This is a genomic window from Mariniradius sediminis (assembly GCF_021491425.1).
In the GTDB taxonomy this organism is placed as follows: domain Bacteria; phylum Bacteroidota; class Bacteroidia; order Cytophagales; family Cyclobacteriaceae; genus Mariniradius; species Mariniradius saccharolyticus.
On record NZ_JAKEVZ010000006.1, the window covers coordinates 113,545 to 171,215 of the forward strand.

Consider the following 57,671-nt stretch of genomic DNA (forward strand, 5'->3'; position numbering starts at 1 on the left):
CCGTGACCCCTTCCTTACCAAGGAAGTACTCTACCCCTGAGCTACGTCGGCTAATAAACACCCTATGCTATAAAAGCATAGAGCGGGAGACGAGGCTCGAACCCGCGACCTGCAGCTTGGAAGGCTGCCGCTCTACCAACTGAGCTACTCCCGCTTTTAAATTGCAGCGCAAAGGTATTGATTTTTTTGCATTCTGCAATCAGTGGGGGAAACAGGATTCGAACCTGTGAAGACATACGTCAACGGATTTACAGTCCGTCCCAGTTGGCCGCTTTGGTATTCCCCCAACTGCTTTTTAGTTAATTTTTTCGACTGTTTTGAAGCCTAGTAAACTTAACGGATGGCAAAATTATACCCTTTTGCCAAAGATTCAAAATAAAGCAAAAATTTTTCCGAGTATTTTTCGGGCCCAAAAAATAATCCTATAAAAATCAAGGGATTACTTCTCATCGAGGTATTGTGACAGAAACATTTCCTCGTACCTCTTCGCCAATGGATCTTTCTCTTGGGCGTAAATCTCCTTCGCAAGGTCTAGTACGCCTGGCTGGTCAATAAACCCGAAAAGCCCCATAAAAGCCCCAATTCTTACATAGTTGGCGCGGTCGTTCTTCGCTATGCTGGACAATTTTTCGATAGCGATGTTGCTATCATCGGTGGCCACGGAGGAGAAATACTCGCTGAAATACCCAAGGAAGTAGTAACGATTTTCCCCATTCAGCTGATCGAGTTTTTCACTAAACCAAGCTGATTTTCCGGCAGTTTCCTCCGATAAATAATAACCTGCCAAAGCGACCAGCATACGGATGTTCTTTTCATTCTCAAACCTCCCGGCGATTTCCTCTCGGTTGACATTGTTCTCATTTTCCAAATAGGCCGACAACGCTGCCCCGGCAACATAGTAGGACGGATGATTGATCCACCTCAAGAAGTCATTCGCATATTTATCAGCATCCATCACCGACAGCAACTCAATGGCGCCTAGCCTCACGGTGTTTTTCGGATCATTTTCCGCCATTTGGTAAATGGTCTCCTCAAGTCCTTCGATTTCGAGCAGCCAATTTGGATTTTCAGCAATTCCAATTAAAGCCATTTCTCGAATAGACCAAAAGCTGTCCTTGAGTGCGGCGGCTACGATTTCCCTTACTCCTTCATCTGAAGCAAACATGCTTTTCAAGCTGTCCAACGCTTCATATCGCGCAATACCAAGCGTCGAAGCCTGAAATTGATTGATGAAATGCTGCTTCCCACGACTAGTTTTTTTCACAGCCAACAGGTCGACTGCTTCATCTACCATCAGTAAGTCAACAGGTTCCCCGTTTTCAATCGCAAATTGCTGCCACGCTTTATCAATTACCAGCTCCTTTTCGCGTCGTTCTCCATTTATATACCAACTCACCTTGAATGGAATCCGGTACAAAGGAGTTGTTGAGAAATCCTGACGCTGGGAAACTGTAAGCAGCAGGTTATCTTCCTGGCTATAATCCACCTCATATTCCAATATCGGATGCCCGGAAGCCAAAAACCATTGGTTAAAGAACCAATTCAGATCGAGTCCCGTGACTTCCTCAAAAGCAATCCGGAGATCATGGACTTCAACGGATTGAAACGCATGTTTTTTCAAATAATGATTCAACGATTTGAAGAACGCCTCATCTCCCAAATGTCTACGCAACATATGAAGTATCGCACCTCCCTTGGCATAGGAATGACTGTCAAACATGTCGTCAGGTTTGTCATGATAAAAGCGGATTAAATCTTCCTGCTTTACCTCCGCCTCATCCAAATAGGTTTCGATTTCCGAAACGTGATGCAGATCAGCCTCATCCCGACCATTTTTGTACTCATACCAGAGGTATTCCGAATAGGTGGCAAACGCTTCATTCAGGGTTAAATTAGCCCAAGATTCAGTCGTAACGTAGTCTCCAAACCACTGATGGAAGAGTTCGTGGGCGATAATCCCGTCCCACTCCGAATCAATTGCCTCGCGCTCATTCAGATTGAGTTCCTCCATAAATATGGTGAGCGTGGTATTCTCCATCGCCCCAGTCACAAAATCCCTGACCACGACCTGATTGTAATGAGACCAAGGGTAGGGTACACCGAGAAGACTTGAAAAGTACGCTATCATCTCTGGCGTATTTTGGAAAACAATTTTTCCGCCCTTCTCAAATTCCGGCTCGACGTAGTAATTCACCGGCATACCATCCCAACTGTCTTTGATTTCGACAAAATCACCAACTGCTATCGCAGCTAAATAAGGTGCATGTGCCAGGGCAAGTTTCCAATGGTCGGTCCTGGTTCCATCACCGTTTTCCTTGGATGACAACAGCTTCCCGTTACTCAAGGTCCGGTATTTCGAATCAACTGTCATTTTGATTTCTTGCGTTGCCCGCTCGTTTGGGCTATCTATCGTTGGAAACCATTTGGAATTATACTCCGTCTCCCCTTGAGTCCAAATCTGCGTGGGCTTACCAGGTTTTGATTGAGGATTAACAAAATAGATTCCTTTGGTATCCGTGATTGCTGAACCGGCCGCCGTTGTGTTTTTATTTGGAAAAGCAGTGTATTTGATACGGACCTGAATCGTATCGTTTGCTGAATAGGATTTTGGTAAATAAGCTGTGACCTTTCGTTCGTTGTAATAAAAATTAAGCTCAGTAGATCTGCCTTCTTCAAGCAAACCAAACGCATGGATTTCGAAATCCTTCGCGTCCAACACCACGGTTTTCTGAGGGAAAAAATAGGGTTTCAAGGTCAAAACGGCTTCACCGACGACGGTTTCATTTCCATAATCAAATCGTAAGTCCAATGCTGTATGCAACAAATCAAAATCCCGAGTCCTACTTGCCCGATACTCACTGATTTCACTTTCGAGACGTCTAATTATTTGTTCGTCCGATTCCCTAGGCTGCTGCTGCGCCAAGGAATCCACCACGACCATCGAGCTATCGTTCGTTGAAGAAACCTCCGTTTGGCTTGTCTTACAGGCCAAACTTGCAAAAAAGAAAGATGCGATTATTGAATTAGTTATAAATCTATTGCTACCCATGCATTTTGGAGATAAGTCGTATATTTGGCGCAAAATAATTGAAATGTACACAGCAACCATCAGCGAGTCAGTTTTTGAGGTACAAAAATCGAAAGACCAATGGCTTGTCGGACAAGAAGTACAAGATTGGCAATTGACCAAAGTGAGGGACCGACACTACCACTTGCTGCACCAAAATCAGTCCTTCAAAGTTGAATTGATACAAATAGATGAAGAGTCCAAGACGGTCATTTTGAAACTCAACAATAAACTGGCCGAAATCCAGCTCAAGGACAAATTTGATTTGCTTTTGGAAAAGCTAGGAATGAATTTTTCTAAGGGCACTGCCCCACAAGATCTCAAAGCACCGATGCCCGGTTTGATTTTTGATATCAAAGTGATGGAAGGCGACGCCGTCAAAAAAGGAGATGCCCTGTTGGTATTGGAAGCGATGAAAATGGAAAATATCCTCAAATCCCCGAGCGACGGGGTGGTCAAATCAATTAAAATCAAAAAGGGCGAAAGTGTCGAGAAAAATCAGGTGCTGATCCAATTTTAGCGGGAATTGGGTTTAGATTCTTGACTTAAGCATATATATTTGTCGGATTTATCGAAATTTCTACAGGATTCAAACCTCCTTTTTCAAACTCAAAAGACCAATGAAGTACAAAAGAATATTGCTGAAGCTGAGCGGCGAGGCTCTCATGGGCGAGAAAAAATACGGCATCGATTCCAACAGACTTGAGCAGTACGCACAGGAAATCAAAAAAATTAAGGACTTGGGTGTCGAGATCGCGATCGTCATCGGGGGAGGCAATATTTTCAGAGGCGTCCAGGCAGAGAGGACGGGAATTGACCGGGTTCAAGGAGATTACATGGGAATGCTAGCGACATTAATCAATGCAATGGCACTACAAAGTTCTTTGGAACAAAATGGCATGTATACCCGCCTCATGTCTGGCATCAAGGTCGAAAGCGTTTGCGAACCCTTTATCAGAAGAAGGGCAATTAGGCATTTGGAAAAAGGAAGAATTGTGATTTTCGGCGCTGGAATAGGGAATCCCTATTTCACTACAGATTCCACGGCCGCGCTTAGGGCAATTGAAATCGAAGCTGACGTGGTATTGAAAGGTACCCGCGTAGATGGAGTCTATACCGCCGATCCTGAGAAGGACAAGAGTGCGACGAAATACGGCACGCTGTCATTCCAAGAGGCGTATGAAAAAAACCTCAACATTATGGACATGACGGCATTTACACTATGCCAAGAAAACAACCTTCCAATCATTGTATTTGACATGAACGTACCCGGCAACCTCGAAAACCTTGTCAAAGGAGAGGAAATCGGCACTTTAATATCATCCAACTAATCCAGAAAGACATGGAAGAAATTCAACTATACCTGGAAGAAGCAAAAGAACTGATGCAAAAAGCGGTCAACCACACTTCTGCCGAACTGGTGAAAATCCGTGCGGGTAAAGCAATGCCAAATTTGCTTGACGGCATCATGGTATCGTACTACGGCTCCCCAACGCCACTTCAGCAAGTATCCTCAGTCAATACACCCGACGCGAGGACTTTGACAATCAAGCCTTGGGAGCGAAACCTCATCGGGGAGATAGAAAAAGCCATCATCAATTCGGATTTGGGCCTTGCACCTCAAAACAATGGCGAAATGGTCATACTTACCATTCCCCCACTGACAGAGGAGCGCCGGAAACAATTGGTGAAATTGGCCAAACAAGAAACAGAGGCTGGTAAAGTTTCCGTAAGGACTATCAGAAAAGAAACCAATGATTCTCTTAAGAAATTGCAGAAGGACGGAGCCTCAGAGGACGACATCAAACGCGCCGAAGAAGTGGTCCAAAAGTATACGGACCAGTATTCCGCCAAAATCGATGAGTTGTTGGTGAAAAAAGAGCATGAGATCTTGACTGTCTGATCTCACACAGAATCATCGATCCAAAACAAAGCGGGCCAAGTCGGTCCGCTTTTTTGTTTTTCGCCCTAAAGACACCTCCAAGCCAGGACCCGCTATGGTATTCCAAGCGTGCCCACGATTAATTGAAAAATCCATCGTGTTACTGTCCTGATTTTCAAAGGTTTTTGTACTGAATGTTTTTGGAAAAAACAAAAAAGTGAAAAAACGAATGCCTGGGAATGTGTCTTTCGAAAATATTTTGAAAAAAAATTCACCTAAAAATCCGCTTTAAGAATCGAAATTTGATTGTCACAAACGGATATTTGCTTTTCATTTTTTGAACCTTTTTAACCCCCGAAAAAAGCTTTGTTTTTGAAATGCAATGCTCTAAATTTCAACTGTTTCGAAAAGAAATCTCCTTCAGTCCAATCGAAACAAACCAAAAAAAATCACCCACCCTTAGCCTCTCAAACTGGCGGCTAAACAACATTCAAGGTTATGAAAATAGGAATCTTAGGCGGCACCAAGTTGTCAGCCACACTCGGAAACAAGTTGCTTAACTCCAATCAGACCGTTGTATTTGGTGTCAGGGAAGACTTCGTCACCAAGGACATCGAATGGAAAATCCTCAACATGCATCTAGACAAGGTGTTTAGCTTTGAAAAAGCGATTGAGATGTCGGATGTACTATTGATTTGCTGCGAAAACGAGCACCTCCCAAAAGTATGCTCAGCGATGGAAAGATCTGATTTGGGCTGCAAAATCATCATCGACTGCACCAATGGCGCCTACACCAAAGATTTCTGCTGCAATACCCAGTTGATCCAAAAAAGCATTGGCGACCAGAAGCTTTTCAAAGCCTTCAATAACCTCGGGATAGACTATCCAAAATCCGATCCGATGGGTTTGGTGAAGGAAACTTACTATTGCGGCCCCAACTCCATCGAAAAGATCAGTGTCAAAAAGATCATCGAGTGGGTCGGATTCAAGCCAGTTGATGCTGGCGATCTTGACAATGCTTTGCTGTTGGAAGCTTTCTATCACCTCCGAAAAACGATCTCCTTCCAGAGACCTGAGAAAATGGATTACCATTTTAAGTTGATTACGGTCTGAAACACAGGCCGGCAACGATTCAGCTTAGCGAATATCCCCGCTGTTCCATAATTCTGAAAAAAAGGATATGCGCCATATTGCGCGCATGTTCCTTGGCATAGTCCGCATTTTTTCCTTCGAAATGTTCATGGATCGTGCCGAACCACAATTCAAGCCAATTTCCAAAATGCTCCTGACCGATGATGCCTCCGGTGTCTCGGTCCATTTTTTTGTGTACAGGAACAGGACTGAATTTCCCGGCCCCAGGGCCTGTCTGCAAGAGAACCATCTCCCAAAAATCCGTCAATCGCTCGAGATGTGTCTCCCAATCCTCCACAACCTGGTTGAAAATCGGACCCAAACGCCCATGTAGCCGGACTTTGGCGTAAAATGACCTAACCAATACCGAAACATCTTGTCGTCCTAGGATATCCGGTTTCATTGTACTTTTTCTTTCAAAATTGGCTGGAGTACTTCTGTAGATCCGTCGATATCCGCCGGAATAGGTAATCCCAAAATTTGGCAGATCAGCGGATACACATGTACGTTTTCAAAAGTCTCTATCTTAAAGCCGGGTCGTATCTGAGGTCCATTCGCATAGAAAATCCCGTGCATGTCCTTGTACTCCGGACTGTAGCCATGCTCGCCGAATACCTTTGTGCCAAAACGCGCGGAGCGTTGTTGGTATTTGACCATGTCTGAGGCCGTGGCCAGGTAATAGCCCAAATCTGCCATAATCAATATATCCCCCATCCGCTTTCCAAATTTGTCGACATTCTTGTAAAACGTCTTGTCAGACACTTTGTCGACCTTTATCGGCAAGGGAAACTTTCTCAATTCTTCCAAAACCAGATCGGCCGAGGAGGGATCGTCCAAGTAGACATGGGCAAGGGAACCATTGTTGACCACTTTTCCTTGGATTCCTTTGGTCATTTGATCCAGGTCAACCAAGTTTCCGATCGGCACATTGGTCATACCGTGATCAGACACGATGACGACTGTGATCGGAAGATCAAGACTCTTCAAGCCTTCGAAAAGTGATCCTAATTCCCTGTCCAGCTTCTGAAGTTTCTTGGACAATTGCGCATCATTGTCAGGACCATACATGTGACCCACATCGTCCATGTCCGAAAAATACATGGTTATCAACCGCGGTCGATCGGCTTCAGGTAACTGTAGCCATTCCAGGACTTTCCCGACCCTTGTCAGGTTGGGCACGTTGCCGTCATAGACATAGTAAAAGCTGGGAAGAGTCCCCTTGATCGCAGTCTCTGAACCCACGAAGAAAAAACTTGCAGATTTGACTCCATGTTGTTCGGCCTGAACCCACAGCGGAGTCCCGGCATACCAATAGGGGTCGTGAACGATTGGTTTGTTTCCGATTGAATACACTTGGCCTTTTTCAGGATCGAAAAACGAGTTATTCACAAGCCCGTTATTCTCTGGTCTCATACCTGTTGCGACCGCATAGTGGCTTGGAAAGGTCTTTGTAGGAAAGGACGATATCATCGATTTGGCAGCGGTGCCGGCGGCGATAAACCGGCTGAGGTTTTCGGGTTGAAAACGATCCACATAATCATACCTGAAACCATCCAATGATATCAAGATCACGTAATTTTGATTCTCCTGCGCGATTGTCTTTAGACAGAAAAAGCAAAATACGATCAGCTGAAGGCCTATTTTGAACATTGAAGTCACATCGAAAAAGGGTGGGCTTTTTCTGTTTTTTTGAGATTAAACTTTCGGTTCTTGTTGGCTGAGGCAGTGGAAACTTCCCAATCCCCAAATGATATCCAAGGAATCAATGCCAATGACTTTGCGATCCTTGAAACAGGTACTGAGGATATCCAATGCGACCGCATCATTTGGATCACGGAATGTGGGCACAATGACCGCGTGGTTGGCAATGTAGAAATTGGCATAGGAGGCAGGCAGTCGTTGGTCTTCATACACAACGGGGCCCGGCATCGGCAATTCGACGACATTCATTTGCTTGCCGTTCTCCAGCCTCAGCCTGTGAAGAAGGTGCAAATTCTCCTGCAAAACGGCATAATTCTCATCCGACCTATTTTGCTCCACGACGGTGACCACAGTGTCCTCATTCACAAAACGGGTCAAATCATCGATATGCCCGTCTGTGTCGTCTCCGATGATTCCATCCTTTAGCCAAAGGATATTTTCCACTCCGTAGTAGCCACGCAGGTACGACTCAATTTGGTCTTGATTGAGCTGTGGGTTTCTGTTGGGATTGAGCAAGCAGGCTTCCGAGGTCAGGAGTGTGCCTTTCCCGTTGAATTCCACCGAACCGCCTTCCATGATAATACCCGGTTGGAAGCAGGGTAAATTTCGGAATTCCGCGATTTTAATGGGAATCAGGTTGTCAAGGTCGTAGGGAGGATATTTATCTCCCCATGCATTGTACTTCCATTTGACCAACACTTTCTTTTTGGCTGCATTCGGATTGATCAAAAAGGCGGGGCCGTGGTCCCGGCACCACGCATCATTGGTAGGGAAAAAGTGGAAAAAGACCTTGGACAGATCTGCACCGGCGTTTTCCAAATGCCCCAAAGCAAATGATTTCATGGCTTCATCGGCCACGTTGATATGGACTTCCTCACCGACCGCGACCTGCTTGATAAACTCCGAATACGGACCAAAAACGGTATCGATCTTTCCGGGCCAAGAAGCCTCTTTGTGCGGCCAACTCAGCCAGGTAGCTGCATGCGGGGCAAACTCTGCCGGGAAAAAATATCCCAACTCCTTGGGTGTAATATTTCCGCTATCCGCCATTTCGAAGATATTCTTTGGCTGCAAATTAGTCTTCATCAATGAACCGCTTCAAAATGGGTGAATACGAATCAATTCGCCTGTCACGAAGAAACGGCCAATGTGTGCGGTACCTGTCGGAATTGTCCATGTCTAGCTCCTGCACATGGATTGTCTCCTTCTCGTGGTCAGCCTGGAAAAGAACCCTTCCGAAAGCATTTGTCACGAAGGAACCACCCCAGAATTTCATATCTCCTTCAAATCCAACCCTATTCACAGAAACTACAGGAACGCCATTAGCAACGGCGTGGGATCTTTGGATGGTTTGCCAAGCTTGGTATTGTTCTGAATTTGTGGCTTCATCCTGGGCAATGTTCCATCCGATTGCAGTGGGGTAAAAAAGCATTTCGGCACCCATCAGCGAAGTGATTCTTGCCGCCTCCGGATACCATTGGTCCCAGCAAATCAATACACCAATGGTGGCAAACTTGGTCTTGAAAACCTTGTAACCCATATCTCCCGGTGTGAAATAAAACTTCTCATAATAGCCGGGATCGTCCGGAATATGCATTTTTCGGTACTTGCCGAGGTAAGAACCATCGGCGTCCAATACCGCGGTGGTGTTGTGGTATAGGCCTTCCGCTCTTTTTTCAAACAAGGACGCTACAATTACCACACCCAATTCCTTTGCCAAAGGGGCAAGCGCATCGGTCGATGGTCCGGGAATACTCTCGGCCAATTTGAAGTTGTCGTGGTCTTCGACATCACAGAAATAGAGCGAGCGAAAAAGCTCTTGGAGGCAGACGATTTGTGCACCTTTGGCGGCTGCCTCTCGGATTCCGGAAATCGCTTTGGACATGTTCTCAGCCAAGTTTGACGAACACGAGGTCTGTACCAGTCCTACTTTGACGGTTCTTTTTCCCACTTTATCCAAGGTTTAAAGTTTGACAGTGTTTGAAGGGCACAAAATTAGCCCATTATTTATGAAAAATCAGTTCAATATCAATTTTTGAAAAAAACATAACAGTCCCGGGTAGACTTTTGCCGCCAGGCAAAAGATCAGTCCTTTCCTTCAATCCATTGTTCCAATAACCGATTGACCTCTGCAGGCTTTTCGATGCAGCTGCTATGTCCAGCACCCGGAATAAGGTGCAGCACCGCGTTTGGGATGGACATTTGGATAAATTTGGCCTTTTCAGGTTTGGTGGCCACATCCTCGTCTCCGACCACGACCATCGTAGGACAGGTAATGTTCTGAAGTTCTTTTTCAAGACCTTTTCGATAGATCACTCCTTCCACTGGACCTGTAATCGATCGTCTGTTAGACTTGAGCTCATTTTTCCAAAACTCGATTTCCTTTTGATTTTTGGGATTCCTCAACCAACTCTCCGCAAACATGATCGGCATGACTTGGCTTGCTATTGGCCCGAGTACCCCGACCCACTTCACCAATCCGTTTAGCATTTTGTATTTGGGTAGGTTTTCGACTGGCTCGGCGTTGGCAGAAGTCTCCAACAAAACCAGACTCTTGATCAAATCGGGGCGACGCGCCGCAAGACGCATGCCCACAAATCCACCCATTGACAAGCCAACAAAATGGACTGGTCCGTCGCATACTTCCATTATCAGGGCAGCTGCATCCTCATACAGCGTATCCATGTCAAAAGGGCCTCTGACCTCACTTTGCCCCTGTCCACGATGGTCGTAGGCAATGATTCGATGTTTTTTCCGTAAGTGCTGGACTTGGGCACGAAACATCTTATGGCTCCAAAGCAAACCATGGGAAAACACAATGGTCTCCTTTCCGCTACCGGATTCCTCAAAATACAAATTGACGCCGTTGGCTTGAATGTGTGGCATGTGTGACGTTTTGTACTGAAGGCTAACGACTCAATCGCTCATTTTGTTGGATCCAAAAAGCGCGCACCATGATCTTCTAGTATTCCAATCCGGGCTGGGTCAACCGTGCATTTTCTCTGGCCTTGTGTTGGTCCACGATTGTCTTTACGTCCTGAAGCAGCTTTTTCGCGTCGTATACAATGCCATCTTTCACGGTGTATTTGACGCCACCGACACGGATGGGTTCATTTTGATCGTTGATCCGAATTGCGCCAGTGCCATAGAGGACTTTTAGGTTTTGGATCGGATTTTCTTCCAAAATAACAAAATCTGCCAGCTTCCCGACTTCTACCGAACCTATCTCTTTGTCCATTCCCAGGGCTTCGGCCGCATGCAAGGTTGACGCACGGATCACCTCCAATGGATGAAATCCGGCTTCCCGCAACAATTCCATTTCCCGGATATAGGCAAAGCCGTAGAGTTGGTAGATAAACCCGGAATCTGATCCGGTGGTCACACGCCCTCCACGATTCTTGTACTCATTGACAAAGGTCATCCAAAGGCGATAATTCTCCTTCCACTGGATTTCTTCCTCGGTCGTCCAGTCAAACCAATAGGATCCGTGGGATTCACGGGAGGGTTTGTAATACCTCCAAAGGGAAGGCAATGTATACTGTTCATGCCATTCGGCACGGCGCGCGCGCATCAGGTCGCGGTTGGCTTCGTAGATATTGAAGGTCGGGTCAATGGTGAAATCCAGGGCGAGCAACTCGTCCATGACCTTGTTCCAATGCTCAGAATAAGGCGGCGCGGCTTGCTTCCAGAGTTTACCCGCTTCACCAAAACGATGCTGTTCATTTTGGTAGTTGTAATCCAAACGGTAATCCTGCACGGTCCTGTCCGCAAACAGCGCCTCTGGCAAGCCATACCAATGTTCCATGGTAGTCAATCCGGCACGTGCCGAATGCAGTACGTTCCACCTGGCCACGTCCATCTGGGCATGGTGCATGGCCGAGCGAAGACCGATTTTTTTGTTTTCCTCCAGGGCGGCCTGCATCACCTCGGGCTTGGCTCCAAAGAACTTGATGCCGTCGCCTCCTTTAGCTTTGTTATCGTTGACCCATGCGCGGGCTTCAGCAGCGTTGGTAATCGGCTTGGTCGCCCCTTGACCAAAAACCGTATACGCCAACAGACGCGGGGCCGTGATTTGGTTGGCCAAGGACTTCCTCTTATGGTCAAGGACCCAAGATAGACCATTGCCAGCGGCCGGGTCCCTGACTGTGGTGATGCCATGCGACATCCAAAGTTTGAAGACATATTCCGCCGGGGTGCCTTGCCCCGTTCCGCCAATATGTCCGTGCATATCGATAAATCCGGGCAAAAGGAAATGCCCCTCCAAATCCAAAACCTTGTCATTTGGCCCTGCTATCGGGCGGCCCTGTTCTTTGATCGGCAAGCCGGGATATCCGACGACCTTAATTTCGGTGATTTTGTTGCGCTGGACCACGATGTCAACGGGCCCAATCGGCGGCGCTCCAGTGCCGTCGATCATGGTTACGCCGCGTATGATCAATTTATCATACGGCCCCTCTCCTTCTTTTCTGTCCGGAGCGGGCATGATTTGGGAGTAAGATTGGAACGGCAAAGCAAATAATGCCAATAAAAGCCAAAGCAGGTTCTTCTTCATAGCGGACTGGTGGTTTTTCATGAAAATAGATTTTTTCAGACCAATAAAAAAACCGCTTGTCTATTTGCCGTTGGTTTAAGCCCAATTCGCTTATTCCTAGATCCTTAATTGGTAAACAGACAAGTCCAATCCCTGTTTCGCTCGAAACACTGTTCGCTTCGAGGTTGGACATTAAATCGATAAAGTATAAGAAAAAAACTCCTAGATCATGGGTATTTACCAATTCAATCTCCCCCAAGTCGCAGCCTCAATCCCATGCTTGCACGCAAATAAACATCGTCAACGTAATAAAAAGGCGTGCCTTCCATAAAAATCCCAAAGCCTCTAAAAGAAGTGATTGGCTTAAATGTCAGGCCCAAAGGAATCCCGATACTGGCATTACCATCATAGCCGACCATGATTCCACCATGGATATTGTACCAATCCGATTGGTGGAAATTCCTATTGAAAATACCCTCGGCACCAAAATTACGAAACACGCGATCTGGAGCTACGAGCCGCAGCTCCCCAAAATTCTTCTTCTCATTGTCTGTTCCGAAACCGATTTGCGGCCAATAGCCATTGTAATAGACGCCGACATGCACCTGCGCCTTTGCTGAAGCAGATGCGAAGATCAGCACAAAAACGATCATTAATCTTTTAACTCCCATGACTAATCACTTATTGATGCGGCAATATGGGATTTCTTTCGTTTTGGTCAAAAAAAATTCTCAGCGCAAAATCTCCATGGGGGGCATCTTGATGATTTTGCGGCCATTGAGCCAACCAAGCACGATCGTCAGGGCAGTAATTCCCACGTACACAATCAGGGCTTCTTCATAAGCTCCTCGAAACGGCAATTCAAACACGAATTTGCTCAACAGCCAAGTCGCCAAGAAGGAAAGCAATATCCCGCTCAAAGAAGCCAAAGTACCGAGGAAGAAATACTCCAAGGTATTGATCCTGCTGACAGTCCCGCTTCCCGCCCCCAAAGTACGTAGAAGGATACTCTCCCGCATCCGTTGGTATTTGCTGATGATGAGGGAACTGATCAAGACCAAAACCCCAGTGATGATGCTGAAAAAGGCCATAAACTGGATCACAAAACTGATTTTGTCCAGAATCTCCTCCAATGTCTCCACAATCATGCCGAGGTTGATCACCGAAATATTGGGAAACTCCCGCACCACTTCGGCTTGTACATCGGCAGCTTGTCGGTCGTTTTTGGTCTTGGTAATGATGACATGGAACTTCGGCGCGTTGTTCAGCACATTGTCCGGGAACAACACGAGAAAATTAGTGGAAACTTGGTTGAACTTGACATCGCGGAAGCTTCCCACATAGGTTTTGATCGGGCGTCCCTGTACGTTGAACACAATTACATCCCCCATTTTGATACCCGTGCGGCTGGCATAGCCTTGGTCAAGGGAGACGAAAATACTATCGCCAGGCTGTTCGACTTTCCTCAATTTTCCCTCCAAAAGGCGCTCTGAAGCAATCAGGCTATCGCGGTAGGTCACCCGAAACTCACGATTATAAAGTCCCCGTGACCGCCTTTCCGCTTCGGGAAGCGTGTCATTTCCCTTTTTGGTCAAGCCATTGATCGACTCCAGCGCCATTGTCACGATCGGCACTTGCTGCATAATCGGCAGTCCTTTTTGCGTGATACGCTCGGAGACCGCTTCAACTTGGGCAGTCTGTATGTCGAAGAAAAGCATGTTGGGCTGATCATCCTTGTCCGCAAATTTGGCCTCATCCAACAATTGGTTTTGGACAAAAAACAATGTGCTGATCATGGCGGTGCCCAATCCAATCGTCGCAATCAGCGAGACGGTTTGGTTGTTGGGACGGTACAGATTTGCAAGTGACTGACGAACGGGATAGGAAAGTGAAATTGGCAGGAACCTCCTGATGAGCCACATTATCCCCAATGCCACTGCCCAAAGTGCGAGGAACGCAACTACGACAAAGCCCGTGAATCCAAGTGCCTCCTGCCATCTATTGAGGAGAAAGAAACTGAAGCCAAAAACAAACAACAAGATTCCCAAAACGACGAGCCACCTTAATCCATCCTTTGCAAAGCTGCTTTCATTTTCCTCTGGTCTCAAGGTAGCCATCGGGGAAACCCTCCTGATTTTCAGCAAAGGCAACAAGGCAAACAGCACAGAAACCAAAAGCCCCGTGATGAGCCCAAAACCGATGCTTTGCCAAGATATTCCAACGGTAACTTCCACCGGAAGAAAATCCGCAAACACTGTCGGAAGTATGAATTGAAGGACAGTGCCCAAAATCGCCCCAAGTACAGCCCCCGCCAATCCCATCAGAATAATCTGCACCAAATAAATCCGCATTGCCGCCCAAGAAGAAACTCCCAAGCAACGGAGAACGGCTACCGAAGGAAGCTTTTCCTTCACAAAAACATTGACGGCACTCGCTACGCCCACACAGCCCAGCAAAAGCGCAATGAATGCCACAAGGCTAAGGAAGTTGGAAAGGTTTTGAAAAGATCTTCCGGTTTGTCTTTTTCTATCCTCCACGGAGTCGGCGTCGATTTTCTCCTCTTCCCATTTTTCCTCATAGGTCTTGGAAAGTTCGTCCGGGTTTACCGTTTCAGGCAATTGGTAATAGCGCTCGTAATTCAGTCGGCTGCCGTATTGGACCAAGCCAGTTTCCTGCAAGAATGCCATTGGAATGTAAACGGCAGGCGCCACCGTGGCGGCAATCCCAGTCTGGCCAGGCACTTTTTGTAGCTCACCCTCGATCACAAACGTCAGGTTGCCCACTTTGATGCTGTCACCCACTTCGGCGTTGAACTGTGCCATGAGCAGCTTTTCGACGAGGGCTTTTCTACCGCCATCCCGGAACGTCGCCTCGGCATTTTCCGGGATGGTTTCAAGTTTTCCATAAAAGGGAAATCCACCTTCCAGAGCCCGAACTTGGGTCAGCCGGCTGGCGCCTGTCTCGGGGAATGCCACCATCGATGCAAAATTTACCTCTTCTGCGGTTTGGATAGCCAAGGTATCGGTAGGCTGTTCACCCAAGGGCTGGTTTTTCTCCAAAACCAAATCCGCCCCAAGCAATTCCTTGGACTGCTGGTCGATGTCTTTTTTGAGGTTTTCACCAAAGCTGCTGATCGCTACCAAGGCCGCGATGCCCACCACCATGGATGAAACAAACAATAAGAGGCGCGAGAAATTCTTCCGAATATCCCGAATCGCCATGGTCAGGATCCAGGAAAAATCAGCCATGGATGTCTTCTTGGATTTTGCCGCCCTTGATGCGAATGATGCGATTGGTTCGTTTGGCAAGTTCAGGGTCGTGCGTCACGAGGACGAGCGTCGTCCCTTTTTCCTTGTTCATATCAAAAATCAAGTTTTCGATCATGTCGCCAGTTTCGGTGTCCAAGTTGCCGGTAGGTTCATCCGCAAAGAGGATCTTTGGCTCGTTGGCAAAAGCCCGGGCAATCGACACACGCTGCTGTTCACCACCGGAAAGCTGGCTGGGATAATGGGTGATACGATCACCAAGGCCTACCTGCTCAAGCAAGGCCTTAGCTTTTTCTTTGGCGTCTTTTCTTTTTTTCAGTTCCAAGGGTACCATCACATTCTCCAGGGCAGTGAGGGTCGGCAAAAGTTGGAAGTTTTGGAAAATAAAACCCACGTGCTGGTTTCGGACGGCGGCACGTTGGTCCTCGGAAAGCTTCTCAAAAGCCTGTCCATTGAGTACGACAGAGCCCGTGGAAGCAGAATCCAAACCGGCACAAAGGCCGAGCAAAGTGGTCTTCCCACTGCCGGAGGGCCCGACGATCGCGATGCTTTCACCTTCGGGAATATCGAAATTGACCTGGTCCAAGACGGTGAGCTTTCGGTTGCCGCTTTGGTAGGTTTTGGAAACGTTTTTTACGCTGAGGATGGACATGATTGATTGGATAGGCGTAATTGTGTTCGTATTTGCGTTTTATAAATAGATAAAGGATCGAATAAATCAAACCGAAGGATCGCTTATTTAGCGATTTTTCTTCTTATGGGTTTGATTATTTTGATGGATGAAGATTCTGATATGACCAAAGACAATTCCAAGAGCTTTATTGAAGTATTTTCATGTAACATCCTAACATTTATAAAGGTTAAAGATACAGGAAATCCAAGCGCCCAAACTAAGATCCAGAAAAATTGTACATTTGATTAAAGTTGCCTTAATGAAATACATCGAACGAATTACAATCGACCCTGAAATTTGTCACGGCACGCCTTGTATACGGGGGATGCGGTGGCCCGATTCTGTTTTGTTGGATCTTTTGGGCTCAGGAATGAGCTTTGAAGAGATTATATTCGACCATCCAGAATTGGAAGCAGAAGATATCCTGGCGGCAACGCTATTTCAAGGAAAACATAATTCAAATCGAACGTACAATACAAATTCTTAAACGTATCTTGATTTCTATGAAAATTCAGCGCTCAGTAATTTTACTTGCGACTTTTTTAATCCTCCTAAGCTGCACCTCCTCCAAAAAAGAAGAAAACAAATCCGAAGTGACGGAAGAGTCCTCCCAAACACTTAAACCAAAAAAACTCATCCTCTTCTTCGGCAATAGCCTCACGGCAGGCTATGGGATCGAACTGGAAGAAGCATTTCCGGGCTTGACCGCGCAGCGAATCGACAGCTTGGGATTGGAATACCGAGTCATCAATGCAGGATTGAGCGGAGAGACCACAGCAAGCGGGCTGAGTAGACTGGAGTGGTTTCTGGAAGAAGAACCCGCGATCTTTGTACTAGAGCTCGGCGCCAATGATGGCCTGCGCGGCATCACGCCTGACGAAACGAAGAAAAACCTGAAAGGGATCGTTCAACTTGTCAAATCAAAATACCCATCTACCCGTATCCTTTTGGCAGGTATGCAGATTCCACCAAATATGGGCCAGGAGTTTGCCGGTGCATTTCGGGCTGTCTTCCCTGAAGTCGCACAGGAGGAAAACGTGACCTTGATACCATTTTTGCTAGAGGGTGTGGCGGGCGACCCCGACCTCAATCTTCCCGACGGCATCCATCCCACCGAAGCCGGGCATAAAATCGTTTTTGAGACGATTTGGCCATATTTGGAACGAGAAATGGAAAAATGAGTGTGCGCTTTTCCAAATCTCCAAACTTTGGAAAAGCTACCTCCCCCTTCCAAAGTGGGCCATCATCAGAATAGAACCCGCGGTGCCGTCCATCGTGGGTTCATTGGTACTGTAGTCGCCGACATCATCGTGGTAGGTTACGTGCTCATTTTGGACTGAGGCAAACTCATCCGGATCCCACAGTGTCAGTCCAAGTAGCTTGTTGTAGATAGAGGTGTACACAGGCCCGTCGACCAATCCCCCCGGCACCTCCATTCCCAACAACACGTAGGGCGCGGTATGGACTGAAACCGGGTATTCCCCGCCCGTCGGCATACCAGTAAACATCGAGGTACCCCAAGGATTTTTTCCAAACAACCAATCCCGCTGCGCGGCCAAAAACGGCTCAAACTGCTTATCTCCCGACATTTTTTCGTACAAAATCACCTGCGTCACCAAGCTGGTAAGCAGGTTGTTGCTGCACCAAATGAAGGGCACGCCAATATGGAATGGATTCTTTTCTGCCCGCTGTAGGGTATGTCGAATACCATCGAGGTAGTAGCCTTCGAGCACCTTTTGGAAATCCGCATCTACTTCCGAATGGAGCGCAAAATGCCCCATATTGATAAAGGGATACAGTTGGTAGTGTGAAGCCGAATCCCGGACAGTCCATGAGTCGGCGGTGTTGCTTTGCAGCGCATAGGCCTTGGCTTGCGAGAGGTACTTGGGTTCCTTGGTCAGTTTATAAAGCTCCGCAGCAGCCCACTCCATATCATCTGCCCAGGTTTCTTCATTGTACCGATAGGGCGCACCATAGGAATTGCCTTGTTGGTATCCTTCCTTTTTTCGGCCAAGTTCATACAGGGAAATGGCCGTGCGCCTGCATTGCGCTGAGAAAGCCGGGTCCTGCAGTTGTTCCTCCCATATCCTTGCCGCAATCGCCATCGCTGCAGCGCTTCTTCCCGCCAAGTTGGCGACGCCGGTGGCTTCGCTTTGGTACTTGTTCAAACCCTGTGGCTTTCCCGTGGCAAAATAGGCCGCCCGATAGGAATTTTCTCCCCAGCCATAATCCGCGTTGTCCTTGTTGGGAATCTTGAAACCTCGATGGTCTCGGTCGTCGGCGATTTGGTGGAAGAGTCGGTCGGGCTCGGGATGCATCTTATGAAGCCAATCAAGGCCCCACTTCGCCTCGTCCAGCACATCGGGAATACCGTTTCCGCCGGGTTGCCCAAGTGCGTTGACTTGGTCGTCAAACTGCTCCGGATAAAGCTCAAAGGCCTTCAGCATATGGGCAGTGGCATAACTCGACGTAATGAGGTATTTGAGTTGGTCGCCCGCATCATGCCAGCCACCACTCAGGTCCACATAGGTGCTGTCCCGCATCGGACCAAAAAAAGATCGACCGTCCTTTGGATGGCAAACCATATCCAAGGTAGGATTGTAACCGCAGCGCTGTTGGCGCATAAATTCCAGCAGTTGCTCCTGATAGCCCGTGTAGGCTTTTGGGGTAATTTTGAAGGTCTTGGTGCCTATACCCGACTTCTTTCCTTTGATTAGAAAATCTCCTGAGTGCCTCACAGACGAAAAATCCAACTCCCAATACATAAACCCACCCCAATTGTTCTTTTGAAGGCGTTGGGGCTTGATTTCCAACACGGTTTTTCCAGATGCTACATCTACGAGCAGAAAGTTTTCCCTGACCTGTTCCTTTGAGAATACTACCGCCTTTTTCGTGTCACCCGGCAGATAGCCGATTTGGTTGAAACGGATGTGCATTTTGCCTGTTTCTGCTGAGGCGGCAGTAATGAAAAAAAACAAAACCCCCAGTAGGTGTGGGAAAATTTTCGAAATCATTGACAGAGCTGTTTTTGAGATGGAAAAGGAATATAATACCAAAACCACGTAGAACCAATCCATCTATCAAATTGAATGAACTGTGCGCGAATTTTTCTCTAGATTTATACAGCTTGTGAATCCTTTCCCAAAATTCAACCATGAAAAAACTGACCCCCCTATTCTGCCTTTTGGTATTTACCAGCCTTGCCTTCGCCCAGACGCCATCCCTAAAGAAATCACCACCGCTTTCTGAAGGTACTCCCCAATCAGTGGGCATTTCACCTGACAGGTTGAAAAAGTTGGATGCCATGCTCGAGGAGTCGATGAAAAACGACGAGAATCCGGGTTTGGTGGCCTTGGTCGTACGAAACGGCAAGATCGTCTATCACACGGCAAAAGGATTTGCGGACGTGGAAGCAGGCAAGCCAATGTCAAAAGATGCCATATTCCGCATTGCTTCACAGACCAAGGCGATCACCTCCACAGCAGTGATGATGCTTTGGGAAGAAGGAAAATTCAGGTTGGACGATCCGATCTCCAAGTTCATACCCGAATTCAAAAATCCGCAGGTGCTGCAGAATTTCCGGTACGGGGATACTTCCTACACCACTGTTGCGGCCAGTAAAGAAATCACCATCCGCCATTTGATGACGCATACTTCGGGCTTGGGCTACGGTGTGATCGACGGGGACGAACGGATGAGGATGATTTATCACAAAGCAGGGATTGTGGATCTGTATTCCACCGCAAACATCAGCATTGAGGAAAATGTCAAAAAGCTCGCAAAACTACCCCTCCACCACAACCCGGGTGAAAAATATACTTATTCCGAAGGCTTGGACGTGCTTGGCTATTTGATCGAAATCGTCTCGGGGATGCCTTTTGATGAGTTTTTGAGAAAAAGACTCTTCGATCCGCTCGGGATGCAGGATACTTGGTTTTACCTGCCTGAGGCAAAAGCCGACAGACTCGTCAAGGTCCATCGAAAAGTCAACGGCAAATGGGAAAATTTCCCGGTCACATTTTACGATCCGCAATACCCCGTGAAAGGAGCCAAGCGCTTCTTCTCGGGAGGTGCAGGCTTGTCGAGTACCGCCAAGGACTATGCGACCTTTCTTCAGATGTACCTCAACGGCGGCGAACTCAACGGCGTCCGGATCCTCAGCCGAACGACCATTGAGACCATGATGCAAAACCAAGTCGGCAGCCTTTGGGGCGGAGGCAAGCATTATGGATTGGCGTTTGGTGTGGTGAATGAAAAAGGCCTCGCAGAAGGCGGTATCGGCGGCGAGGGAACCTTCGATTGGGGCGGCTACTTCAATACCCAGTATTTTGCTGATCCAGAGGAAAAAATCATAGGCGTCATCATGAAGCAAACAAGCCAAACGTCCGGTGACCAAACCGGCTGGAAGTTCAGGCAGATGGTGTTTACGCTGGTGGATGATTGAGATTTTGGCAAAAATCACCCCCCCTGCCGAATCCTGTAATTCAAGGTAAGGTTGATTTGGCGGCGCATGTTGAGAAAGTTGCCGACGGTATAGAAGCCCTCGCCTTCGACCACGTAGCGGTCCCGACGGGAATTGAGTACGTCGATGACGTTGAGAACGAGGGTTCCCCGTCGTTTGAACACATCCTTACTGCCCGAAATATCCATAAAGAAGATTCCCTTTCGCTCGCCTTGGGCTGTTTTTTGGCGGGCCTGATAATTGGCCCTGAACTGGACTTGGTACCCATTGGCGAAGTTGAATCGGGAGGAATACCGCGCATACCAAGAATAGGTCGTGGCAGTGAAACTGTCCTGGATGTTGCTGCCGTCAATCGTGGCGTAGAAGAAGTTGGCGTTGATATCCATTTTCCACCAAGTATGTGGCGCATAGTCAGCTGTAAACTCCAAACCAAATGAATTCTCCGAATTGATGTTTTCCGGACGAATCAGGGCATTTCCTTCTCCATCTACCGATCTGATACGCTCGATCTTATCGGTGGTATACCTATAAAAGACCGTGGAAAACAGCGTCCCCTTTTCAAAGTATTTGATATGCCCCATTTCCAAAGCATCCGTAAACTCCGGATCCAAGTCCGGATTGCCGCTGAAGAAATTCCGGGCATCGGAAAAAGTCATAAACGGGCTGAGGTCATTGTACAGCGGCCTTTTCACTCTCCGCGCATAGCTAAACTGCAGGGCATTCTCCTGGCTGAATTTGTAAGTCAGGTGTGCTGTTGGGAAAAGGTTGAAATACTCCCGCGGGTTCTGCTCATCGGTTTTGACGAGGGTGGTTTTGACATCTGTGAATTCTCCACGGAGACCGGCTTGGTAGCCCAATTTTTTGCTTTTGTTGGCCAAAATGCCATAGACCGCATGGATGTTTTCACGGTAAAGAAAAATGTTTTCCAAACCAGGGATCGGGTTGAAATCTCCGTTTTCGTCCTGTTCGCTGACGACAAAGTCATTTTCCATGTTCCGGAAACTGCTTCGCAAACCAGTCTCGAATTTTCCTTCCTTGGCAATGGGTTTTTCGTAATCGACTTGGATCAAGTATTGTTTTTCGAACTCATCGTTGATCGAAGTCTGGACAAGTGCTTTTTCGGGATCCAAAATGCCTTCGGGCGAGAACGTATTTTGGGTAAACAATTGATCGGAGTTTTCCCAATAATCCAAATACGTAAACACGGTGGTCAACTCATGCCCTTTCTCACCAAAACTCCGCTTGTAGGTAACCAAGGTCTCTGAATTGGGCTCCTTTTCCTTCTCATCCTGCCTCCTTAGCGTAAAGCTGTCCAAATTATCGACGCTTCCGATGAAATCCTCATAGCGAATATCCGTAATCCGATGGGCATCGCTTCTTCGCAGTAGATAAGAAGCCGTCAAGACGTTGTTGTCATTGAAAAAATAGTCCAATCCTGCACGGACATTGTTGTCGAGGGAATTGACGTAGCCCTCAGTATACTGCTTCGAAATCAGAAGCGTGTCGCCTCCAAAGGCTTCTTGATAGAGCGTTCCTTCCCTCGGGAGTTTTCGCCTTGCGATACCATAGTTGACAAACCAGTTGATTTTGCGGTGACGGTAGTTGAGGTTGGCAGCAAGGCCTACATTCGTTGGCGTGCCGAGAATCCCTTCGATTGATCCATTAAAGCCCTGCCGATGTTCTTTCTTCAAAATGATGTTGATCACGCCCGCCGTTCCCTCTGCTTCATAGCGTGCGGATGGGTTGGTGATGACCTCGACTCGTTCGACCATGCTGGCCGGCAACTGTTGTAAACCGCGGCTTCCCTTGAAGCTCACGAGTCCGGATGGTTTCCCATCGACCAAAATCCGCACGTTGTCAGAACCACGCAATCGGACATTTCCTTGTGTATCGACAGAAACGGATGGCAAGTTGGTCAGCAAATCCGCTGTGGTGCGGCCGGCATTCGCCAAATCCTCGCCGACGTTGAATATCCTTTTGTCCAGGGAAAGCTCCATCAGTGGTTTATCACCTTCAATAACTACTTCCTGAAGATTTGAAGTATTGGTTTGGAGGCGGATATCGCCCAAAGTTTGGACTGGTTTTTCTTTGGATAAGGAGAATTCACCCACCTTATACGGCTCATAACCCATAAACTCCACCTGCGCATAGTAATCGCCAAACGGCAAATCCACTGCAAATTTTCCCTCTGCATCTGTCACCGTCCCTTCGACCAACACCCCTTCTCCTTTAAAAATGGCCACGGTCGCAAAGGCCAAAGGCTGATTGGACCCATCATCCCAAACCCGACCGGTGACTTTCCCCTGCTGTGCGAAGGCGAATCCTGAGACGCAGAGCATGAGCGCCAACAAAATCATACAATTGATCTTGATGGAAAAAAGGATGCGAGGCTGAATCAATCTAAGCACAGGGAAATGACAATAGGTTTGACGATGGTGTTCAATATGCCCCGGACAAAAAGCCGCAGGGACAAAATCAGTCTAATTTATTCTATTGATAATCAAGGCTTATCAAAATTTTGATCAATGGATGATTTCCATCACCACATAAGCGATTCCTTCCTTTTCGAAAACATGGGCGGTTTCGACCATCCCAAACCTTCTGTAAAATCCAGCCTTTTCGGCGCGGGCATTGCACCAAATCCGTTTGGTTCCTTTTTGCCTTAGATTCTCCAACACAAATGCCAAAAGCTCCGATCCATAGCCTTTTCCCTGCTCTTTTGCCAAGGTTGCAAATTTCCTGAATTGGGCTTCTGACCCATTTTCAAAAACAGATATCACCGAAACACATTCATCCTCGACCATCAGCCCCCAATGTGTGCCATCGAGGTCATCGGCGACTTTCACAAAATCCAAGGGATGATTGGGCCACATGACCTCATGGCGAATTTGCAATACCAGCTCGAGTGATACTTGCTCGATTTTCATTTCAGCGATTTTGATTGAACTGCCTTCAGCCACTGTTCGCGGATCGTTTTCACGGCTTGGGGTGCCTCGGATGCCATATCGCCCCAATTGTTTTCCAAGGAAATCCCACCCTGGTATCCCGCATCCTGCAAGGCTTTGAAATAGGGCACAAAGTCCTCGTCGTGTATTCCAGGAGCCGCACGACCTTCACGCTCCGCAATATGGACATGCTTGATCAGGCTGCCGTATTGTTGGATACTTTCTGGGCCTTCATTTTCGGTTTTCATATGGTACAGATCCGCCAAAAGACGGAAATTGGGATGGTTCACTTCTTGGACCATTTTGCCGGCTTCGGCGAGTGTGGTGATGAAATTGCACTCTTTGGAATTAAGGGATTCCAGGACCAAAACAACCTGGTGTTTTGCCGCCAATGGCGCCAAGCGGACGCACAGTTCCCGCATTTGTTCCCAAGCTTTTTCGTAGGAAAAACCGTCGGGAATCCTTCGCGAACCTCCACTTCCGAATACTACCATGCCCACACCACGTTTCTTTGCCCGTCTGAAAACGATTTCCGCATATTCCAAAATACCCTCGTGATCGGCCTCCGTGCCCACCGACTTCAATTTTCCCGGAAGGAAGTAAATCAGGGCCTGTACGGGCATGGCGGGTTTGGGCGCCACAGCCAACAAACTATCAAACTGGGCTTCCGACAAATCCATTTGAAGGAAATTGGGAACCCCTTCCTCAGCGAAGACAAAACCGGCGTCTTTGAGCAAGTTGGCGTCTTTGAGCCCATTACAGGCACCGATTGGTGGTATTTTTGTTGGTTGTTGGGCAATTAGGGGATTGGCGAAAAGCAAGAGGAAGGCCAGTTCAAGCACCGAAAACCAAGACATCTGAAAACCTATCTTTTGCATCATTTTCCCCCATTTCATAACATGAGTTCCAAAATGCCATAAAACACCGATGGACAGACCAAACACCCAAGGCCTGTGTAAAACGTGGCAGTAACCGCCCCATAGGGAACCAACTCGGGGTCCGTCGCAGCCAATCCTGCAGCTACTCCACTTGAGGTCCCCATCAATCCACCAAAAGCCATGGCTGCCTGCGGATTGTCGAGGCCAATTCGCTTGGCCACCAAAGGCGTCAGGATCGTCACCGTGATGGTCTTGAACAAGCCGGTACCTATACTCAGCGCAATCACCTCCGAACTTGCTCCAATCGCCGCACCCGTCACCGGTCCGATGATATAAGTACAGGCCCCCGCCCCGATCGTGCAAAGACTCACCACATCCCGATATCCCCAGGCGAATGCGATGATCACACCCAAAACAAAAAACAGGCTTATCCCCAATACGAGCGAAATGAATCCGAGCCAACCGGACTTTTTCACCAGCAGAAAACTGGCGCCATACGCGGTTGCCACGATGGTAAAATCCCGAAACATAGCGCCGCCGAAAAATCCAAGGCCGCTGAAAAACTTGACATCTGCCAGTCCCTTTTCACCATTACCCCAAACACCTCCCCAATAGCCCAACAAAAGTGCCAAGAAGATAGCTACGGCAGAACCTGGGATTTTGGACTTGAGGAATTTCTTGCTGAAAAACTCCGAACCTAGTGTCAAAACACCAACAATAAGGAATGCGAAAACCAATCCGTTTTTTGCGATCAATCCTTCAAACAGCTCCATATCAATCTGTCTTAAAGCGACGAAGCATATGAGGAAAAACAGCGAAACAGATCGCCACCGGAATGAAACCAGCCAAGACAGCCAAAAGTCCGCTCGAAACCGCTCCTTTTACATTGAGCGAAGCCGCCATTGCGATCACAACCGGGATGTACATTTTGCCCCAAAAATCTATGCCTGCATCCATATCCTTTTTCATCCATCCTTCCCGCAGAAACCAGTCCTTGAGCAGCATGAGGATGATCATCGCGAAGCCGACGCCGCCGACGTTGGCATCTATGCCAAGCAGAGCCCCGAGCGCCTCGCCCATCCATTGGCCCAAAAGAAACGACAATGCCAACAAGGCTACACCGTAGATGATCATTTTTGAAAGAGTTTTTTGAGTTCGTTTTTGGTGACTTTGCCCATGGCATTGCGGGGAAGTTCGGACAAAATCCTGTATTGTCGCGGGGTCTTGTAGGCGGGCATTTTTTCCCTCATCCAGACGTTGAGCGCCTTTAAATCCAAGCCTGCATCAGCGATCACGGCTGCTGCGACCAACTCACCCCATTCCTCATCCGGGACGCCTACGACGGCACAGTCCTTGACTTCGGGGTGTGTGCGTAGGATTTCCTCGATTTCGAGGGCAGAGATCTTGTAGCCGCCTGATTTGATAATATCAATAGAGTCTCGACCCAAAATCCTGAAATACCCATCCTCGACGACTGCGATATCGCCAGTCTTGAACCAGCCGTCAGGCGAGAAGGACTTGCTCGTCGCCTCTGGCTTTCCCCAGTATTCCTTGAAGACCGACGGGCCTTTTACTTGGATTTCTCCAGGTTGGTCTTGGGTTTCCCTATCGCGCTCGTCACAGATCCTTACATCAACCCCCGGAAGCGGCATCCCGATATAGCCCGCCCTGCGCTGTCCGTGCAATGGATTGCTAATGGCCATCCCGATTTCGGTCATGCCGTAGCGCTCAAGAAGGTAATGGCCGGAGATAGCCTGCCACTTTTCCATGACAGAAACAGGCAATGCTGCCGAACCGGAAACCATCAACCTGAATTTGGCCAGACAATCGGATATCGATTTTCTCCCGGTATCATCCAAGGTCTCGATATATGAAATCAACTTGAAATAAATCGTCGGCACGGCCATAAACACGTTGACACTTCCTTCCATAAAGACCTGAAACACACGCGCTGCATCAAAGGGATTGAGAAATTGGACGGTTGCTCCCGACCAAAGCGCACAGGAAACCACATTGATGATTCCGTGTACATGGTGGAGTGGAAGCAGGCAAAGCGTGTGGTCCCGCTCTGTCCATTCCCAAGCCTGCACCAGCGTGCTGATTTGGCTTTGGATATTGGCATGGGTGGTGAGGACACCCTTTGGAAGGCTTGTCGTGCCTGATGTGTACAAAATCATGGCGCCACGGTCCAAACCGATCTCGGGTAATTTCACATCAGCCGCCTGCGGGACTTCGGAAATCTCTACCATCCTAATCCGTTCCGTCGTTTCAAAGGGAACCAGGATTTCGGCATACTCGGGACCGTAGACGATTGTTTGTGCATCCGTATCCTCAACCACGTACTGTAGAGAGGGAAAAGGATAAGTGATGCACAAGGGAACCGCAATGCCTCCTGCCCGCCAAATTCCCCATTGAACCGACACATAATCAAACCCAGGCGAAACCATGAAAGCAACCGGCGCTTGGTGAAGGTCGGTCTTTCCATTCAACAAATACGAGGCTACTTCCGCGCTTTTCCGCAACAAATCGCCGTAAGTATAAGAACCTTGGCTGTCGATTACAGCGATTTTGTCAGGTAGCCGAAAGGCATTTTCAAAGAGTTGGAGCATTATATCGCCAAAACGCGGCAGTTTGAAGTTATTTTGATAGAATCGTTACAGACCGTTTCAAATATGGCGAATTTGCCACAATTCCGATAAAGATTTCCTCGGATGGAAGATCCGTCGATGTTTGAATTGCTACAATCGCAACGAAGGGTCAAGTATTTACATTTTTTTCGTAGAATTACGATTTTTTCGTAGTTATTCTAAAATACTTGTTTTACCTTGGCAGCATGGAAACACTTACCGTACAAGAAGAACAGTTGATGCAATTGATTTGGAAGCTTGAAAGGGCCCTGATTCGGGATATCCTCAACGAACTCCCAGAGCCAAAGCCTCCCTACACTACACTGGCCTCCAATATCAAAAACCTGGAGAAAAAGGGATTTTTGGGAAAAAAGGCCTACGGCAATACGTTTGAGTATTTTCCCTTGGTCAGCCAGGGCGCGTACGGCAAGAGGTCTTTCCACCAAGTGATCCAAAACTATTTCAACGGCTCCATGGCCAACGTCCTTTCGTTTATGGTCAAGGAAAAAGGGATTTCCCAAAAGGAAATCGAAGAACTTCAAAAACTGATCGACAACAATTTTAAGGAAGAAGCCTGATGGAAAATTTGTTCAACAACCTATTGGAAGGTAGCATTATACTCCTTGTCCTGTACGGGTTTTACAAGCTGATGCTTTCCCGACTGACATTTTTCTCATGGAACAGGAGCTACCTTGTTTCAATGCTTTTGGCAGCGGCCATTTTGCCGTTCCTGTCTTTCGACTGGGGGCCAACATCTTCCGAGCTGCTCGGCTACCAACTCCCGGCGGTCACCATTGGAGAGGAAAGTGTGCAAAAAAACGAATGGTCCACTTGGCAAATCCTTTCGATGTTTTACTTGGCAGGCACCGTTTTGTTTGCAAGCAAACTGCTTTGGGCCTTTGCCCGTACCATGGTGCTGATCAATCGTGCCAAGGTCGATACCTTCCGGGGAAAAAGAATCCATATCCATCCGGCCTTTTCCCCCGCTTCTTTTTTCGGATTTATCCTTTTACCGTCTATTCCTGAAGATGAGGAGCAGGCAAACACAATCGTGCTGCATGAATCCATCCATGCTGCAAAGGGGCACAGCATCGACCTGATCATCTTCCAAATCGTCCGCTGCATGTATTGGTTTTTTCCTTGGATGTCGCGCATCGAAGCTGATTTGAGGGAAATCCACGAATTCGAAGCTGACCAAGCCGTGCTACATATCAAGGCACCGAAGGCCTACGCCCAGATGCTGCTCAATCTTCTGTATGAGGAAAACGAACACCTGCTCTTGAACAATTTCAACCAGTTTCTCACCAAAAAACGCATCCTGATGATGACCCAAGCCAAATCCAAATTGATTCAGAAACTACGGTTTCTACCTGCGTTGCCATTGATTGGACTACTTTTCATAGCGATAGCATGTGAAGAAAGTCAAGAAGCCATTGAACCCGCCGCCGTCGAAACCGGTACTGTTTTGGAGGCCAATGAAGTATTTGACGTTGTGGAAGAGTCACCGACGTTTCCCGGAGGCATGGAAGCTTGGGGGAAATTCATGATGGAAAACCTCGAATATCCTGCTTTGGCAAAGCGAATGGGCGTAGAGGGCACCGTTTATTTGGTCTTTGAAATAAGAACCGACGGCTCTGTACAAAACGTAGAAATCCTCCGGGGTATCGGCGCGGGTTGCGACGAGGAAGCCATGAGGGTGGTCAAAAAGTCACCAAACTGGATCCCTGGCAAGCAGCGTGGCCGCAAGGTAAACGTCCGCATGCGTCTACCGGTGCGGTTTAAATTGGGCGAAAACACGGTTTCCGAAAATCGAAACCTGATCCCCGACAGGAAGTTTTTCCCGAGCAATAGACAATTGTTGGACTTGAATTCAAAGAGACCGATTAATCCATTAGACGAATGTTAATCCAAAATAAAATCCCATCTATGAAAACCAAACTAATTATTACCGCGCTTTTGACAGCAGCGATGTTTTACGCGTTCCCATCAACAGCCCAGGAAACTGCTAAATCAAAGGAAACCGTCCAACAACAAGTAGATGAAATGCCGGTTCCCCCCGGAGGCATGGAAGGTTGGATCAACTATTTCAAGAACAACCTCAAATACCCTGAAACAGCGAAAAAGAACGGTGTTGAAGGGATGGTGATGCTCAGCTTTATTGTCAAAAAAGATGGGTCGGTATCTAATGTTCAGGTATTGAGAGGAATAGGCAGCGGTTGCGACGAAGAGGCAGTGCGACTGCTAACCAATAGTGAGAAATGGACTCCCGGGAAAAAAGAAAACAAACCCGTCGACGTGGAGATGAAGCTGCCGGTGCAGTTCAAGCTCTAGGTCAAGGCAATAATCAACTTGAAACTATCACAGTGAAAAACCACAGTCGGCAAGGGCTGTGGTTTTTTGATTGTGCGACTTCTTTGGCAGGAAAAAAACGCAAAAGAGGATTGCCTACTCAAGAAACTAGACGTAATTCATTGATTTTCAGAAAAAACCATTAAAAAAGAACACACACCTTGTAATAAAGTAGGGGATATTATAGCTATTTTTTGTCACAAAGTAGGGGTAATTATCAGCCTTCCTTGTCACAAAGTATGGGCAAATCGACCAAAGGTTTTTAAAAGACTAGAAATAAAACTCCCTCCATTGGCTCCAATTCCTATCTCGAGAACCATCCAATAACTCGATAACGGCATTCAGCTTGGAGACAGCAGGCATTCGGGGCCATTCACTTCCAGCCTACTCTTGACTTTAAAAATATATTGAACTTTCATTTCTTCTCTAAACCACAAGCTTTATCCAAAGTGATGGTAGAATAAAAAATTTTATCCCTTCCTATAATATTTGATTTCCTTAACGCGCCAATTACTTTCTTCTTTTTCAATCAGAACTAATGTAGAGGTACCAGTTTTTTGAAAACCACCATCTTTCCAAATGGTAATGTAGTAAAAACCAAGAGTAAAGTTGTCGTTGAAGCTTACTCTACTAATTTCTGGTCTAAACTTAAATTTTTCATTGAAATAATTCTCCTCAAAATCTAATGATTCAATTTTGTATTTTTCATTTAAGTTAAGACTATTGTAACCGATAAATCTTGAGTTAAGTGTTGCAAAGTTCTTTGTGGTAGTCAAATCAAAGTAAATGAAATCATTTGTGTCATGGATATTAATTAACCAATCATTTTTCTCAACTACTTCAGGCAACGAAATCAAATAACCATCAAATTCTACAATGTGAATAATACTACATTTGTTTTCTACAAGCTCCTTGAAAATCAACTCCGACAAACTATCATCTTCATTAAGCGGAATTGTATCATAGAAAGCACTTAATTCATCTTCAACCCACTTACAATAGTTTGAAAAATAAAACGATTCAAATACCTCTGGAAGAGTATTTGAAAGTGAAGTAATTTCCTCATTTTCATAAACATAATTACCTTTACAACTAAGTAAAAGTATCATTTTTAAAATAATGAGTATTCTCGGTATCAACTTTTTAAAGGGTTTTCTACAAACTGTTTATCAATTCCCAATAACTCATCCCACCACTTCCAACAAATAGAAACCATAAGGTTGGAACATCAGGTGCTCATGGTCTTCGCCGATGGAGATTGTATGCCCAGTCCAATGATCCAGGAGTTTGCCGGATGTACAGCCTTTCTCCCTAAAGGCATGCCAGCTCAATACCGTGTGGTAATGGCTAAAATTAAAAAGCCCGAAAAACTGTTGCCCTTCCGTACGACGTACAAATCCGGCAATATGGGTATTGTGCGGACTCATCCATTCTATATTCTGAAAATCAGAAATCACAGCCAATTGCTTCCTGATTTGGATAAGCATGTGGGTGTAGCTGAACAGCTTTTGCTCGATGGTGCCAAGCGTTTTTCTCTTTTCCACTTTTTCCCAATCTATCATTGGTCTATGTAGCCAACGATTGTCATAGCTCTTACCCGGGTCATCCGCATAGCTGTAATCGTTGATATAGCCAACCTCGTCGCCATAGTACAACATCGGCATTCCTCCCAGAAAAAACGTATGCGCCTGCATCATCACGATCTTTTGGATAGAGAGATCTTTGCCTGTCTCATCGTTTGACTCCAACGCTTTTTCCAATCCACAAAGTGATGCAAGTGTCCCCGAAATCCGCGCGTCGCCCGTTCTTGGATTGACAGAAAAAAGCGCTCCCTTGGATGGGCTGCCGGGAAATCTACCCGAAAAGTACTCCATCAGATACTTCCTGTGGTGGTACGGATCTTTGTCGGCTTCCATGATGCTGCGATCCTCGTAGCCCAGGCCGATATCATCATGGCAACGGGTGTAGTTGATCCAAGATGTTCCGTAGGGCTTTTTCAAAATATCGCTTTGCGCAGCCAGCATCACTTTTGTATCGCCCGTGGCCAGCATATCCCATTGCAAGGCCATATGCGTGGCATTGTATGCGAAATCACATTCCATTGCCCGGAACTCTCCAGTTCCGAAGTATTTGATGATCTCTTTTGGTGCAACAATCGCCTCTCCCAATATCGCCATTCCAGGTGTGGAAATCAGGACCGCTTGTTTGATCAACTGCAATATGGTATGCACTTGGGGAAGGTTTTGGGAACTCGTGCCCGTTTCCTTCCAGATAAACGCCGGCGCATCGATGCGGAGCAGATCGACTCCCAAGTTGGCGTAGAAAAAGATATTGTCCAGCATTTCCCTCAGGACGATCGGGTTCATGTAGTTCAAGTCCCACTGGTAATTGTGGAAAACGGTCATGACCCATTTTTGGCATTCCTCGACCCAAGTGAAGTTTCCCGGCGCTGCATCCGGAAAGATCTCGGGCATCATGGTCTCGTATTGGTTGGGAATCCATCGATTCTCATACATGTAGTAGAAATCCTGGTAGTAACCATCGCCTTGCTTAGCCTTTTCCGCCCATTCGTGTCGGTGCGACGTATGGTTGAGCACTATATCCAGCATCAGGTACATCCCCTTCCCTTGCATTTCTTTCCGCAGCGCGAGCAAATCCTTCAAGCCACCAAACCTCGGATCGATCTTTCTGAAGTTTGATACCGCATAGCCACCATCGCTCTCCCCTTGTGGGCTCTCAAACAATGGCATCAAGTGCAGCAAGTTCACCCCCAGTTCCTCCAGGTATTCCAATTTGTGGGACATCTTCTTCAAGTCCCCCGCAAACCGATCCACGTACAGGCTCATGCCGACCAGTTCATTGCTCAAAAACCATGATCCCTTTGCGGACTTTTCAGCATCTCTTTTTTTCAGGTCCGCTCCTCGGGAAATGTAAGCTTCCACGATAACCCCGACGAGGCTGCCAAAGATTTCATCTTTCTGGGGATGGGAATGGTACAGACTGAAATAGAGTTTGGCCAAAAGTGGGATGCCCGCCTCCAATTTGGCTACAAACCCCTGGTCCTTAGCCTTGGGAGAAAACCCGTGATCTTCGAATGCTTTATTGATCGTATCAGTCAGAAATGGGTCGAGTGACATTGGGAAAATTGAGAAATGAGATGTGAGAATTGAGTATCAAGAGACAAGAAATTTATATAGGAAGGGCCTGCCTAATGGCCGCCGCCCATCTGTACGCCTCCTGTCTCGACGGATTGGTTTTCTTTTATTCTAAGCACGGCCACTGCCGCCAAGAGCAACAATACACCTGCAAAAGCGATGGAAATCCCCGGGTCGTTGCCAAGGAAATTTTTCGCGACAAAACCGAAGCTCAGGGTTTGGAAGATCATCGGCACCACGATCATCATGTTGATAATTCCCATGTAGACGCCATAGCGCTCTTTCGGAATTTCATTGACCACCAGTAGGTAGGGAATACCCATCATACTTGCCCATGCAATGCCGAATCCGGTCATTGGCGCAAACAGCAAGTATTTGTTTTCGATAAATGGGAATACCAACAAACCCAAGCCTGCCATAATCAAACAGAAGAAATGGACTTTTTTCGGACCAAACCGCTTGGCCACACCAACCAATGCAAAGGCCGAAAGGAAGGTAACGACATTGTACCAACCATTGACGAGGCCGGTCCAGCCAACGGCTTCCTCATACAAATCCATGTTTTCGGAGGGAGAGGTATTCCAGACGGATTGCGCGATGCTTTTGGCGGCATTCTGCCAATAGACAAACAAGGCATACCATTGGAAAAGGTACACCAAGGCCAACTTCCACATCACGGATGGCATATCCAGAATCGCACTGATGATTTCCAAATTTTGGGAAAAGAGCACCTTGGAAGACGGGCGCTTCTCGATGGCGTGAACGGTCCTTTGAAGAATACCCCGATCGAAAATCGCAGGAACCAACAAGACCAAAAACAGTGCATAAATGAACAGAGACGTAACGACAGAAAGAAAAAACTGGATCACGGGATGCGGCATGCCCTCATTTTTTTCTTTCAATACCTGCAATTCATCGGGAGAGGGCGGAATTTCCGGAGTCTTGTAGATACTCCAACCAACCGAGGCGATCGAACAAACGGATCCCAGGAAGAATGACGCGTACACCCATACGGGCAGTGACCCCGCAGTGCCGGGAATGTACATTTGGAAAAAAAACAGGGAAAGATTGGCCAAGGTAATGCCCAAGCCCGTGAAGAAGCTTTGGGTGAGAAATCCGGTCGCGTACTGCTCCTCGGGCAACTTGTCAGCAATCAGCGCCCTATAGGGTTCCATGGCGGTGTTGTTGGCAGCATCAAGCACCCAAAGCAAACCGGCCGCCATCCACAGCGTGCTGCTGAAAGGATAAAGGAACAGGCAAATACTGCAAAAAACCGCCCCGATAAAGAAAAACGGCTTCCGTCTACCAAATCTTGGGCTCCAAGTCCGGTCGCTAAGCGCACCGATGATCGGCTGAATCAATAAACCGGTCATCGGTCCTGCCAGATTTAGAATCGGGATCTCGTGGGGTTGCGCGCCCAGCATGTCGTAGATCGGGTTTACCGCCGATTGTTGAAGCCCAAAACTGTACTGAATGCCGAAAAAACCAACATTCATGTTGATGATTTGGGAGAAGGTTAGTTGGGGTTTCTGCATGGGTACAACGCTGGTTGGGTAAGGTCTCAGATTCGAAAAAACATTATTCTCCAATCAAAGCCAAATCCTTCCGAAAATAGGGATTTTGCAGGAAGTCGAAAAAAAATCAACCTGTGTTCTCGAGGATTTTGGAAGAAAATGTGATATCAATCGTTTGCGGGAAAGGATGAACGGTAGCCGATTTAGAAATTGTCAAAAGGCCGATTCTATCCATCAGCGCCACACGACAGTCCTCCAAACAATCTGGGCGTAGTTGTCCCGCTCATACAAAATACCCAAGGTTGAACCGTTCAAACTCACCAGATCGCTATAAGCGGTCCAAGACACTTTTTTGGGATCATCTGTCCTGTCAATAGGCATGACCTTTGGCCACGATTTCCCCTCGTCGAAGCTGATTTTGATCGTCAGATTATTACGGTCATTTGGGTCGGAGGCGTTGGAATGGGCCAAGATTGTCTTTCCATCCGACTGGCCGATGGCCAAAATGGACCCTTGGCATACAGGATCGGGAAGTGCTTCCTCAAACCTGACCTCTTCCCAACTGCTTCCCCCATCGGAGGAGTAAGCCAATATCCGCTGCCTTATGTCTCCACGCTGGTTGCGAATACTCATGATCATTCGGCTACCAGAGAGTTCAGCACCGATGGATTCATTTGAGCCAGGTAGGTGAACAGACTCTGAAATCTTGAAAGACTCTCCATGGTCGTCCGAGAAAAACCCATGCGCCCTGTACTCCTCAAAATTTTGTTGGGGAGGTCCTACAGAATGATTGGCCGGCACATAGATTCTTCCCTTGTACTTCCCTTCCTGAAATTGGAACGCGTGGCCCGGCGTATTGGCGTAGTGCCTCCAATCTTCGGGGTGCTGATAAAGAGGATTAAATTGTGGGTTGTTTGGTCGATGCACTTTCAGGGTGATGTTCTCGGGCTTTTCCCATGTGTGCCCAAGATCAAATGACTTCATCATCCAAACCTCCCTTACGCCTTTGTTGAGACGGATATCGTATTCATGGTTGTTGCCGGTATTGTAAAAAAGAAACACGACGCCTTTGGGAAAATCCGGATCCAACATATCCACGACCGGGGCTGGATTACCTGCCTGAAGACTGTCATAGTCCACCAACGTCTCCAAAGACGACCATGTCTTTCCTTGATCGTGACTCCGTTTCATGACCAAGTTTACATCACCGAAATCGGCGCTGCCGTTTACCCTTCCCTCTGCAAATGCCAACAAATCCCCATTGGGCAATGCAAGGATCGCAGGTATACGATAGACAGCATGACCCTCTTTCCCGCTTTGAAAAACGATCGTTTCAGTTTCTTGGCAAAAGACAAAAAACGGAAGTAGTACCAACAAGCAGAAAAGAAATAAGGATGATCTCATTTTTGGTAGATGTTGCTAGGAATAATCAATTTCAAACTGGCAGGATTTAGGATCGAATCACAAGCTTGAGGCTGAATATAAGACAAATCCCATTTCACAGCATTTCATATTAGAGTTTCAGCGAACCAATTGTCTAAAATTTGCTAAGTCGATTGATATTTTTCTGTTTATTTGGATAATCTCTCCCAAACAAAATATTTCAACATGCTGGCATTTCTTGGCCTTTTAACAATACTGCTACTCTTGTATTTGGTGATTACCAAAAAGGCTTCTCCCGTGGTGGCTTTGATTGCCGTGCCAGTTATAACGGGACTTGTGGCAGGGTTTGGCGCGGAACTTCCCACAATGATCGGCAACGGTCTAAAGGACATCGCTCCGACAGGCATCATGTTCATTTTCGCCATCCTGTTTTTTGGTGTTTTGATGGATGCAGGCACATTCCAACCCATCATCAATCGACTGTTGCGGTTTGCCGGAAATGACCCTGTCAAGATAACCGTCGCCACCGCCATCCTGGCGATGTTGGTCCATTTGGACGGTTCTGGGGCTGTGACGTTTTTGGTGGTGATCCCTGCGATGGTACCGATTTATGACAAAGTTGGCATGAAAAGGCTTACCCTTGCCAGTATCGTAGCATTGTCGGCAGGAACGATGAATATCCTCCCTTGGGGAGGTCCTACTCTGCGGGCGGCGACTGCGCTTGATTTGAGCGTCACTGAACTTTTCAACCCTATCTTGATTCCCATGCTAGTCGGATTGATCACTGTGCTTGTAATTGCTGTTTTTTTTGGAAAAAAAGAAAAAGCCAGACTTCCAGTCCCTGGACCAAGCCTTGTGACAGACCAAAACATCCAAGCCGAATACAATGAACTAGCGCGTCCAAAGCTTTTTCTTTTCAATGTATTCCTGATCGTTCTTGCGATTGGCTTTTTGGTGTCAGGCATGGCACCGCCCTACGTCGTTTTCATGATTGCATTTGCGCTAGCGATTACGATCAATTTCCCGAAAGTTGACTTACAGCGAAAAATCATTGACGCCCATGCCAAAGAAGCGATGCTGATGGCTTCTATCTTGTTTGCAGCAGGTTGTTTTACAGGAATCTTAAAGGGCACAGGCATGATGGAGGCAATGGCGGGCTCTATCAATCAATTCATTCCTGAAAAAATCGGCTCACACCTCCCTTTGATCACGGGTATTCTTTCCATGCCTTTGAGTCTATTGTTTGACCCAGATTCCTTTTATTTTGGCATTTTGCCTTTGCTCGCATCGACTGCAGAATCCTTTCAGGCATCAGGAATTGAGGTTGGTCAAGCGGCGATCATGGGTCAGATGACCACCGGATTTGCAGTGAGTCCTTTGACTGGATCGACGTTCCTCTTGATTGGTTTGGCTGGAGTCGATCTAGGTGAACATCAAGTGAAAACCATTCCTTGGGCCTTTTTGGTGACTTTGGTGATTTTGATTGTTTCGGTTTTGATGGGGATCATTTCTATCTGAATGTGATGAAAAAAGACGTCATAAGAATCGGCTGCGGTGCCGGTTTCTCGGGAGACCGATTGGAACCAGCGCTTATTCTTACAGAACAAGGAAATTTGGACTATTTGGTCCTCGAATGCCTTGCGGAGCGAACCATTGCCCTTGCACAAAAGGCCAAGCAACAAAATCCAAACCTGGGCTACGACCCAATGTTGGAAAGAAGGATTACAAGCCTCCTGCCACTTTTGGTCAAACACAACACACGGCTTATAACAAACATGGGTGCAGCAAACCCCTTGTCTGGAGCACAGAAGATCATCGATATCGCCAAAAGGCTTCAACTCACGATCAAAGTCGCCGTGGTCTTGGGGGATGATGTTTTTGCCAGCATTTCGGGAGACGAGCCAAGTATGGAGCGAAACAAAGCATTAAGCACCTACGGCACGCTCATTTCCGCCAATGCATACATGGGTGTCGATGCGATTCTGCCGGCCCTAAAGACGGATGCCAATATCATTCTTACGGGAAGGGTAGCGGATCCATCGTTATTTTTGGCACCAATGATTCACGAGTTCGGATGGGATCCGGCGGACTGGGATTTGATGGGAAAAGGAACGGTTCTCGGGCACCTAATGGAATGTGCCGGACAGATAACGGGAGGCTATTTTGCCGATCCTGTCAGTAAGCCTGTTGCCGGAATGGAAAATTTGGGGCATCCCTTTGTGGATGTGTATCCTGACGGCAGCGGTATCATTGGTAAAGTCTCCGGAACAGGCGGCGAAATCACGATTCGGACCGCCAAGGAGCAACTGCTTTATGAAGTCCTGGATCCGGGAAATTACTTCACGCCCGATGTGGTTGCCGACTTCCGCTCTGTGCATTTTGAAGAAATCAAAAAGGACCAAATCAAAGTCACCGGAGGAACTGGAAAACCCAAACCATCCCAACTGAAGGTCAGTGTTGGTTACCAAGCGGGATTTATGGGCGAAGGAGAAATCTCCTACGCAGGCGCGCATGCCAAGGAAAGAGCGGCACTAGCCGGCGAAATCATCGAGAAAAGAATCCGGAATCTTTTCGATGAATTCAGGGTAGATTTCATCGGATTGAGTTCGCTCCATGGCCCTGTACTTCCCCAAGGATCTGAACCCTACGAAGTACGACTGAGGGTCGTGGGAAAAAGTCACAGCCAGGACAAGGCCAATCTTATCGGAGAAGAAGTGGAAGCACTCTATACCAACGGCCCCGCGGGAGGAGGAGGGGCGAGAAAAAGCGTCAAGGAAATCATCGGCGTCGTTTCCATACTATTGGACCGAGATAAAATCAATCCTGAAGTAATAATCCCATGATCAAGCTTGCCAAAATTGCCCATAGCCGGGCCGGAGACAAAGGAAACACATTGGTTCTATCGCTGTTTCCATTTGACGAAAACGAATATCCCCACTTGGTACAGGAAGTCACCGCCGAAAAAGTCAAGGCCCATCTCAGCGACCATGTAAAAGGAGAGGTTTCACGATACGAAATCCCTAGTCTCCATGCGCTCTTATTTACTTGCACAGAGGCACTGGGGACGGGAGTGACGACCTCAATGGCTCTGGATGCCCATGGAAAATCATTGAGCTATGCCTTATTGGAAATGAAAATAAACCCAAAACCATGAACATTGTCTCTTGCAAAAACTACGAAGAGTTGAGTCAGCGAGCCGCTCAAATCGTCCTTAAGGAAATTTCCGTAAAGCCGGATTTGCTTTTTTGCGCAGCGACGGGGAATTCTCCTACGGGTATGTACGCCGAAATGGCCAAAAAGCCCGAAGCGTTTCACTCTTTGCGGGTCATCAAAATGGACGAATGGGGTATCATCCCGCTCTCCCATCCGGATTCCTGCGAAACATATCTAAAAAAACACCTGCTCCGACCACTGGATATCCCTGTGGAGCGCTACATGACATTTGACACGGCCGCTGATTTGGCCGAAAGCGAATGTGAAAAAATGCGCCAATTCATTGCCGCAAACGGGCCTTTTGACATTTGTATCCTTGGCCTAGGGAAAAATGGGCATATCGCCTTCAACGAACCAGCAGATTTCCTACAGCCGTTTTTTCACAAAGCGACTTTGGCACCTTCCACCATCCAACACGACCCGGCACTCTCCCAAGGACCCGAACCAGCCTATGGTCTCTGCGTGGGGATGCGGGATATCCTGCAATCGAAAAAGATCATTTTCTTGGTCTCCGGAAAAGGGAAGGAAGATGCTTGGCGCAGAATCCAAGAGCAGAAGATCGGCACAGATTGCCCAGCGAGCTTCCTTTGGCTGCATCCAAATACCGATTGTTTGGTGATCGAGTAAGCCCAATTTGTCTAGGCATGCCCCTTTCTGTCAAGGGCGTTTTGATCAGTTCAGAAAAATCTCCCAATCCTTGGCAGGGATGACCGGGGAAGCTGAAAGGTATTTCTGATAGGCATCCTTGACAGCTTTTAGATATCCATCCTTGATGTGGCTGGGATATAAGCCAACCAAGGGAACCTTCTCCTGCAATGCAGCCAAAGCTTCCGGAAAGGACCCGTATCTATGGACGATCTCCACATTGTCCAGCTCAGCATCATCCCTGCGCTGGTCAAACACGAAGTACTTTTTCTCCTCGGTCACGAAAAAGTAGGTGCTTCTACCCTCTTGTTCCGCTTTGAAAAAATCCACCGAAACACCCGGTCCCGAAAGGTGACATACCCGCTCCCAGTCATGATTGTAGGCCATACATTCTATGATTCCGGTGAGTATTTCCAACAAATCCTCCTTGACCCGATCAAATGGCAAAAAATCCTCAGCCCCTCTCCGATCCAGCAATCTTGCCGAAGCCAAGTCCTTGTCAGCAGTGATTTGGTCGATTTCGACCCGAAATCCGTTTGATTTGGCAGCCTTCACCAAAGCGACAAATTCATCATCATAACCCGAGAGGCTGTATTCAACGACCAGCACTTTGTCCTCCATCAAGGCATCCATGGCTTCCTCGGTAGCCTGGTTATAGATATCGGCCAAGCGATCGTCCCCAAACGCCGCAACCGTCCCAAAAAGGTCCTGGGAAATCCTGCACAGGTCCAATACAAAATATCCTTCCCTGTTGGCAAAATGCTTTGCAATAAACGTGGTCTTACCCACTCCCTCAGGTCCTGTTACAAATAGTATGGTGTTCATAGCTGATCAAATTTTAGCTTCATTGAAATTCCTTAACACATCAATTTACCCATTCAGCGCCGTCTGAAATAGTGATTGACAGGAGATGTCAGGGAATAGTTTTCCAATTTTCTTAATTCAAAAATCATTAGCGAACTGTCAACCTTCGGTCTAAATCCACTTCCTAAACAAAAGGGCAATTTTTGTACTTTAGTCTCCAAAACCATCCCATGCGCAACGTTTCCCTTTACCTCTTCAACTGGCTGACTTTCGGCGCCACCCTGTATTTCAATTACCTGTATGGTTCTGGCGCTGCAGGTGTCAAATCAGTTGGGGAAATCAGCAACCAATACCCAACCCTGATCACCCCCGCCGGATTCACCTTTTCCATTTGGGGCTTGATCTACCTGCTGCTGCTCGGTTACTTGACCTATCAGGGATGGACTTTGCTGAGAAAAAGCCCAGAAAAATCACTGCTTCCATCCGGCATTTGGTTTGGCATCAGCAATCTGCTCAATCTCGCTTGGATTGTCATATGGTGCAACGAATGGCTCTATCTTTCAGCGATTGCCATCATTGGGCTCTTGGTCTCCCTGCTGGTTTTGGGACATCGGCTACAAATAGGTTCAAAAAGCATCTCAATTTCCCAATACCTATGGGTTGCCACGCCGATTGCAGTGTACACAGGTTGGGTGACAGTGGCTACCCTCGTCAACGTCTCCGTGCTGGTATATGACTTGGGAATCCTGACTTCAAGTCCTGCTATCTGGACATTGGCGATGTTGGCGATTGCATCCGGAATCTATCTTTTCCTGCTTTTCAAGCAAAATATTGCCCAAGCAACCTGGGTGGGCGTATGGGCATTTTCGGGAATTGCGGCCAGCAACTGGGGCGGAGAAACAATGGTAGCCTTTGGGGCATTGGCACTTGCCTTGGCGCTCGCAATGGCAATTGTTGTGCGATTCTTCCTGGCAAAGCAGCTTGACAAAACCTGAAAACGCTGTGATTCCTTCTTGCCCTATATTCCCTTTTGCGGAAGAAAACAACGGGGATACCACACCAAAAAAAAGGCCCTTGAAGTTTTCAAGAGCCTTTTTTTTTGAAAGTATCGAATTTATATATGCAGTGCCCGATTGTCCGTGGCAGCCAAACAAGCCTCTTTGAAGGCTTCGGTATAGGTCGGGTGCGCATGGGACATCCGTGCGATATCTTCTGCGGAAGCCCGATACTCCATAGCCACTACTGCCTCGGCGATCATATCTGCGGTTCTCGGTCCGATCATGTGTACTCCCAGGATTTCGTCGGTACTGGCGTCAGCAAGCACCTTCACCAAACCGTCGGTATCCATCGAGGCCCTGGCGCGGCCTGAGGCCATGAATGGAAATTTCCCCGTTTTGTAAGCAATACCCATTTCTTTCAGTTGCTCCTCGGTGTAGCCAACCGCAGCTACCTCCGGCCAAGTGTAAACGACACCGGGGATCAGCAGGTAATTGATATGTGGCTTTTGCCCGGCGATGGTTTCGGCGACATACACGCCTTCTTCTTCGGCTTTGTGGGCCAGCATGGCACCTTTGACGACATCGCCAATGGCGTAGATATTTGGCACATTGGTCCGCAAATGGTCGTCAACTTCCACCTGTCCGCGCGCAGTGAGTCTGACCCCAGCTGCTTCTGCATTCAAGCCCTCGGTATAAGGTTTTCTTCCGATCGAAACCAATACATAGTCACCTTTGATCTCAATGGTTTCACCTTTCCCATTTTCGGCCTTTACAAGCACTTCCTCACCCAAATTCTCGACCGCGGTGACTTTGTGTTTGAGGTAAAACTCAAAACCGAGCTTTTTGAGGGACTTCTGCAATTCCTTACCCATTGTCCTGTCCATCGATGGAATGATCGCATCCATAAACTCGACCACGGATACTTTGGCACCGAGTCTGCCGTACACAGAACCCAATTCCATTCCGATTACCCCACCACCAATGACGATCAGGTGCTTTGGAATTTCCTTCATTTTCAGCGCCTCGGTCGATGTTATGATGCGCTGCTTGTCGATGTTGATAAACGGCAAAGAGGCAGGTTTCGAGCCTGTGGCAATGATGATATGCTTGCCTTGGATGTCGGATGAAATCCCATCGGCCTTGGTTACTTTGATGGTGTTTTTGTCCACAAAAGAGCCTATCCCCTGGTGCACATCGATCTTGTTTTTCTTCATCAAAAACTGGATGCCGTCCACGTTTTGCTTGACGACGTCGTCCTTTCGGGCAATCATTTGTGGCAGGTCCACTTTCAAGTTGTCCAGCAGAATCCCGTGGGTTTGGAAGGTATGGGTCGCATTGTGAAAATGCTCCGAGGAATCCAAAAGTGCCTTGGAAGGAATACAGCCCACATTGAGGCAAGTACCACCGAGTGTTGGATATTTCTCGATAATGGCGGTTTTCATCCCAAGCTGCGCGCCACGGATCGCGGCTACATATCCGCCTGGTCCAGATCCGATTACGATAAGGTCATACATTGTTGTAGTCTTTGTACTATGTACCAAGTACCAAGTACGAAGTACACGTGGGTTTATTTATTTTCAAAACTCATCTTAAGCTTGACGATCATATTCTGCAAATGCTCAATATGATTTTCAAGTCTATCAAAATCAGTATTCTTGACATAAGAAAGCCTATTGGAGATGACTAGTTGAGAGTCTAGTTCAAATGACGAACCAAGCGCAATTCCAAGAAAGTTGTCAAATTCCCTCAGGCTGTTTCTACCTGCGCCCTCTGCGATATTTGACGGAATGGAAACCACTGCCCGGTTCATCTGACTGATCAAGCCAAATCGCTCATTTTGTGGAAGAAGCTCAGTTATCCGATATACCTCCACTGCCAAGTCTATAGCCTTTTGCCATACCTTTAATTCTTTGTATCTGTGCATAAATCTCGAAGTTTGTTATTCTTCCAATTTATGCTTGAAGCATCAGTTTATCCGGGTTAATCAATTACTTAGTCGACTATCTCAAGCACACGGATTCAGATATGCCCCGTCTCGCGTCAGGTTGCGAATACCTTAGGAAACCATTACTGTCTTACGTTCCCGAATACTTGGTACTTCGTACGTTGTACTTGGTACAACTCTTTTTCCTAAACGCCAAACAACAACCTGGTCGGGTCTTCGAGAAGTTGTTTGACGCGGACAAGGAAGCTGACGGACTCGCGGCCATCGATGATGCGGTGGTCATACGACAGCGCCACATACATCATCGGCCTGATGACGATTTGACCGTTTTCCACGACGGGGCGCTCGACGATATTGTGCATGCCTAGGATTGCGGACTGGGGTGCGTTGATGATTGGCGTGGACATCATGGAACCAAAGATGCCACCGTTGGTGATGGTGAATGTTCCGCCGGTCATCTCCTCGATGGACAACTTATTGTCACGTGCTTTGGTAGCCAATCGGACAACTTCTTTTTCGATTTCGTCAAAACTCAGGGACTCAGCGTTTCGAATGACAGGCACCACCAAGCCTTTTGGCGCGGATACCGCAATTGATACATCACAGAAGTCGTGGTAAACGATCTCATTTCCGTCGATCATGGCATTGACTGCGGGCCATTCCTGCAGGGCAACACACACGGCCTTGGTAAAGAAAGACATGAACCCGAGATTCACGCCGTGTTTTTCCTTGAATTGATCTTTGTATTTCTTGCGGATATCCATGATTGGTCCCATGTTGACCTCGTTGAAGGTGGTCAACATCGCTGTCTCATTTTTCACCGCTACCAATCTCCTGGAAACCGTACGTCTCAGGGAAGACATCTTTTCCCTTCTGCTATCCCTCGCTCCAAAAGTCTTTACTGGAGCTGGACTAGGTGTTGCGCTAACTGGCGTAGTTGGTTTGGGTTCAGCTTTGGGAGTTTCCATGGCTTTGGGTTGTGCGGCAATCGCGTCTTCTTTGGTGATGCGGCCATCTTTCCCAGTTCCTTGGATATCAGCTGGGCTAAGGCCTTTTTCTGCAATGATTTTACCGGCTGCGGGCGAAGCATGTCCTGTCGCGTAGCTTTCTTTCGAGGGTGCAGGCGCAGCGGTTGGGACTGGTGTTGCGGCAGCTTCCGCAGTCGGTTTACCACCTTCGACCACTTCGATCCGGCAGATCAAGCCTCCGATCTCCAGTGTGTCGCCTTCCTTGGCCACATGCCTCAAGATACCTGTAGCCTCTGCAGGCAATTCAAACGTTGCCTTGTCGGAATCCACCTCGGCAATAATATCGTCCAGTTGTACAAAATCCCCATCGGCTTTGAGCCAAGTAGCCAACGTAACCTCGGTGATGGATTCACCAACCGTAGGCACGATCATTTCCTTGATCTCACCGGTCTTGCCTTTTGCAGCTGGTGCTGGTGCTGGTGCTGCCTTCACCTCAGTTTTGACCTCGCTAGCAGCTGCACCGTTTTCGATGACACAGATCGTAGCGCCAATCTCCAGGGTTTCTCCTGCCTGCGCTTTGATCCTCAAGGTCCCCGCTGACTCCGCAGTGAGTTCAAAAGTGGCTTTGTCAGATTCAAGTTCGCAGAGAACCTCGTCCATTTGGACTTGGTCTCCGTCTTTTTTGAACCATTGGCCAATGGTTACTTCAGTGATGGACTCCCCTACCGCGGGGACTTTCATTTCTAGGCTCATTGTTGTCTCTTTTGGTATTTATTCCTTTTGGGAATGAATGGTTGGAAAAATAACCTGACTTCTAACTTATGAAATCTTCAGTGCTCTGTTCACGATACCGGATTGTTCCTCGACGTGGACTTTGTTGTAACCCGTTGCCGGTGATGCTGAAGTTTTTCTGGCAATCACATCCATCTTGATGTCCTTGTAGAGCATCCTCAGGATGTAATTCCAATAGCCCATGTTTTCAGGCTCTTCCTGGACCCATACGATTTCAGCGTTTGGATAGGCTTTCAATGCTTCCAAAATCTGGTTTTTGGGGAGTGGGTGCAGCTGCTCTACGCGAATGATGGCCACATCCTTGATCTTGTCCTTTTCCCTCGCCTCGTCAAGGTCATAGAATACCTTGCCCGAACATAGCACGACACGCTTCACCTGCTTCGGATCAGCATTTGTATCAAGCAAAACCTCCCTAAATCTACCTTGGGTGAATTCATCCAAAGGAGAAACCACTTTGGGATGTCTCAGCAAGGACTTTGGAGACATGACCACGCAGGGCTTTCTGAATTCCCAAGCCAGTTGCCGTCTCAGCAAATGGAAGAAATTGGATGGTTCGGTGATGTTGGCCACGACCATATTGTATTCCGCAGAAAGCTGCAGGAAACGCTCCGGCCTGGCATTCGAATGCTCAGGACCTTGACCCTCATAACCATGGGGAAGCAAAAGCACCATGCCGTTCATCTTTCCCCACTTGGATTCACCGGAGGAAATAAACTGGTCGATCATTGTTTGGGCACCGTTGGCGAAATCACCGAACTGTGCTTCCCATATCGCGAGGGAATGGGGGCTAGCCATGGCATATCCGTATTCGAAACCCAAAACGGCATACTCAGAAAGCAATGAATTGTAAATATGGAACTGGCCTTCACTGTCCTTCAATTCCTTGAGGAAATTATAGGGCTTGTTCGTGTTGGCGTCGTGCACGACCGCATGTCGGTGGGAAAATGTGCCCCGCTGCACATCCTGCCCGGTTAGTCTGACCGTTTTTCCCTCCAAAAGCAAAGAACCATAGGCCAGCAATTCGGCTGCTGCCCAGTTCAAGGACTTCGAAGTAAAATACATGTCTTTCCGCTGCTTCAGCTGTATCTCAATCTGCTTGATCGGCTTGAAACCCTTGGGTATCGTAGTCAGGGCATCAGCGACTTTCTCAACCGCCTCCAGCGAAATACCCGTTTCGGGGGATTTCTCAAAATCCTCAGGAGTGGAACGCCGCAGCGACTGCCATTCTCTCTCGAATTTGGTAAACTGATAAGGAAGTGGTTTTTCCTTCACCATGTTCAATCGATCCTGCAGCAACTGCCTGAATTCCTCATCCATTTGCCTTGCGATCTCTGCATCGATATCACCGCGCTCGGTCAAACGCTTTACATATATCTCGCGAGGATTGGGATGCTTGGAGATGATGTTGTACAGTTCGGGTTGCGTGAATTTGGGCTCGTCGGACTCATTGTGGCCATGCCTTCTGTAACAGACCATGTCCACAAAAATATCCCTTGCAAACTTCTGCCTGAACTCTGCAGCCAATTTGGCCGCGAAAACAACTGCTTCCGCATTGTCACCGTTGACGTGGATGACAGGTGCGTCGATGATTTTGGCCACGTCGGTACAGTAGATGGAAGACCGGGCGTCGTCAAAATCCGTCGTGAATCCAACCTGGTTGTTGATCACAAAATGGACTGTGCCTCCGGTATTATAACCCTTCAGTCCCGCCATTTGGGTAACTTCATAGACGATACCCTGCCCGGCTACCGCAGCGTCACCATGGATCAAGATCGGAAGCGCCTTTTTCGAATCGTTTTTGTGTTGGGAATCAATCTTTGCCCTGATGAATCCTTCCACCACCGGATCGACTGCCTCCAAGTGGGAAGGGTTAGGCGCGAGTTTCAGGTTGACTTTCTTGTCGCCTGTGGTAATGATGTCGGAGGAATACCCCATGTGGTATTTCACGTCCCCATCCCCCATGGTAAGGTCAGGCTTTGCGGTCCCCTCAAACTCGGAGAATATTTGCTCATACGTCTTGCCCATGATATTGGCGAGGACATTGAGCCTGCCTCTATGGGCCATGCCAATCATGACTTCTTCCACCCCATAGTCCGCGGCAGTATTGATTACGGCATCCAGGAATGGAATCGTGCTCTCCCCCCCTTCGAGGGAGAAACGCTTCTGTCCCAAGTATTTTGTATGTAGAAAGTTCTCAAAAACAACCGCTTGGTTGAGCTTGAAAAGTATCCGTTTTTTCTCGTCAACAGATGGATTGAATGAGAGCGCCTCTTTCTCGATCTTGGTCTTCAACCAATCCAACATCAAGGGCTCTCGGATGTAGGTATATTCAAAGCCAAGCGCCCCTTCATAGATGATTTTGAGGGACTCCAAAATCTTGGAAAGCTTGGCAGTGCCAATCCCAATTTCTTTCCCGGCCTGAAATTCCGTATTCAAATCATTTTGATCGAGTCCAAAATCCCCAATATCCAACAAGGGCTTCCGATCCCTTCTTTCCCGCACCGGGTTAGTCTTGGACCGAAGGTGTCCTCGGGAACGATAGGCATGGATGAGGGCACGTACCTTGATTTCCTTCGGCAACTGTTCCATGTCCATGATGGTACCTGGAGTCGCCAAAGCGCCAGTCGGTTTGGGTTCAGCAGAGACTGGTTTGGTAGCGACCGCACTTGCGCCGCCTTCGGCATCCTCCCCAAACTTGGTGATGGCAAAGTCGAACCCATCAAAAAAGGTCTTCCAGCTTGGGTCTATTGAAGTGGGGGATTCTTTGTAAGCAGCGTACAACTCATCAATGTAGGCTACATGGGCATTGGAAATATAGGAGTATTGATCCATAAGGTTAGGCTGTATGAAAGCAAAAGTAAAACAACAAAAAGGATTAAAAAAACCGTATATTCGTTTTCGCAAATTTAAACAATATCTGCTACACCAGACCTAAAACGAAATCATTCCTAGTCTAAAAAAATCAACGAAAATTAAACAAAAAAAGGCTGACCCAAATTTGGATCAGCCTTTATCAAAACAACAAAATCTTAAAGTTTGGTTAACAGAAACTCAACCGGCGCTGTAATTCCACAACTCGATTGAGAATCATCAATAAACTTCACAGTTATCGTAGCGTCACTTGCAGGGTTGTAATCAGCAAGATTGTTAGGATCCGAAATCCAGAGAATACCTGGGCCACCACAACCTGCACCCGCAGCTTCTTCAGGCTTCACAACCTTCCCGCATGACAGTTCAATTGTAAATGGCCTGGTGGTAAAACCTCCGAGGTAATTTACTGTAAATCTCCTCTGGGTAGCAGTAGTCCCTGCAACTAAAGTTACAACTTCTTCCACAAATCGAGTTGGATTACCAAAGAATGGATCAGCACCACCTACAGGCTGCGTCAACCTGTATTGACCGAGTGCGTAACCCTCCGTAAGAGGACAAACGACAGTCACATTGTACAAGAAAGGCGAAGAATAAAACAAACCACCCTTGATGTCCGCACTCGCATTGACATCATTGAACACTCGGCCTTTTTTGTCGGTCAACTTCAGCCTGAATTCAAAAACATCTCCGCCATTTACCTGGGCTTGGGTGAGTCCAAGAGCCGTAATAGCCTCTTGAGCAGTCACGACAATCTGTGTACGCAGGAATTTCGAATCTGGGGTCAGCGTGAATGCCGATCCCGGGATCGTCTTCAAAAGCACATCGTTTACAGCACCACCGGGACCAGCAGCGGGAACAAACTGCAATCCTACACCCGGTATCAATCTTCTTCTTCTTACCCTGACTTCCACATTGTCGACTGTCGCACCGTTTTCTGCATCAACTGCCTCAACCGTGATATCAAATCTGGAATTTGCAAGGTTGAAGAAGTTAAAACTAGTGCTGGTACGCGCCGTAGTCCTTAAATAGGCCCCCGTATCAAAGGTACTATAAGGGATCCTAGGTTCTACAAAGTCGGTACATGAGGTGATGAACACCAACATAGTTACCAACATTCCAAGACTATATTTCATAAATTTCATAGTTCAGCTTTTTTTAATGATTAATAAACCCAGCCGTTACCTTCAGGATTGGTATCCCAGAAAACCCTCTGACCCAAATTGGCTTTTTGTTCCGCGAATTTATTCGTCACAACAAAATCGTTTGGATACAAGAATGACCTAGGGAACAAACCCACTTCAACCGCCAAACCAGGCTGCATGCCATCAGGCTGTCCTGTCCTTCTGTAAAGGTTGTACGCTTCAACACCATTGCCGAACAGTGAAAGCCAATACTCTCTCGCAACAATATTCAATTTTCTGTTGGTTGGAGCCGCATCGTATTGGGTACCAACAAGTGCAATGTAATCATCCACCAAGGTCCCCCAAGCTGCGTTTGTATAGAAGCCAGAAACCACTGATGCCTGCGCACTTCCTAAGGCAAAAGTCCTAACGAAGTTCATATGCTTTCTGATACCACTCAACAAGAGGGCTTTTGGATCTCCGGTTGTACCCAAAGTCAAGGCAGCTTCAGCGAGCATGAAGTCAACATAAGCAGCGAGCATGATTGGCTGCAAGCCCGCACCACCGGCACCCATTGTCGGTGAGTTGATAGGAGCAGCAGAATCGTCATCGAATCTACCACCGCCCGGATACAGTCCGTACATGGTCCTTTCGAAACCATCTGGTGGAATACCTTCGTTGTTCAAGTGGTCTCTTCCCCAGTATCCCTTGCCAGTGGAAGTCATGTTTGGCAAACAGAACGGGAAATTCCCTGCCAAATAATGTCCGGGAGCAATCTCACCCAAACATCTCAATTTGTCAGGATCTGTTGGATTGACTTTCACCTGACGATACATATAGTATCTCACACGAGGGTCAGGGATACCCTTAGCCTCAGTCAAATGGAACATGTACCAAGTAGACTGGTAGTCACCTCCACCGCCACCATATTGGCTGAATCTAGGTGAACGGGAATCAGGGTTAGTTTGACTTGTACCATATCTGAAAACGAAGTCATCCCCTTCTGCCATCAAGTTCCCACTTCCAATCAAAGCATTGATGGCGGCAGTACTTGCAGCAGCATTTTTCAACTTGAGGTTGAGGTGATACTTCAGTTCCAAAGTAGCAATCAATTTTCCCCATCTTGTAACGTTATTACCGTAGTACAAATCCGTAGGAATGTTTGTGGTGGTGGTCGCCAACAGGGCCTTGGCTTGAGTCAAGGCATCAAAAGCAGCCTTGTAAACATCCTCTCCACTATCAACAACCGGATTGAAGTTAGCTGGATCCAGAGCTTCTGACAAGGGCACATCACCTAGGTAATCAACCAGGTTCATCAACACCAAAGCCTTGATCACATTGGCATAGGCCAAATGTCTTGGAATTGGATTAGTTTCGTTCAACTCTTCCAAAAACTTGATATCGGCCAAGATGGTGGCATAGGATGTATTCCACGTGCCGTTCATTGTCTGGGCAAAATATGCGTTCGCCCAGTTGACGTTAGGTTGGGAAAGAATCCTGGTAATCTGCATACCAAACTGGCTCAAGGTATTGAACTGGCCAGAAAAGGCTACCTGAACGTTATTCAAGACCCAAGATGGGTCGGCTGTATTGGCGGTAACTTCGTTGGGGCTATCCAAGAAATCATCCAAATTGTTACAGGCACTTGCGAAAAGCAACCCGCCCGCCAGCAATAAACTATATAATTTTCTTTTCATTGTCTGTCTTGTTTAGGATTAGAAACCTAAGGTGATTGTTCCACCGAATCTTCTGGAACTTGGACCAGTCACGAAATCAAAGCCCAAACCGTTGCCAACACCTACACCCAACACGTCTACATCATAGTTCATGTTTGGAGGGAAGTTGAGCGCTCTAAACCACAAGTTTGTACCACTCAAGGCAATAGACGCTCTTCTGAATGGGGTTTTGGAAAGGATAGAGGCCGGCAAATCATAACCCAATGACAATTCACGCAATCTAGCAGCGGAACCGTCGAAGACGTTTGATTCGTCAGCACCTACGTGGTATCCATCAAAGAAGTAGTTGGAAGCCGTGATTTGGATATCGTTTGGAGTACCGTCTCTCTTTACACCTGGAAGGATGAAAGAGAATTCTCTGTCAACCACAGGGTCTTTGGTCACACCCCTTGCCAAGGTAGCTGTTACCGTGTTAGAGAAGATGACACCACCTCTTCTGTATTCCAGCATGAAGTTCAAGAATAGGCCTTTGTACCTCAAAGTGTTGATCCAAGAACCAGTCCACTTAGGGTTAGGATCACCAAGGATACCAATTTCAGGCGCAGTCAGATAGGTACCGACGGCGTCTACAATCGGCTGACCAGTTTGCTCATCTCTTGCAAATACGGATCCTTTGATAATGTTGAAAGGTTGTCCAGGGATAGCGAAGTTACCCAAATCGGTAAATCCAGCCACTACAACTTCTTCCAAACCTTCACCTAATTCCATCACGATGGTTCGGTAAGCGGTAAAGTTCACGATAGTCTCCCAGCTAAATCCGGAAGGTCTAGAGATCGGAGTAGCAGTACCTTGGAATTCGACGCCTCTGTTTCTGATTCTACCGATGTTAAGGAAAGTAGAGGTAAATCCAGTTGCAGGGTCAATTGGAGCTTGCGTGATCAAGTCTCTTGTATTCTTTTGATACAAGGAGAGGTCAAATCTTACTTTGTTGTTGAACATGGCTGCTTCTACACCAAATTCCACTTCTTCGTGCAACTCAGGCCTCAAATTCGGGTTACCCAATTGGTTGGATACGGTTTGGGACTGGAACACAGTTCCGCCTCTTTCAAATGCCCTTGCAGATTGACCCAAGATATTTCTTGTTCTGTATGGAGGAGGGAAACCAGCTGATGTACCGTAACCCAAACGCAATTTCAAGTCATTCAAAGTTGCAGATTTCCAACCGAATGCGTCAGTAGGAATAAACGAAACTGAAGCACCTGGATACAGGATTCTTCTGTTAGGCTGTTCTACTGTTGAAGTCCAGTCATTTCTAGCGGAAACGTTCAAGAACAGGTAGTTGCTGTAATCGAATGTTACGTTCGCATAGATACCGTAACGTTGCTCCTCAACCAAGTAGTCCATTCTGCCAGCACCGAGTGGGTCGATGGAAGCAGAAGTCAGGAAGTTGGTATGACGGAAAAGATCGAAGGCCAATTGCCCTGTGGAAGAGATACCGTTTTGGTTGTAGTTGTCATAACGGGTATTACCGCCCAACAACGCACTCATTCCAATTTTCTCAGACAAGGTCTTTCTCCAGTTCAAGATCAAATCCTGGTTCCAAATGGTATTTTGGATATTGATAGTCCTGTAGTATCCTTGCCTAACGTCCAAGGTTACACCGGTACCCCCACCTTTGTTGTACTTCGCTTCTTGAACCTCAGAGTAAGTATCCAAACCAAGACGGTAGGTTACAGAGAAGTTGTCGTTGAAGTCATAGTTCAAAGAGGTAGAGTTGAAGAACCTGTTCACCAAAGAGGTGTTCTTGTAGTTTTTCACCAACCAGAATGGGTTCACTTGGTCGTTACCTGCCCTGAAGTAGACGTTACTTTTGTCAACCGGGTTCTCGAAAGGCATACTCAAGTCGATAGACCTTGGCGTGTACAAGGTGTTGGCAAATGCAGAAGGCACACCACCGTTTGGACCTGAACCGAAGGCTGCGTTGACTGGAGGCGATTTCAAGTCCGTCCTTGCAAAAGTGAAGGAGGAGGCCACAGTCAATTTATCAGTTACAGCAGAGTTGATACCCAAACCGAAGTTGTACTTCTTCAAGAGGTTGCCTGGGATGAAGCCTTCATCGCTGGTATAACCGAAGGAAGCGTTGTAACTCGTCCTGTCAGAACTACCGGAGATTTGGGCAGAGGTATTGGAAACCAAGCCGGTTTGGAAGAAAACTTCAGACGGATCTGGATAAGCCTTATAATCATACTTGATTGGGGCGCCATTTTGATCAAAAAACTCAGGGAAAGCATTTCTAATGCTTGCCAAGTTAGAGGATGCAATTGGGTGGTTGATCTGCAAACCTAGATCCAATCTTGGTCCGAAGTTGGAGAAGAAGAGACCAGGCTGTTGCTGGAAACCGTTACCGTAGATCTGACCGTAAGTTGGCAAAGAAGCTGCGGAGTTAGAGAACAAAGACTGGTTGATAGTAACTTCACCTTGCTTTCTCTTTCTAGACCCAGATTTGGTCGTGATCAAGATTACACCGTTTCTACCTTGGTCACCATACAATACCGTTGCAGAAAGACCCTTCAACACAGAAACGTTCTCGATGTTGTTGGGATCGATATCCAAGAAACGGGAAGATGTAGTGGCACCACCTGATGCGAAACTCGTCTGCGCATTCGTAGCAGAACTGAATGGAACCCCATCCACCACAAACAAAGGCTGGTTAGATCCTGTAGCTGAGGAATAGCCCCTGATGATGATGTTGGTACCTGAACCGGACATACCGTTTGTAGCAGTGATGTTCACACCAGCTACTTTTCCTTGCAAGACCCTTGAAACGTCCGCCTCTGGTCTGTTTTGGATTTGCTCATCCCCCACAGTCGAGACTGCATAGCCAAGAGCTTTCTTTTCCTTCTCAATACCGATCGCCGTTACAACCACCTCGGAGAGTTGGGAAGCGTCAGTAGTGAGCGTAATGTTAACTACAGACCGATTGCCAATCGACTCTTCGATGGTTTTCAAACCAACGAAAGAGAAGATCAGGACATCCGATCCTGCCGGTACATTAATGGAGTAATTACCATCCAAATCGGTGGTAGTACCCACTGTTGTACCCTTCACGAGAACGGTCGCGCCGGGAAGGCCTTGACCGTCTTCATCGGAAATTACCTTTCCGGTAACTACCCGTTGTTGCGCCGACACCTCGAAACTCAGTGCCATGGTGAAAAGCGCAATCACAAAGAGTAAAGCTTTTCTCATAAGGTATTTTAGTTTAGTTGATGTGTAAAGAAAATTTATTTCCCGCATATTTCAAAATGATGGATTTTATTGAAAAAATATAGGTATTGAATAATTTTTTATTACTTTATTCCTATTTTAACCATTTTTAACATCCATGAATCTATGAAATATTCCAAATTTCAAATTTGTGTTGGCATAGATAAACCGGCGGTTTTTATTGCTTTTTAATGGTGATAAAAGCCGAATATTTGGAATTGAAATCCATTTGCAGGGTTCAGTATCTAAAAAAGCGCATACAGGAATATAAAACCGAATATTATTTTGATTTTTGACAAACGGTCAAAAAATGTAAAAGGTGATTTTTTTTCGGTTTTTTTAGATAAAAATCAATTGAACGAATACTTTTTTTCGTTTTTGATAAATAAGCACGTTTTTACTTACATATTATGCATATTTTACAAGTGGTGTGGCCTCAAGGCGATTCTAAATTTTCCCGATAGTGAAAAATATTTTCCAACTCTTGATTTGGGTAGAAAATCAAGTCTTTTTCTTTCCCATTTTTGATCAAAGTCTGGAATACGGGTTCATTTTTTCAGATTTTCTTCGAAAAAAGATAGAAAGTCAAAAAAATGGGTATCCCGATTCTATACAAAACCCAATAATCTGTGTCACGACAGAGTCAATTCATGCCAAATTTTGTTTGGACCAAGGGATTTCGCCTGTCCTCACTTCTTTTTGCTTGGGATTTTCGCCCTTTTTCCTAGATAAAATGAAAAAGACGCTTACCAGCGGCTGTTCTGTAATCAAAAATCCTGCAAACGCCAAAAAAGAAAACAGGAATGAGGAATCTAGAATGCGAATCTCACCGAAAGTGCCAATTCATCCCACCAAAACCCTGCAGACTCGTTGAAATTCACGGCCGGCTTCCAATCAAAGGACAAATTGACCGGGGCATTGTAGATTTTGTAATCCAAGCCGATAATCCCATCCAAGCCAAAAGTCTGCATGCCTTCCCTCTTAGGGACACGGGGCAGGTTGTGGTTGCCGGCATTCCAAGTACCAAAGTGCGCCCCTCCACCCACAAACCACTGCAACCCCCTTACCTCGGAGATATCGAAATGCACTTCATATAGGCCGGAAACAATCAGCCCGCTCCATCTGGAATAAATGAGCGCTTCCACGGCGCCTTGTTGGGTCACAAAATGTTTGACGGTGAAACCATTTCCTGTTCCCAATCTCAAACCAATTCCGGTATTGTATTGGGCAAATGATTCGGTGGGAATCAGAAAAAGGAAAAAAAGGGCAGCGAGTGAGATAGATTTTCCGAAAATGCTTTTCATACTGAATGGATATTTACGGGGCAAAACTACCAATCTATGGGTCTTTTGCAAGCCCTTTGACTGTTTGGGAACTTACATGCCAGGTAAATACAGGATCGGACGGCCAAATTATGAATGGAATTCGTGGATTTTGGACGGGCTGATACAAAAATCCAAACGCACGTCATGGTCCTCAGCGGGAATCTCGGGAATGGGATCAAAAAAACTCAAGCCAACTTTATACACCGGCTGGATAAGGCTCCCTAAGAATCCATCGTAGTATCCCTTGCCATAGCCCAAGCGATGTCCTACCCGGTCGTATGCCAAGAGCGGTACCAAAACCAATTGGATCTGGTCAGGACTGGTTTGGATTGCAGCAATGGGTTGGGGGATTCCCCAGCTATCGGGTTTAAATTTGCGGACCGCGGTAATGTCCAAGGTCAAAAGCCCTTGCCCATGTTTATCAAGGGTAGATGTATATAAGGTGTAGCCTTTTTGTTGCAATTCCTGAAACAGCGGAAAGGTATCTACCTCCCCCAGCCTTTCGATGGGCAGGAATAGGTGCACATGGGTTATTTCAGGTCTTACAGTCAACCAATCCATTATCCGTGCGCGAATCCTGGCAGAAAGCGCTGCACGTTGGGTGGCAGAAAGCGATTGGCGCAGCGCCTTGTGGTCCTCCCTAATTTGCGCTTTGCTGAGCATCGGTACGAAGAATCATGTAGGAAAAATCCAAGGGATCAAACATCTCCAACAACTCGTCCAACAGATTGGGCTTGGCCAAGAAGAAACGCATCATGTTTTCGGTCCGCTCCTGTGGGCTACCGCCGGGATACAAAAAGGACTGGATATCTGTTCTCCTCTTGATCTGGATTTCCAAGCGTTTTTCCTCGGCTTTCCTGACCTTATCGGACAATTGTTCGAGGATTTTCAAAGCCCTAACTTTCCCGGCTTCGAAGGCATTTTGCAGGCTTTTCTCCAAGGCAGCCGCTTCGGCGCCCTTTTTTTGGAACAGGGCCGACAATTGGGCTTTCTCCGTTTCCATTTGAAAGTCCACGGAAGCTTGATGCTCCACAAACTTCCTTTTCCAATCCAATACCGATTCAAAGAGATCCGTGTCCTGAAGCCCGAGTTGGGCGATCTTCTTGTCGACCGATTGATCCAGAATTACAGCAAAGTTCCTTGGCAACAGGGCAGGGAAAGGCACCTCGAAATGGTCAAACATAGATTTAAGCTGCAGCCAGTAAGCGACCTCGGCCGGCCCGCCCAAATAGGCCAAATTTGGCAGGATCAATTCCTGGTAGATTGGACGCAGCACCACATTGGGACTGAAGCGCTCGGGATGACTTTCGAGCTGCTCGATAATCCCCTCCTGGGTGAACTGTATATCGGTATTCAACACCTTATATATACTCCCCACTTTTTCTATCCGTTCACGCAGGCCTTTCTGCATGTAAAAAAGGTTGATCTCACGGGGATAGATCTGACTCTTGTAACCCAACCCATCCAAACGTAGGGTTTGCGCTGTCGCCAACTTGTACGGATCATGGCTCAGCAAATCGGCTTTCAGGATAGGAATCAGTGCCTTTTTCAGTTCGGGATGGTTACCGTCCACGACCAACAAGCCCTTTTCCCCAAACAGATGGTGTACGTACTTCCTGACTGCTTCAGCCAAATTCCGGGAACTTTGGTAGGCATTCAGGAAAAACTCCGGGGCAAAGGCCGAAACTTCTTTCAGGAATTCCTTAAAACCCGCATCCCATACAAAGTCGCCCACCGGACCTTTCTGGTCGCTTTTCCATTGGTACTTTTTTCCATCCAACTTGAAGTAGTTGATTTCCTCAAAATCATGGTCCTCGGTTGCCATCCAATACACCGGCACAAAATGATACCCGGGATAGGCATCCCCCAGCTTCTTGGCCAGGTTAATCGTCGATGCGATCTTGTAAATAAAGTACAGCGGACCGGTAAACAAGTTTAGCTGATGCCCAGTAGTGACGGTAAATGTATTGTCATCGGCCAGGGAAATTATCTGATGGGAGCTCGTCTCCCCCAAAGCGATGCCCGCATATTGCTCTTGCAGTACGCGCACCAAGCTTTCACGTCGCGCTTTATCAAATCGCCGCTCCTCGATGAGCTTGCCAAAATTGCCGATCGCCGGAAACTGGTTGTAAAAGGCGGCCAATTCAGGCTTTTGGCCCAGGTAGTCGAGAAATAAAGCTGAGAATTGTCTGGTACAGGCGGGGTCGACGCTGGATTTGACCATGGATGATTGAGGTTGGGTTTTCTCCAAAATTACAATGCTTTTAAACTCGCATACAAAGTATAAAGTTCGCATAAATTCCTGCATTACAGGAACGGCGGAGTTCTGTTTAATTTTTCCCAAAATTATATAAGCCTGTCCGCGCGGTGGGTTCTAATTTTGGATAAACATTTTCATAAACCATGGCAACGATCAAAAAGGAAATACCCGTCATCGGCATGAGTTGCGCGGCTTGCGCGATTACCGTGGAAAAATCCCTGGCCA

The 57,671-nt window shown here is 47.2% G+C and carries 48 protein-coding genes and 3 tRNA genes (2 of these 51 only partly in view); 16 read left to right on the forward strand and 35 right to left on the reverse strand.

Going from position 1 to position 57,671, the window contains the following annotated elements; genetic code table 11:
- The 4 genes from L0U89_RS09285 to L0U89_RS09300 all read right to left on the reverse strand — a co-directional run.
- Positions 1 to 51: transfer RNA gene (locus L0U89_RS09285), tRNA-Thr, on the reverse strand; it reaches 21 nt to the left of the window's first position.
- A 30-nt stretch (positions 52 to 81) separates the two neighbouring features.
- A tRNA-Gly gene (locus L0U89_RS09290) sits at positions 82 to 154 on the reverse strand.
- Positions 155 to 203: 49 nt separating this feature from the next.
- Positions 204 to 286: transfer RNA gene (locus L0U89_RS09295), tRNA-Tyr, on the reverse strand.
- Positions 287 to 439: 153 nt separating this feature from the next.
- Complete coding sequence (locus tag L0U89_RS09300; RefSeq protein WP_234861261.1) at positions 440 to 3,049, reverse strand: M1 family metallopeptidase; 2,610 nt, start codon at positions 3,047 to 3,049, stop codon at positions 440 to 442.
- A gap of 43 nt (positions 3,050 to 3,092) precedes the next feature.
- On the opposite strand from L0U89_RS09300, the gene L0U89_RS09305 reads away from it, so the two are divergent.
- The 4 genes from L0U89_RS09305 to L0U89_RS09320 all read left to right on the forward strand — a co-directional run bounded on the left by L0U89_RS09305 (position 3,093) and on the right by L0U89_RS09320 (position 6,062).
- Entirely contained in the window at positions 3,093 to 3,587 is a 495-nt protein-coding gene (locus L0U89_RS09305) for an acyl-CoA carboxylase biotin carboxyl carrier protein subunit (protein ID WP_234861262.1), read from the forward strand.
- Positions 3,588 to 3,687: 100 nt separating this feature from the next.
- Positions 3,688 to 4,398: a UMP kinase gene (gene pyrH / locus L0U89_RS09310; RefSeq protein WP_008627504.1), complete on the forward strand. Its 711-nt coding sequence runs from the start codon at positions 3,688 to 3,690 to the stop codon at positions 4,396 to 4,398.
- 11 nt (positions 4,399 to 4,409) lie between these two features.
- Entirely contained in the window at positions 4,410 to 4,970 is a 561-nt protein-coding gene (gene frr, locus L0U89_RS09315) for a ribosome recycling factor (RefSeq protein ID WP_008627505.1), read from the forward strand.
- 477 nt (positions 4,971 to 5,447) lie between these two features.
- Positions 5,448 to 6,062 carry an NADPH-dependent F420 reductase gene (locus L0U89_RS09320; RefSeq protein ID WP_234861263.1) on the forward strand — a complete coding sequence of 205 codons (615 nt, stop codon included), beginning with the start codon at positions 5,448 to 5,450 and terminating at the stop codon, positions 6,060 to 6,062.
- 19 nt (positions 6,063 to 6,081) lie between these two features.
- Here the strand turns inward: L0U89_RS09320 and L0U89_RS09325 are convergent, their stop codons facing one another.
- The 9 genes from L0U89_RS09325 to L0U89_RS09365 all read right to left on the reverse strand — a co-directional run bounded on the left by L0U89_RS09325 (position 6,082) and on the right by L0U89_RS09365 (position 16,230).
- On the reverse strand, positions 6,082 to 6,483 hold the full coding sequence (locus tag L0U89_RS09325; RefSeq protein ID WP_234861264.1) for a group III truncated hemoglobin: 402 nt from the start codon (positions 6,481 to 6,483) through the stop codon (positions 6,082 to 6,084).
- Positions 6,480 to 7,652, reverse strand: coding sequence for an alkaline phosphatase family protein (locus L0U89_RS09330; protein WP_234861265.1), 1,173 nt, complete (start codon positions 7,650 to 7,652; stop codon positions 6,480 to 6,482). Before L0U89_RS09330 ends, L0U89_RS09325 begins: the two co-directional genes overlap by 4 nt.
- Before the next feature lie 123 nt (positions 7,653 to 7,775).
- Positions 7,776 to 8,867: an agmatine deiminase family protein gene (locus L0U89_RS09335; protein WP_234861266.1), complete on the reverse strand. Its 1,092-nt coding sequence runs from the start codon at positions 8,865 to 8,867 to the stop codon at positions 7,776 to 7,778.
- Entirely contained in the window at positions 8,857 to 9,741 is an 885-nt protein-coding gene (locus tag L0U89_RS09340) for a carbon-nitrogen hydrolase (protein ID WP_008627513.1), read from the reverse strand. Before L0U89_RS09340 ends, L0U89_RS09335 begins: the two co-directional genes overlap by 11 nt.
- 125 nt (positions 9,742 to 9,866) lie before the next feature.
- Complete coding sequence (locus L0U89_RS09345) at positions 9,867 to 10,667, reverse strand: alpha/beta fold hydrolase (protein ID WP_234861267.1); 801 nt, start codon at positions 10,665 to 10,667, stop codon at positions 9,867 to 9,869.
- 76 nt (positions 10,668 to 10,743) lie between these two features.
- On the reverse strand, positions 10,744 to 12,354 hold the full coding sequence (locus L0U89_RS09350; RefSeq protein ID WP_439651553.1) for an amidohydrolase family protein: 1,611 nt from the start codon (positions 12,352 to 12,354) through the stop codon (positions 10,744 to 10,746).
- 203 nt (positions 12,355 to 12,557) lie between these two features.
- On the reverse strand, positions 12,558 to 12,983 hold the full coding sequence (locus L0U89_RS09355; protein ID WP_234861268.1) for a hypothetical protein: 426 nt from the start codon (positions 12,981 to 12,983) through the stop codon (positions 12,558 to 12,560).
- A gap of 60 nt (positions 12,984 to 13,043) precedes the next feature.
- The gene (locus L0U89_RS09360) at positions 13,044 to 15,560 is read right to left on the reverse strand and encodes an ABC transporter permease (protein WP_234861269.1); all 2,517 of its coding nucleotides are present in this window, start codon (positions 15,558 to 15,560) and stop codon (positions 13,044 to 13,046) included.
- Positions 15,553 to 16,230: an ABC transporter ATP-binding protein gene (locus L0U89_RS09365; protein ID WP_008627517.1), complete on the reverse strand. Its 678-nt coding sequence runs from the start codon at positions 16,228 to 16,230 to the stop codon at positions 15,553 to 15,555. The genes L0U89_RS09360 and L0U89_RS09365 overlap by 8 nt, the downstream gene beginning before the upstream one ends.
- A 280-nt stretch (positions 16,231 to 16,510) precedes the next feature.
- On the opposite strand from L0U89_RS09365, the gene L0U89_RS09370 reads away from it, so the two are divergent.
- Together L0U89_RS09370 and L0U89_RS09375 are read left to right on the forward strand one after the other, a co-directional pair.
- Positions 16,511 to 16,738 carry a DUF433 domain-containing protein gene (locus L0U89_RS09370; RefSeq protein ID WP_234861270.1) on the forward strand — a complete coding sequence of 76 codons (228 nt, stop codon included), beginning with the start codon at positions 16,511 to 16,513 and terminating at the stop codon, positions 16,736 to 16,738.
- 16 nt (positions 16,739 to 16,754) lie between these two features.
- Entirely contained in the window at positions 16,755 to 17,432 is a 678-nt protein-coding gene (locus tag L0U89_RS09375; protein WP_234861271.1) for an arylesterase, read from the forward strand.
- 36 nt (positions 17,433 to 17,468) lie between these two features.
- Here L0U89_RS09375 and L0U89_RS09380 read toward each other — a convergent pair whose 3' ends face one another.
- Positions 17,469 to 19,187 (reverse strand): glycoside hydrolase family 9 protein, encoded by a 1,719-nt coding sequence (locus L0U89_RS09380; RefSeq protein ID WP_234861398.1) that lies wholly within the window; start codon positions 19,185 to 19,187, stop codon positions 17,469 to 17,471.
- Positions 19,188 to 19,405: 218 nt separating this feature from the next.
- Here L0U89_RS09380 and L0U89_RS09385 point away from each other — a divergent pair, with 218 nt between their 5' ends.
- A complete protein-coding gene (locus L0U89_RS09385) occupies positions 19,406 to 20,695 on the forward strand; it encodes a serine hydrolase domain-containing protein (protein ID WP_234861272.1) in 1,290 nt (429 codons plus the stop codon).
- Between the two features lie 14 nt (positions 20,696 to 20,709).
- Here L0U89_RS09385 and L0U89_RS09390 read toward each other — a convergent pair whose 3' ends face one another.
- From L0U89_RS09390 to L0U89_RS09415, 6 genes are all read right to left on the reverse strand, one after another.
- On the reverse strand, positions 20,710 to 23,070 hold the full coding sequence (locus tag L0U89_RS09390; protein WP_234861273.1) for a TonB-dependent receptor: 2,361 nt from the start codon (positions 23,068 to 23,070) through the stop codon (positions 20,710 to 20,712).
- A 165-nt stretch (positions 23,071 to 23,235) separates the two neighbouring features.
- Positions 23,236 to 23,640 carry a GNAT family N-acetyltransferase gene (locus tag L0U89_RS09395; RefSeq protein ID WP_234861274.1) on the reverse strand — a complete coding sequence of 135 codons (405 nt, stop codon included), beginning with the start codon at positions 23,638 to 23,640 and terminating at the stop codon, positions 23,236 to 23,238.
- Positions 23,637 to 24,539, reverse strand: a complete 903-nt coding sequence (locus tag L0U89_RS09400) for a sugar phosphate isomerase/epimerase family protein (RefSeq protein ID WP_234861275.1) — start codon at positions 24,537 to 24,539, stop codon at positions 23,637 to 23,639. The genes L0U89_RS09395 and L0U89_RS09400 overlap by 4 nt, the downstream gene beginning before the upstream one ends.
- A gap of 11 nt (positions 24,540 to 24,550) precedes the next feature.
- Positions 24,551 to 25,309 (reverse strand): malonate transporter subunit MadM, encoded by a 759-nt coding sequence (gene madM, locus L0U89_RS09405; protein ID WP_234861276.1) that lies wholly within the window; start codon positions 25,307 to 25,309, stop codon positions 24,551 to 24,553.
- A 1-nt stretch (position 25,310) separates the two neighbouring features.
- Positions 25,311 to 25,670 carry a malonate transporter subunit MadL gene (madL, locus tag L0U89_RS09410; RefSeq protein WP_234861277.1) on the reverse strand — a complete coding sequence of 120 codons (360 nt, stop codon included), beginning with the start codon at positions 25,668 to 25,670 and terminating at the stop codon, positions 25,311 to 25,313.
- Positions 25,667 to 27,145 (reverse strand): acyl-CoA synthetase, encoded by a 1,479-nt coding sequence (locus L0U89_RS09415; protein ID WP_234861278.1) that lies wholly within the window; start codon positions 27,143 to 27,145, stop codon positions 25,667 to 25,669. The genes madL and L0U89_RS09415 overlap by 4 nt, the downstream gene beginning before the upstream one ends.
- A gap of 224 nt (positions 27,146 to 27,369) precedes the next feature.
- Here L0U89_RS09415 and L0U89_RS09420 point away from each other — a divergent pair, with 224 nt between their 5' ends.
- From L0U89_RS09420 to L0U89_RS09430, 3 genes are read left to right on the forward strand one after another with little or no spacing between them, the layout of a single operon-like run.
- Positions 27,370 to 27,741: a BlaI/MecI/CopY family transcriptional regulator gene (locus tag L0U89_RS09420; protein WP_040480340.1), complete on the forward strand. Its 372-nt coding sequence runs from the start codon at positions 27,370 to 27,372 to the stop codon at positions 27,739 to 27,741.
- Positions 27,741 to 29,069, forward strand: a complete 1,329-nt coding sequence (locus tag L0U89_RS09425) for a TonB family protein (protein ID WP_234861279.1) — start codon at positions 27,741 to 27,743, stop codon at positions 29,067 to 29,069. The genes L0U89_RS09420 and L0U89_RS09425 overlap by 1 nt, the downstream gene beginning before the upstream one ends.
- A 20-nt stretch (positions 29,070 to 29,089) precedes the next feature.
- Positions 29,090 to 29,494 carry an energy transducer TonB gene (locus L0U89_RS09430; RefSeq protein ID WP_234861280.1) on the forward strand — a complete coding sequence of 135 codons (405 nt, stop codon included), beginning with the start codon at positions 29,090 to 29,092 and terminating at the stop codon, positions 29,492 to 29,494.
- 488 nt (positions 29,495 to 29,982) lie between these two features.
- Here the strand turns inward: L0U89_RS09430 and L0U89_RS09435 are convergent, their stop codons facing one another.
- From L0U89_RS09435 to L0U89_RS09450, 4 genes are all read right to left on the reverse strand, one after another.
- The gene (locus L0U89_RS09435) at positions 29,983 to 30,651 is read right to left on the reverse strand and encodes a hypothetical protein (RefSeq protein ID WP_234861281.1); all 669 of its coding nucleotides are present in this window, start codon (positions 30,649 to 30,651) and stop codon (positions 29,983 to 29,985) included.
- Between the two features lie 45 nt (positions 30,652 to 30,696).
- On the reverse strand, positions 30,697 to 32,649 hold the full coding sequence (locus L0U89_RS09440) for an amylosucrase (protein ID WP_234861282.1): 1,953 nt from the start codon (positions 32,647 to 32,649) through the stop codon (positions 30,697 to 30,699).
- Positions 32,650 to 32,720: 71 nt separating this feature from the next.
- On the reverse strand, positions 32,721 to 34,202 hold the full coding sequence (locus L0U89_RS09445) for an MFS transporter (RefSeq protein WP_234861283.1): 1,482 nt from the start codon (positions 34,200 to 34,202) through the stop codon (positions 32,721 to 32,723).
- 213 nt (positions 34,203 to 34,415) lie between these two features.
- Positions 34,416 to 35,585, reverse strand: coding sequence for a sialidase family protein (locus tag L0U89_RS09450; RefSeq protein ID WP_234861284.1), 1,170 nt, complete (start codon positions 35,583 to 35,585; stop codon positions 34,416 to 34,418).
- Between the two features lie 204 nt (positions 35,586 to 35,789).
- Between L0U89_RS09450 and L0U89_RS09455 the strand changes: the two genes are divergently transcribed.
- From L0U89_RS09455 to L0U89_RS09470, 4 genes are read left to right on the forward strand one after another with little or no spacing between them, the layout of a single operon-like run.
- A complete protein-coding gene (locus L0U89_RS09455) occupies positions 35,790 to 37,082 on the forward strand; it encodes a CitMHS family transporter (RefSeq protein WP_234861285.1) in 1,293 nt (430 codons plus the stop codon).
- A 5-nt stretch (positions 37,083 to 37,087) separates the two neighbouring features.
- Entirely contained in the window at positions 37,088 to 38,407 is a 1,320-nt protein-coding gene (locus tag L0U89_RS09460) for an acyclic terpene utilization AtuA family protein (protein WP_234861286.1), read from the forward strand.
- Positions 38,404 to 38,718: an AtuA-related protein gene (locus L0U89_RS09465; RefSeq protein ID WP_234861287.1), complete on the forward strand. Its 315-nt coding sequence runs from the start codon at positions 38,404 to 38,406 to the stop codon at positions 38,716 to 38,718. The genes L0U89_RS09460 and L0U89_RS09465 overlap by 4 nt, the downstream gene beginning before the upstream one ends.
- Entirely contained in the window at positions 38,715 to 39,404 is a 690-nt protein-coding gene (locus L0U89_RS09470) for a 6-phosphogluconolactonase (RefSeq protein WP_234861288.1), read from the forward strand. Before L0U89_RS09465 ends, L0U89_RS09470 begins: the two co-directional genes overlap by 4 nt.
- A 45-nt stretch (positions 39,405 to 39,449) precedes the next feature.
- Here L0U89_RS09470 and L0U89_RS09475 read toward each other — a convergent pair whose 3' ends face one another.
- Positions 39,450 to 40,247: an AAA family ATPase gene (locus L0U89_RS09475; RefSeq protein ID WP_234861289.1), complete on the reverse strand. Its 798-nt coding sequence runs from the start codon at positions 40,245 to 40,247 to the stop codon at positions 39,450 to 39,452.
- A 209-nt stretch (positions 40,248 to 40,456) separates the two neighbouring features.
- On the opposite strand from L0U89_RS09475, the gene L0U89_RS09480 reads away from it, so the two are divergent.
- On the forward strand, positions 40,457 to 41,221 hold the full coding sequence (locus L0U89_RS09480; RefSeq protein WP_234861290.1) for a TspO-related membrane protein: 765 nt from the start codon (positions 40,457 to 40,459) through the stop codon (positions 41,219 to 41,221).
- Positions 41,222 to 41,340: 119 nt separating this feature from the next.
- Here the strand turns inward: L0U89_RS09480 and lpdA are convergent, their stop codons facing one another.
- From lpdA to bshC, 10 genes are all read right to left on the reverse strand, one after another.
- Positions 41,341 to 42,738, reverse strand: a complete 1,398-nt coding sequence (lpdA, locus tag L0U89_RS09485) for a dihydrolipoyl dehydrogenase (protein WP_234861291.1) — start codon at positions 42,736 to 42,738, stop codon at positions 41,341 to 41,343.
- A 53-nt stretch (positions 42,739 to 42,791) separates the two neighbouring features.
- Positions 42,792 to 43,148 carry a four helix bundle protein gene (locus L0U89_RS09490; protein WP_234861292.1) on the reverse strand — a complete coding sequence of 119 codons (357 nt, stop codon included), beginning with the start codon at positions 43,146 to 43,148 and terminating at the stop codon, positions 42,792 to 42,794.
- Positions 43,149 to 43,354: 206 nt separating this feature from the next.
- The gene (odhB, locus tag L0U89_RS09495; RefSeq protein ID WP_234861293.1) at positions 43,355 to 44,890 is read right to left on the reverse strand and encodes a 2-oxoglutarate dehydrogenase complex dihydrolipoyllysine-residue succinyltransferase; all 1,536 of its coding nucleotides are present in this window, start codon (positions 44,888 to 44,890) and stop codon (positions 43,355 to 43,357) included.
- Between the two features lie 66 nt (positions 44,891 to 44,956).
- Positions 44,957 to 47,761: a 2-oxoglutarate dehydrogenase E1 component gene (locus L0U89_RS09500; protein ID WP_234861294.1), complete on the reverse strand. Its 2,805-nt coding sequence runs from the start codon at positions 47,759 to 47,761 to the stop codon at positions 44,957 to 44,959.
- Positions 47,762 to 47,958: 197 nt separating this feature from the next.
- Positions 47,959 to 48,942, reverse strand: a complete 984-nt coding sequence (locus L0U89_RS09505; RefSeq protein ID WP_234861295.1) for a hypothetical protein — start codon at positions 48,940 to 48,942, stop codon at positions 47,959 to 47,961.
- A gap of 20 nt (positions 48,943 to 48,962) precedes the next feature.
- Positions 48,963 to 50,618 carry a SusD/RagB family nutrient-binding outer membrane lipoprotein gene (locus tag L0U89_RS09510; RefSeq protein WP_234861296.1) on the reverse strand — a complete coding sequence of 552 codons (1,656 nt, stop codon included), beginning with the start codon at positions 50,616 to 50,618 and terminating at the stop codon, positions 48,963 to 48,965.
- Between the two features lie 18 nt (positions 50,619 to 50,636).
- Positions 50,637 to 53,843: a SusC/RagA family TonB-linked outer membrane protein gene (locus tag L0U89_RS09515; protein ID WP_234861297.1), complete on the reverse strand. Its 3,207-nt coding sequence runs from the start codon at positions 53,841 to 53,843 to the stop codon at positions 50,637 to 50,639.
- Between the two features lie 830 nt (positions 53,844 to 54,673).
- Positions 54,674 to 55,165, reverse strand: coding sequence for a hypothetical protein (locus tag L0U89_RS09520; protein ID WP_234861298.1), 492 nt, complete (start codon positions 55,163 to 55,165; stop codon positions 54,674 to 54,676).
- A gap of 108 nt (positions 55,166 to 55,273) precedes the next feature.
- Positions 55,274 to 55,849: a 5-formyltetrahydrofolate cyclo-ligase gene (locus L0U89_RS09525; RefSeq protein ID WP_234861299.1), complete on the reverse strand. Its 576-nt coding sequence runs from the start codon at positions 55,847 to 55,849 to the stop codon at positions 55,274 to 55,276.
- The gene (gene bshC, locus L0U89_RS09530) at positions 55,827 to 57,410 is read right to left on the reverse strand and encodes a bacillithiol biosynthesis cysteine-adding enzyme BshC (protein ID WP_234861300.1); all 1,584 of its coding nucleotides are present in this window, start codon (positions 57,408 to 57,410) and stop codon (positions 55,827 to 55,829) included. Before bshC ends, L0U89_RS09525 begins: the two co-directional genes overlap by 23 nt.
- 179 nt (positions 57,411 to 57,589) lie before the next feature.
- Here bshC and L0U89_RS09535 point away from each other — a divergent pair, with 179 nt between their 5' ends.
- On the forward strand, positions 57,590 to 57,671 hold the 5' end (the start) of the coding sequence (locus tag L0U89_RS09535; protein ID WP_234861301.1) for a heavy metal translocating P-type ATPase. 2,111 nt of this gene lie beyond the right edge of the window; 82 of the gene's 2,193 nt are visible here — the first part of the coding sequence; its start codon is at positions 57,590 to 57,592; the stop codon falls past the right edge of the window.

Bases quoted from the DNA above. Each gene is read 5' to 3' on its own strand.
- L0U89_RS09480 (WP_234861290.1), top strand. From the start codon at position 40,457: ATGCGCAACGTTTCCCTTTACCTCTTCAACTGGCTGACTTTCGGCGCC.
- L0U89_RS09490 (WP_234861292.1), bottom strand. From the start codon at position 43,148: ATGCACAGATACAAAGAATTAAAGGTATGGCAAAAGGCTATAGACTTG.
- L0U89_RS09430 (WP_234861280.1), top strand. From the start codon at position 29,090: ATGAAAACCAAACTAATTATTACCGCGCTTTTGACAGCAGCGATGTTT.
- L0U89_RS09370 (WP_234861270.1), top strand. From the start codon at position 16,511: ATGAAATACATCGAACGAATTACAATCGACCCTGAAATTTGTCACGGC.
- L0U89_RS09440 (WP_234861282.1), bottom strand. From the start codon at position 32,649: ATGTCACTCGACCCATTTCTGACTGATACGATCAATAAAGCATTCGAA.
- L0U89_RS09375 (WP_234861271.1), top strand. From the start codon at position 16,755: ATGAAAATTCAGCGCTCAGTAATTTTACTTGCGACTTTTTTAATCCTC.
- L0U89_RS09415 (WP_234861278.1), bottom strand. From the start codon at position 27,145: ATGCTCCAACTCTTTGAAAATGCCTTTCGGCTACCTGACAAAATCGCT.
- L0U89_RS09355 (WP_234861268.1), bottom strand. From the start codon at position 12,983: ATGGGAGTTAAAAGATTAATGATCGTTTTTGTGCTGATCTTCGCATCT.
- frr (WP_008627505.1), top strand. From the start codon at position 4,410: ATGGAAGAAATTCAACTATACCTGGAAGAAGCAAAAGAACTGATGCAA.
- L0U89_RS09350 (WP_439651553.1), bottom strand. From the start codon at position 12,354: ATGAAAAACCACCAGTCCGCTATGAAGAAGAACCTGCTTTGGCTTTTA.
- L0U89_RS09335 (WP_234861266.1), bottom strand. From the start codon at position 8,867: ATGAAGACTAATTTGCAGCCAAAGAATATCTTCGAAATGGCGGATAGC.
- L0U89_RS09465 (WP_234861287.1), top strand. From the start codon at position 38,404: ATGATCAAGCTTGCCAAAATTGCCCATAGCCGGGCCGGAGACAAAGGA.
- L0U89_RS09420 (WP_040480340.1), top strand. From the start codon at position 27,370: ATGGAAACACTTACCGTACAAGAAGAACAGTTGATGCAATTGATTTGG.
- L0U89_RS09360 (WP_234861269.1), bottom strand. From the start codon at position 15,560: ATGGCTGATTTTTCCTGGATCCTGACCATGGCGATTCGGGATATTCGG.
- L0U89_RS09520 (WP_234861298.1), bottom strand. From the start codon at position 55,165: ATGAAAAGCATTTTCGGAAAATCTATCTCACTCGCTGCCCTTTTTTTC.
- L0U89_RS09425 (WP_234861279.1), top strand. From the start codon at position 27,741: ATGGAAAATTTGTTCAACAACCTATTGGAAGGTAGCATTATACTCCTT.
- L0U89_RS09395 (WP_234861274.1), bottom strand. From the start codon at position 23,640: ATGAAAATCGAGCAAGTATCACTCGAGCTGGTATTGCAAATTCGCCAT.
- L0U89_RS09400 (WP_234861275.1), bottom strand. From the start codon at position 24,539: ATGATGCAAAAGATAGGTTTTCAGATGTCTTGGTTTTCGGTGCTTGAA.
- lpdA (WP_234861291.1), bottom strand. From the start codon at position 42,738: ATGTATGACCTTATCGTAATCGGATCTGGACCAGGCGGATATGTAGCC.
- L0U89_RS09475 (WP_234861289.1), bottom strand. From the start codon at position 40,247: ATGAACACCATACTATTTGTAACAGGACCTGAGGGAGTGGGTAAGACC.
- L0U89_RS09445 (WP_234861283.1), bottom strand. From the start codon at position 34,202: ATGCAGAAACCCCAACTAACCTTCTCCCAAATCATCAACATGAATGTT.
- L0U89_RS09515 (WP_234861297.1), bottom strand. From the start codon at position 53,843: ATGAGAAAAGCTTTACTCTTTGTGATTGCGCTTTTCACCATGGCACTG.
- L0U89_RS09525 (WP_234861299.1), bottom strand. From the start codon at position 55,849: ATGCTCAGCAAAGCGCAAATTAGGGAGGACCACAAGGCGCTGCGCCAA.
- L0U89_RS09500 (WP_234861294.1), bottom strand. From the start codon at position 47,761: ATGGATCAATACTCCTATATTTCCAATGCCCATGTAGCCTACATTGAT.
- L0U89_RS09300 (WP_234861261.1), bottom strand. From the start codon at position 3,049: ATGGGTAGCAATAGATTTATAACTAATTCAATAATCGCATCTTTCTTT.
- L0U89_RS09325 (WP_234861264.1), bottom strand. From the start codon at position 6,483: ATGAAACCGGATATCCTAGGACGACAAGATGTTTCGGTATTGGTTAGG.
- L0U89_RS09455 (WP_234861285.1), top strand. From the start codon at position 35,790: ATGCTGGCATTTCTTGGCCTTTTAACAATACTGCTACTCTTGTATTTG.
- L0U89_RS09470 (WP_234861288.1), top strand. From the start codon at position 38,715: ATGAACATTGTCTCTTGCAAAAACTACGAAGAGTTGAGTCAGCGAGCC.
- bshC (WP_234861300.1), bottom strand. From the start codon at position 57,410: ATGGTCAAATCCAGCGTCGACCCCGCCTGTACCAGACAATTCTCAGCT.
- L0U89_RS09450 (WP_234861284.1), bottom strand. From the start codon at position 35,585: ATGAGATCATCCTTATTTCTTTTCTGCTTGTTGGTACTACTTCCGTTT.
- L0U89_RS09345 (WP_234861267.1), bottom strand. From the start codon at position 10,667: ATGCCACACATTCAAGCCAACGGCGTCAATTTGTATTTTGAGGAATCC.
- pyrH (WP_008627504.1), top strand. From the start codon at position 3,688: ATGAAGTACAAAAGAATATTGCTGAAGCTGAGCGGCGAGGCTCTCATG.
- L0U89_RS09320 (WP_234861263.1), top strand. From the start codon at position 5,448: ATGAAAATAGGAATCTTAGGCGGCACCAAGTTGTCAGCCACACTCGGA.
- L0U89_RS09305 (WP_234861262.1), top strand. From the start codon at position 3,093: ATGTACACAGCAACCATCAGCGAGTCAGTTTTTGAGGTACAAAAATCG.
- L0U89_RS09460 (WP_234861286.1), top strand. From the start codon at position 37,088: ATGAAAAAAGACGTCATAAGAATCGGCTGCGGTGCCGGTTTCTCGGGA.
- L0U89_RS09385 (WP_234861272.1), top strand. From the start codon at position 19,406: ATGAAAAAACTGACCCCCCTATTCTGCCTTTTGGTATTTACCAGCCTT.
- L0U89_RS09390 (WP_234861273.1), bottom strand. From the start codon at position 23,070: ATGATTTTGTTGGCGCTCATGCTCTGCGTCTCAGGATTCGCCTTCGCA.
- madL (WP_234861277.1), bottom strand. From the start codon at position 25,670: ATGATCATCTACGGTGTAGCCTTGTTGGCATTGTCGTTTCTTTTGGGC.
- L0U89_RS09505 (WP_234861295.1), bottom strand. From the start codon at position 48,942: ATGAAATTTATGAAATATAGTCTTGGAATGTTGGTAACTATGTTGGTG.
- L0U89_RS09365 (WP_008627517.1), bottom strand. From the start codon at position 16,230: ATGTCCATCCTCAGCGTAAAAAACGTTTCCAAAACCTACCAAAGCGGC.
- L0U89_RS09380 (WP_234861398.1), bottom strand. From the start codon at position 19,187: ATGCACATCCGTTTCAACCAAATCGGCTATCTGCCGGGTGACACGAAA.
- madM (WP_234861276.1), bottom strand. From the start codon at position 25,309: ATGGAGCTGTTTGAAGGATTGATCGCAAAAAACGGATTGGTTTTCGCA.
- L0U89_RS09510 (WP_234861296.1), bottom strand. From the start codon at position 50,618: ATGAAAAGAAAATTATATAGTTTATTGCTGGCGGGCGGGTTGCTTTTC.
- odhB (WP_234861293.1), bottom strand. From the start codon at position 44,890: ATGAGCCTAGAAATGAAAGTCCCCGCGGTAGGGGAGTCCATCACTGAA.